This window comes from Fodinibius salinus (assembly GCF_008124865.1).
Lineage (GTDB): Bacteria > Bacteroidota > Rhodothermia > Balneolales > Balneolaceae > Fodinibius > Fodinibius salinus.
The window spans coordinates 1,038,084-1,080,204 of record NZ_VNHY01000001.1; the positions used below are offsets into that span (position 1 = coordinate 1,038,084).

The 42,121-nt window shown below is 42.3% G+C and carries 34 protein-coding genes (1 of these 34 running past the window's edge); 21 read left to right on the forward strand and 13 right to left on the reverse strand.

Annotated elements, in window-relative coordinates; all coding sequences use genetic code 11:
* Both LX73_RS04675 and LX73_RS04680 read right to left on the reverse strand, forming a co-directional pair.
* Nucleotides 1-132, reverse strand: the start of a protein-coding gene (locus LX73_RS04675) for a ComEA family DNA-binding protein (protein WP_148898298.1). 1,923 nt of this gene lie to the left of the window's left edge; 132 of the gene's 2,055 nt are visible here — the first part of the coding sequence; its start codon is at nucleotides 130-132; its stop codon lies beyond the left edge, outside the window.
* Nucleotides 132-977 (reverse strand): PorV/PorQ family protein, encoded by an 846-nt coding sequence (locus LX73_RS04680; RefSeq protein WP_148898299.1) that lies wholly within the window; start codon nucleotides 975-977, stop codon nucleotides 132-134. Before LX73_RS04680 ends, LX73_RS04675 begins: the two co-directional genes overlap by 1 nt.
* Nucleotides 978-1,021: 44 nt before the next feature.
* On the opposite strand from LX73_RS04680, the gene porD reads away from it, so the two are divergent.
* The 5 genes from porD (at nucleotide 1,022) to LX73_RS04705 (ending at nucleotide 5,641) form a co-directional block, all read left to right on the forward strand.
* On the forward strand, nucleotides 1,022-1,948 hold the full coding sequence (porD, locus tag LX73_RS04685; RefSeq protein ID WP_148898300.1) for a type IX secretion system protein PorD: 927 nt from the start codon (nucleotides 1,022-1,024) through the stop codon (nucleotides 1,946-1,948).
* 123 nt (nucleotides 1,949-2,071) lie between these two features.
* Complete coding sequence (locus LX73_RS04690; protein WP_148898301.1) at nucleotides 2,072-2,842, forward strand: electron transfer flavoprotein subunit beta/FixA family protein; 771 nt, start codon at nucleotides 2,072-2,074, stop codon at nucleotides 2,840-2,842.
* Nucleotides 2,843-2,934: 92 nt separating this feature from the next.
* Nucleotides 2,935-3,909, forward strand: coding sequence for an electron transfer flavoprotein subunit alpha/FixB family protein (locus LX73_RS04695; RefSeq protein ID WP_148898302.1), 975 nt, complete (start codon nucleotides 2,935-2,937; stop codon nucleotides 3,907-3,909).
* An 85-nt stretch (nucleotides 3,910-3,994) separates the two neighbouring features.
* The gene (locus tag LX73_RS04700) at nucleotides 3,995-5,320 is read left to right on the forward strand and encodes an FAD-dependent oxidoreductase (protein ID WP_148898303.1); all 1,326 of its coding nucleotides are present in this window, start codon (nucleotides 3,995-3,997) and stop codon (nucleotides 5,318-5,320) included.
* Nucleotides 5,321-5,338: 18 nt separating this feature from the next.
* Nucleotides 5,339-5,641: a ferredoxin family protein gene (locus LX73_RS04705; protein ID WP_148898304.1), complete on the forward strand. Its 303-nt coding sequence runs from the start codon at nucleotides 5,339-5,341 to the stop codon at nucleotides 5,639-5,641.
* 99 nt (nucleotides 5,642-5,740) lie between these two features.
* On the opposite strand, the gene LX73_RS04710 is transcribed toward LX73_RS04705, so the two are convergent.
* Nucleotides 5,741-6,088, reverse strand: a complete 348-nt coding sequence (locus tag LX73_RS04710) for a carboxypeptidase-like regulatory domain-containing protein (RefSeq protein WP_148898305.1) — start codon at nucleotides 6,086-6,088, stop codon at nucleotides 5,741-5,743.
* Between the two features lie 292 nt (nucleotides 6,089-6,380).
* Here LX73_RS04710 and LX73_RS04715 point away from each other — a divergent pair, with 292 nt between their 5' ends.
* Nucleotides 6,381-7,532 carry an acyl-CoA dehydrogenase family protein gene (locus tag LX73_RS04715; RefSeq protein WP_148898306.1) on the forward strand — a complete coding sequence of 384 codons (1,152 nt, stop codon included), beginning with the start codon at nucleotides 6,381-6,383 and terminating at the stop codon, nucleotides 7,530-7,532.
* Between the two features lie 146 nt (nucleotides 7,533-7,678).
* A complete protein-coding gene (locus tag LX73_RS04720; RefSeq protein WP_148898307.1) occupies nucleotides 7,679-8,896 on the forward strand; it encodes an acyl-CoA dehydrogenase in 1,218 nt (405 codons plus the stop codon).
* A 456-nt stretch (nucleotides 8,897-9,352) separates the two neighbouring features.
* Here the strand turns inward: LX73_RS04720 and LX73_RS04725 are convergent, their stop codons facing one another.
* From LX73_RS04725 to LX73_RS04745, 5 genes are all read right to left on the reverse strand, one after another.
* Nucleotides 9,353-9,655: a GIY-YIG nuclease family protein gene (locus LX73_RS04725; protein WP_148898308.1), complete on the reverse strand. Its 303-nt coding sequence runs from the start codon at nucleotides 9,653-9,655 to the stop codon at nucleotides 9,353-9,355.
* A gap of 249 nt (nucleotides 9,656-9,904) precedes the next feature.
* Nucleotides 9,905-10,909, reverse strand: a complete 1,005-nt coding sequence (gene rfbB / locus LX73_RS04730) for a dTDP-glucose 4,6-dehydratase (protein WP_148898309.1) — start codon at nucleotides 10,907-10,909, stop codon at nucleotides 9,905-9,907.
* The gene (gene rfbC / locus LX73_RS04735) at nucleotides 10,910-11,455 is read right to left on the reverse strand and encodes a dTDP-4-dehydrorhamnose 3,5-epimerase (protein WP_148898310.1); all 546 of its coding nucleotides are present in this window, start codon (nucleotides 11,453-11,455) and stop codon (nucleotides 10,910-10,912) included.
* Nucleotides 11,456-11,564: 109 nt separating this feature from the next.
* On the reverse strand, nucleotides 11,565-12,440 hold the full coding sequence (rfbD, locus tag LX73_RS04740; protein ID WP_148898311.1) for a dTDP-4-dehydrorhamnose reductase: 876 nt from the start codon (nucleotides 12,438-12,440) through the stop codon (nucleotides 11,565-11,567).
* A gap of 1 nt (nucleotide 12,441) precedes the next feature.
* Nucleotides 12,442-13,146, reverse strand: coding sequence for a sugar phosphate nucleotidyltransferase (locus tag LX73_RS04745; RefSeq protein ID WP_148898312.1), 705 nt, complete (start codon nucleotides 13,144-13,146; stop codon nucleotides 12,442-12,444).
* A 279-nt stretch (nucleotides 13,147-13,425) separates the two neighbouring features.
* Here LX73_RS04745 and LX73_RS04750 point away from each other — a divergent pair, with 279 nt between their 5' ends.
* From LX73_RS04750 to LX73_RS04815, 14 genes are all read left to right on the forward strand, one after another.
* Nucleotides 13,426-21,042, forward strand: coding sequence for a DUF2341 domain-containing protein (locus LX73_RS04750; protein ID WP_148898313.1), 7,617 nt, complete (start codon nucleotides 13,426-13,428; stop codon nucleotides 21,040-21,042).
* Nucleotides 21,043-21,546: 504 nt separating this feature from the next.
* On the forward strand, nucleotides 21,547-21,960 hold the full coding sequence (locus tag LX73_RS04755; RefSeq protein ID WP_148898314.1) for a hypothetical protein: 414 nt from the start codon (nucleotides 21,547-21,549) through the stop codon (nucleotides 21,958-21,960).
* A gap of 27 nt (nucleotides 21,961-21,987) precedes the next feature.
* Nucleotides 21,988-22,563, forward strand: coding sequence for a hypothetical protein (locus LX73_RS04760; RefSeq protein WP_148898315.1), 576 nt, complete (start codon nucleotides 21,988-21,990; stop codon nucleotides 22,561-22,563).
* Nucleotides 22,564-22,574: 11 nt separating this feature from the next.
* Nucleotides 22,575-23,873: a DUF4900 domain-containing protein gene (locus LX73_RS04765; protein ID WP_148898316.1), complete on the forward strand. Its 1,299-nt coding sequence runs from the start codon at nucleotides 22,575-22,577 to the stop codon at nucleotides 23,871-23,873.
* 26 nt (nucleotides 23,874-23,899) lie between these two features.
* On the forward strand, nucleotides 23,900-24,304 hold the full coding sequence (locus LX73_RS04770) for a hypothetical protein (RefSeq protein WP_148898317.1): 405 nt from the start codon (nucleotides 23,900-23,902) through the stop codon (nucleotides 24,302-24,304).
* A gap of 125 nt (nucleotides 24,305-24,429) precedes the next feature.
* Nucleotides 24,430-24,990: a type IV pilus modification PilV family protein gene (locus tag LX73_RS04775; protein ID WP_148898318.1), complete on the forward strand. Its 561-nt coding sequence runs from the start codon at nucleotides 24,430-24,432 to the stop codon at nucleotides 24,988-24,990.
* An 11-nt stretch (nucleotides 24,991-25,001) separates the two neighbouring features.
* Complete coding sequence (locus LX73_RS04780; protein WP_148898319.1) at nucleotides 25,002-25,610, forward strand: hypothetical protein; 609 nt, start codon at nucleotides 25,002-25,004, stop codon at nucleotides 25,608-25,610.
* A gap of 9 nt (nucleotides 25,611-25,619) precedes the next feature.
* Nucleotides 25,620-26,648, forward strand: coding sequence for a hypothetical protein (locus LX73_RS04785; RefSeq protein WP_148898320.1), 1,029 nt, complete (start codon nucleotides 25,620-25,622; stop codon nucleotides 26,646-26,648).
* A gap of 177 nt (nucleotides 26,649-26,825) precedes the next feature.
* Complete coding sequence (locus tag LX73_RS04790; protein WP_148898321.1) at nucleotides 26,826-27,335, forward strand: DUF4402 domain-containing protein; 510 nt, start codon at nucleotides 26,826-26,828, stop codon at nucleotides 27,333-27,335.
* 34 nt (nucleotides 27,336-27,369) lie between these two features.
* The gene (locus LX73_RS04795) at nucleotides 27,370-27,975 is read left to right on the forward strand and encodes a hypothetical protein (RefSeq protein WP_148898322.1); all 606 of its coding nucleotides are present in this window, start codon (nucleotides 27,370-27,372) and stop codon (nucleotides 27,973-27,975) included.
* Complete coding sequence (locus tag LX73_RS04800; RefSeq protein ID WP_148898323.1) at nucleotides 27,968-28,501, forward strand: hypothetical protein; 534 nt, start codon at nucleotides 27,968-27,970, stop codon at nucleotides 28,499-28,501. Before LX73_RS04795 ends, LX73_RS04800 begins: the two co-directional genes overlap by 8 nt.
* An 822-nt stretch (nucleotides 28,502-29,323) precedes the next feature.
* The gene (locus tag LX73_RS04805; RefSeq protein WP_148898324.1) at nucleotides 29,324-29,854 is read left to right on the forward strand and encodes a DUF4402 domain-containing protein; all 531 of its coding nucleotides are present in this window, start codon (nucleotides 29,324-29,326) and stop codon (nucleotides 29,852-29,854) included.
* A gap of 114 nt (nucleotides 29,855-29,968) precedes the next feature.
* On the forward strand, nucleotides 29,969-30,817 hold the full coding sequence (locus LX73_RS04810) for a fimbrial biogenesis chaperone (protein ID WP_148898325.1): 849 nt from the start codon (nucleotides 29,969-29,971) through the stop codon (nucleotides 30,815-30,817).
* A 32-nt stretch (nucleotides 30,818-30,849) separates the two neighbouring features.
* Entirely contained in the window at nucleotides 30,850-34,365 is a 3,516-nt protein-coding gene (locus tag LX73_RS04815; RefSeq protein WP_148898326.1) for a fimbria/pilus outer membrane usher protein, read from the forward strand.
* On the opposite strand, the gene LX73_RS04820 is transcribed toward LX73_RS04815, so the two are convergent.
* The 5 genes from LX73_RS04820 to LX73_RS04840 all read right to left on the reverse strand — a co-directional run bounded on the left by LX73_RS04820 (nucleotide 34,366) and on the right by LX73_RS04840 (nucleotide 41,888).
* Nucleotides 34,366-35,619 (reverse strand): pyruvate dehydrogenase complex dihydrolipoamide acetyltransferase, encoded by a 1,254-nt coding sequence (locus tag LX73_RS04820; protein ID WP_148898327.1) that lies wholly within the window; start codon nucleotides 35,617-35,619, stop codon nucleotides 34,366-34,368.
* Nucleotides 35,620-35,697: 78 nt separating this feature from the next.
* A complete protein-coding gene (locus LX73_RS04825) occupies nucleotides 35,698-36,681 on the reverse strand; it encodes a pyruvate dehydrogenase complex E1 component subunit beta (RefSeq protein WP_148898328.1) in 984 nt (327 codons plus the stop codon).
* 115 nt (nucleotides 36,682-36,796) lie between these two features.
* Nucleotides 36,797-37,903 (reverse strand): pyruvate dehydrogenase (acetyl-transferring) E1 component subunit alpha, encoded by a 1,107-nt coding sequence (pdhA, locus tag LX73_RS04830; protein WP_148898329.1) that lies wholly within the window; start codon nucleotides 37,901-37,903, stop codon nucleotides 36,797-36,799.
* Nucleotides 37,904-38,066: 163 nt separating this feature from the next.
* A complete protein-coding gene (alaS, locus tag LX73_RS04835; RefSeq protein WP_148898330.1) occupies nucleotides 38,067-40,736 on the reverse strand; it encodes an alanine--tRNA ligase in 2,670 nt (889 codons plus the stop codon).
* 225 nt (nucleotides 40,737-40,961) lie between these two features.
* Nucleotides 40,962-41,888 (reverse strand): ferredoxin reductase domain-containing protein, encoded by a 927-nt coding sequence (locus LX73_RS04840; RefSeq protein ID WP_148898331.1) that lies wholly within the window; start codon nucleotides 41,886-41,888, stop codon nucleotides 40,962-40,964.
* Nucleotides 41,889-42,121: the final 233 nt, after the last annotated feature.

Sequence of the window (42,121 nt, forward strand, 5' to 3'; positions counted from 1 at the left end):
CTGCGGATCAAAAACCTCCAGAGCCTCCTCTATATCTTCTTCTACCTGCGATTGGGTAGAATCCTGTTGTTGCCCGAATGCAACTATCGGTATTGCAAAAACCAACGATATAAATAGAATTGTTTTCTGCATTACCAATTTATCTGAAAATCAATGGCAGGACTAAAACCAAGCACTTTATTTTCGTGTCGCTGTACCGCTACATTAGCACCCCAGCGATCAGAACTGTAACCAAAGCCTGCAGTAAATGTTTGCGGATTTGTGGTAATACCGGCACGACCAACTAATGCCTCAACAATTTTTACTTCTACTCCCGCCCGATAAGCTAAGGGAAAATTAATGTCTTTATAGACATCTGAAGTTATTAATGCCAGGTCAGCAATTTGGTAGGATATCCCCACACTTAAATCCCGTGGGAGTTTTTCCCCATTTCGGGATCCATATTCCGGCTGATTTATATTTGTAGCTTTTGCCCCAATCCATAAATGGTCTAAAACGGGAGCTGCTACCCCCACGTCAACACCCAGCGCTCCTGCCGAACCATTATCAATAGCCTGTGTTACGTGGCTGTAATTTAGGATCACTCCATAATGAAATCCCATAAACGAGTTTTTATATCCCGCTCGCAGACGATTTTCACTAAAAAGGTCGAATCCATAGCGGTGTGCACCCGCTCCTAAAACGCCAAATTTTGTGGGATAAGTCACTGATACAGCCATATCCGTGATTTCAGCAAAGCCATAATACCGGACGCCAAAGAAAGAAACAGAAGGCTGATCTTCAGGCATCAGCGCCGGGTTGCCAAACATCGACCAGTTGGTTCCTGCCAACGCAGTCGAAGCCTCTCCCAAAGCCAGTTCGCGGGCACCGATTACAGCTTGTGCATGTAGCTGTTGCGTACCGGAAACGAAAAGGATACCGCCGATAAATAACGTCAATAAAAAAGTTCTGTAAGAATAACTTAGCTTTCGTATCATAAAAAGGTATTAATTATGAACGCCTATAAATCTATGAATTCATAATGACTATTTCTTGTCTTAAGAAAAAAAATAGAACAAGCCGTTTTATAGTCATATTCGGATTACTTTTACTTTTTCCATTTCTACTGCATGCTCAAGAAATTAACGCCACTATTACGGTTGATAAGAGTCAGCTCAGCAGTACTTCTTTGGGATATCTTGATCGGCTACCCAACATTATCGAAACTTATATCAACGAGTATGACTGGATAAATGCAGATTTCCAAGAGAATGAACGTATTGAAATGGAAATGCAAATTACCCTGATGAGCGTGGACAGCGACTATAATTTTGATGCTCAAGTGGTTATTCAATCCCGCCGCCCTATCTATAATACGTCGCAAGAAACACCTCTTTTTTTATTTAATGATACCAACTGGAACTTTACATACACACCTAATCGAACACTTATACATGATGAGTTACAGTTCGACGGCCTGACCAGCCTCATTGATTTTTACTGTTACATTGTATTGGGATATGATTTTGACTCGTTTAAAGAGCTCGGCGGTTCTTCCTATTTCTCGGAGGCACAGAATATTGTTTCTCTCGCTCAAAGTAGTTCATCCCCGGGATGGTCGCGCAACAGCACAAACCGGCGGAGCCGTCCTCAATTGGCCGGAAATTTAACTAACACCAGTTACGAGAAGTTTCGTCAGGCAATGTATAAATATCACCGCAAGGGGCTCGACGTATTTATAAAAAATCCCCGGCAGGCACGGCAACAAATTCTAGACGCACTTAAAATGATTCAAGAATCGAAACGTACAACATCACGGAACCTATTGTATGATGCATTTTTTAATACAAAGTATCGTGAACTGGTATCCGTATTCGAAGATGCTGATACAGAGGTTCGCTTAGAAGCCTACAACGTTTTATCAGATATTGACCAAAGCCATCTCGGGGAATACCAAAAATTGCAATAGCCGTAAAAAATCAACGTTTCCGATAAGCAATACCTCGGACGGTGAACATTTTATCTGATGTTTTGTATATTCTTCAACTGAAGTTTTGAACATTGTTCTCTTAATCAAAATTATTCTCATCGCATGAAACTTTACGTCTGTATAAAACAAGTCCCGGATGTGGATGCTCCCATCCAAATAAAAAATGGTACGCTCATCCAAGATACCGACCGCATGGTGCTAAATGCCTATGACGCTTCGGCCGTAGAAGAAGCACTGGTGCTGACTGAAGAGCACGAAGGCGAAGTGGAAGTAGTGATGGTTGGACCCGAGGGATCCAAAGAAACTATCCGCAAGGCACTGGCCATGGGAGCTGACAAAGCAACTCATATTCAAACCGATGGCGATGTAGATTACAATTCTGCAACCTATGCCAAAATTCTAGCCACCTTTTTTGAGGACAAGGAATATGATATTATCGCTTGCGGAAAACAGTCACAGGATACTGATGCGGGACTGGCCGGAAGCATGATGGCTGAACATCTTAATCTCCCCTACGCAACAAATGCTGTGGGCTTGAGTATCGAAGATAGTAACCTGATTGTAAAACGTCAGGGCGATGCTGGACAGGAAATAATTGAACTCCCCTCCTCTTGTTTGGTAACATGCTCTAATGATATGAATGAGCCGCGTATACCCAGCCTCAAAGGTATTATGAAATCCAAGAAAAAGCCGATGGAAACAGTTGAGCTTTCTGATCTGGATATTGCTGAGGAAGATATAAAACCCAACACAAAAGTAACCGGTCACATGGAAAAGCCAGAGCGCGAACCGGGACAGAAATTTGAGGGCGATCCCGAAGAGCTGGCACAAAAAGTAGCTAATCTCCTCGATGAAGAGGCAAATGTCATTTAATGAGTAACGAGTAAAGGTAATGAGTAAAATGGTACTCGTTACTCATCACTCGTTCAACAGAAATTCCGAACGATAAATAAATTATTTCAACAATGAGCACTCTACTAACTCACATTGCAATCAGCGACGGAAAAATTAAGCGATCATCCCTTGAGGTGTTGTCTCGTATGCATCAGCTGGCCAACGAATATGGCCACGATACCGAAGCAGTTATTATCGATGAGCAGCCTTCACAGTATGTTGATGAGGTTGCCAAATACGGTGCTTCTACGATCTATACCATCGAAAATCCAATTTTCAAAAATCATAGAAATACGCCCCTGCTTAAGGCGTTATCTGCTGTAATGGATGAAGCCAATCCCTACATTTTTGGTTTTGGTTCTACGGAAGGCACTAAAGATATTCTGGGTGCCCTGGCAGCTAATCAGGATGCAGCTGTACTTTCGGACGTTTCCGAATTTGATCTTATTGATGACGGCATTTCTGCCACGCGTCCCGTAATGGCCGCTAAAATTTTGTCTGAAAATGAAGCGCACGGCGATCAGATTCTTGTTTCTGTGCGGTCAGGTTCTTATGACCTAAACGAATCTCAAACTGATGCTGAGACAGTAAATATCGATTTCAGCATTGATGAGGATAAGATTCAATCAACACTGCGTGAGATTATTGGAGCCGACAGCGACAAAATTGATCTCTCCGAAGCCGAAACGATTGTTGCTGCCGGACGAGGAGCCAAAGATGAGGAAGGCCAAGATTTGATTAATGAACTTGCTTCCACACTCAATGCCGGCATTGGTGCTTCCCGAGCACTTACGGAAGCTGGCGTAATGGATCCTAGCTTGCAAATTGGTCAAACCGGAAAAGTGGTATCCCCGCAGCTTTACATCGCCGTGGGTATTTCAGGTGCTATTCAACACGTAGCAGGCATGGCCAACAGTAAAGTTATTGTTGCTATCAACAAAGATCCGGATGCTCCTATTTTTGATATTGCAGATTACGGCATCGTTGGAGACCTGTACAAGGTATTACCCCCCTTTATTGAAGAACTGAAGACGATCAAAAGCTAATTTACTGAAGGTTGAAAGTTGAATGGACAACAGTTTGTTTAGAGCCTTCAACCTGAAACTTTTAATATTCAACAACTATTGAACTATGGATGAAAAGTTTGACTGTATTATTGTAGGAGCTGGCATCGCCGGACTGGCAGCAGCAATGACGCTGGCCCGTAACAATATGAAGTTTCTACTCATCGAAAAAGGGGAATTTGCAGGCTCCAAGAATGTCTCCGGTGGCGTACTCTGGGGCAGTGATCTGGCTAAGCTCGTCCCCGAATACTGGAAGGAAGAAGACGGCGGCTGGGAACGCTTCATCAATCACCGGCGCCTCACTTTCATGGATGAGGAGTCCACTTTTTCAGTCGATTTTAAATCATCACATTTTAACGAAACGCCCTATTCGGGAGTTGTTGTACTCCGTTCAAAATTTGATCGTTGGCTAGCCGGTAAAGTCCAGGAGGAAATTGACAATAGCGACTATGCCATGGAATCGTTTATTGCTACCAACATTAAGGTAGATGAGGTGCTGATGGAAGATGATAAGGCGGTGGGAATTCGCACCGGCGATGAGGAATTTCATGCCGACAGCGTGATTATTTCAGAGGGCGTCAACAATTTACTCACGCGTCAGGTAGGCCTGCAGGATGATTATGTGCCGGCCGACCACATGCTTACCGGTATTAAAGAAGTGATACGTTACGACCAAAACGTGCTGGAAGATCGTTTTCAGCTAAACGGACTCAGCGGTATGTCTAATGAGTTTGTGGGATACGCTACCGACGGCGTAGAAGGCGGGGGATTCCTCTACACCAACCGCGATAGTATTTCGCTGGGACTGGTAGCAGGGATCAAGGATATGCGGGAGAAAGAGAAAAGTCCGCATGACCTGCTCAATACTTTTAAGCAACATCCCGTCATCCAGGATACGATACGGGGCGGAGAAGTAATAGAATATTCTGCACATGTGGTCTCATCCGGTGACAAACGCGTGATGCCTAAAGAGTTGTACAAAGACGGCGTACTACTTTGTGGAGAGTCGGCTAACCTGCTGATGAATGCAGGCAAAGCAATTCAGGGCATGGACTTTGCCATGCGGTCCGGTATCTTGGGAGCCGAAACAATCGTTAAGGCTAAAGAGCGCGGTGATTTTACATCTGCTACGCTCAAAGAATATAAGCAGGCATTGGCCGACAGTTATGTCATGAAAGATATTAACAATTTCCAGGATGCAGTGCACATGCTTCATAATCCAACAATGATACAAGATGTGCCAAACCTGATTTGTGACTTTGGCCGCAAGTTCTTTACGATTGACAATGAACCAACAAAGAAATCACGCAAGTTGATGCAGGAATCAATTAAGAAGCATTCTTCATACTGGGATCTAATGAAAATAGGATTTAAAGGAGCAAAATCACTATAAAATCTAGTTAGTATCATTATGAAATTATTAGACCTTACGGAACGACTGGGATTGGTCAGCTATCGCAATCAGGCCAAATCTGACATCAAGCCGCATATTACGGTGGATACGGATATCTGTAACTCTACGTGTCCCCATAAATGTACGACCTATGTATGCCCGGCTAACTGCTATACGATGGACGAAAACGGTGATGTACACTTTCAGGTTGAGGATTGCATTGAATGTGGCACCTGCATGTATGCCTGCGATCAGGGCGCAGTGGACTGGAACTATCCGGATCCCGAAACCGGCCGCGGCGTAACCTGGAATTTTGGATAGCTCTCTATATACAATACAAAGCACTGTAAACGATATAAGAAAATAAAAGAGCCGCCCTTTACGGACGGCTCTTAAATTGATTGATACCTTTTCAGCTATTTAACCTTTCGTTGGTTTCAGCTTGATATCAATCCTTTTTCCTTTGGCTGTCACCTTCACTTCTTTTTCCCATTTCTGATATCCATCAGCTTCAACTACGACGGTATATGTTCCGGTCTTAAGAGATTTAAAAGCATACATGCCTTTATCTCCGGTTGTAGCTTTTTTATCCATTCCCTGTAGGGTTATTTCTACACCTGTAACAGCCTCACCGGAAGTATCTTCTACAACTTGTCCATATAATTTACCTTCCGCCTTTTCCTGTGCAGAAGCTTCGTTTGAAAGTAGACCTACTCCTAACAGTAATATGATTGCTGAAAAGAAAACTTTTTTCTTAGATAAATACATATCGTCTCTGTTTTTTAATTGTCCTTATTCATTATTTAATCGTTTTGACATTTAGATTTCTCTAAATGCAATCATGTGTAGGCGGCAAAATAAAATTATGTTCCCCGGTTAAAGGCTCATAAAGCATGATAACTCCACCATCTAACTTTATTTGAGCAAGTCAGAGTTTTAAAACAAATAAAATCGGAATGTTAGATTGTGGAGAAAGCGTTTAATCCACACAGATTTTCTCCAATATTTTTTTATTTTCATTCTAAAATTTTGATAGCTATTAACCTTCAACTTTGTTTTCATGGATTTTGAACTGACCGAACAACAGCAGCTTATTCGCGATAGCCTAAAAGATTTCACCGAGCGACATGTGGCACCCGGCGTCAAAGAACGTGACGAAAAGAAAGAATTTCCCCATGACATCGTAAAACGATTAGCCGAGCAGGGTTTCATGGGTATGGTCCATCCAGAGAAGTATGGAGGCGGCGGTGTGGGACACATCAGCTTTTGCCTGGCCATCGAAGAAATTGCACGTTGGGATGCCTCTTTGGCACTGACCGTTGCTTCACATACTTCCCTCGCATCGGGACATATAGCGCTTGCAGCCAACGAATTTCAAAAAGAAAAATATTTAACACCCTTGGCCAAAGGCGAAAAGCTGGGAGCATGGTGCCTCACTGAACCAGGCTCGGGCAGCGACGCATCAGGGATGAAGACTAATGCCGTTAAAAAAGGTGACAAATGGCTACTCAACGGTTCCAAGATATTTATTACCCAGGGTTCGGTTGGCGATATTTATGTAGTGCTTGCCAAAACAGATCCTGACAAGGGTACCAAAGGGATTAGCACATTTATTGTTGAAGGAGAATGGGACGGTGTACAGCCGGGCAATAAGATGGAAAAACTGGGAATGAACTCCAGCGATACCACCGAAGTTGTTTTTGAAGATGTAGAAGTACCCGAAGAAAATCTGTTGGGCAAAAAAGGGCAGGGATTTGTTGATACCATGAAGGTGCTCGACGGCGGACGTATTGGTATTGGTGCTCTGTCGGTGGGTATTGCACGTGGATGCCTCGAAGAATCGATGAAATATGCCGGTGAACGAAAACAGTTTGGTTCCCCTATCGGAGACTTCCAGGCGATAGAATCAAAATTAGCAGATATGGCTACCGAAATTGATGCTGCTCGTTCTTTAGTTCATAAGGCCGCCTGGCTAAAAGATAAGGGAAAGCCATTTAGCAAACAGGTTTCTATGGCTAAGCTTTTTGCCTCCGAACTAGCGGTTCGATCTGCCAACGAAGCGGTACAAATTCACGGCGGCTACGGATATATCAAAGAATATCACGTGGAACGATTTATGCGCGACGCAAAGCTGATGACTATTGGCGAAGGAACCTCTGAAGTACAGCGCATGGTCATCGCCCGAGAACTCAAGAAAGAATTCTGGAATTAGGAAGCTACCACTAAGCTATTTTAAACTTGAACGATAACTATCTAAGTGGCTTGGTGCTTTAGTAGTTCATCAACTTTTCCTTTATAATATTCTTGCAAGCGCTTACCTTCAATTAAAAGAAAATATCTACTTAAAAATTATTATCCATGGCCAGCAACAGCTTTAATATCGATGACCCTTTTCTCTTTGAATCTGAGCTTTCCGAAGATGATCGCATGATCATGGAAACAGCACGGGATTATGCGCAGAGCAAGCTCGAGCCGCGGGCACTCAAGGGAAATCAGGAAGAATACTTTGACCCTGATATTGCTGGAGAAATGGGAGATCTGGGACTTTTAGGTTCATATTTGCCTCCTGAATATGGTGGGGTTGATGCCAGCCAAACAGCCTATGGACTCATTGCCCGTGAAGTTGAGCGCGTTGACTCCGGCTATCGCTCCTTTATGTCGGTGCAATCGTCATTGGTGATGTATCCTATTTTTAAATTCGGTACTGAAGAACAAAAAGAGAAGTTTCTGCCCAAGCTGGCAGCAGGAGAAATAATTGGATGCTTTGGTCTCACCGAACCCGATCACGGTTCCGATCCGGGATCTATGAGTACTACAGCTCTCAAAACGGACGACGGCTGGATCCTCAACGGGGCCAAAATGTGGATCACCAACTCACCCATTGCTGATGTCGGGATTGTATGGGCCAAGGCAAAAGAAAATAAAGACGACGAAGGCGTGATCCGTGGATTTATTGTTGAAAAAGATATGGAGGGTTACAGTGCGCCATCCACCAAAAATAAAATGTCGCTCCGGGCTTCGGAAACAGGAGAAATGATTTTTGAAGATGTATTTGTACCTGATGAAAATGTCTTCCCTGATATTACCGGCTTAAAGGGACCCTTTACATGCCTGAATAGTGCTCGCTACGGCATTGCCTGGGGAACGGTGGGTGCCGCAGAATTTTGCTACCAAAAATCGCGTCAATATGTAGGTGAGCGTACGCAGTTTGGGTATCCCATTGCAGCAAACCAACTGCCGCAGACCAAATTGGCAAATATGCTTACCGAAATCACCCAGATGCAACTGCTGGCATGGCGACTGGGTAAACTCAAAGATGAGGGACGAGCCCATCACAGCATGGTTTCATTAGCTAAGCGTAACAACTGCGGCACCGCCCTGGAGATTGCCCGAACTGCTCGTGATATGCACGGGGCCAATGGTATAACAGGCGAATACCGCGTGATGCACCATCTGATGAACCTGGAATCTGTCAATACCTACGAGGGCACTTATGATATTCACGGACTTATCCTGGGAAGAGAAATTACCGACATTCAAGCTTTTGTACCTCGTGGTAATGATATGCCAGATTAAGTTTATTTCCACTAGAGACACCAAGATGGAAGGGCTTAAGCGCCTGATCGCCCGCAGATCCTGAACGTGTTCTGCTGAGCCTGTTACAGTCTCTCCCACATTTTATGGCTGGTGCCTTTAACATGTTATGTCCATTTTTTGTCAGCAAAAAATAGACGAAAAAACTGCTGGGGGAATCGTATATTTTGTACTTATTAAAATACTTATTCAGAAGATTGCTTTGTCTCGGTAGTTGCTTTTTATAAGATGTTTCCCGCGATTCACCCCAAATCCCGTTCGGATAGGTAAACCTAAAAACCATAACCAACATTGTTTTACCACCAAGGCACTTCATTTTCTTGCAATATAATTCATAGATCCTGAAACAAGTTCAGGATGACATGTTGCTGCTATACCATTATTGACCTTTTCTTCTATTTTATTCTGTTTCACTATTGCAAGGTTCTTTTCGCGTAATTATGAGTCCCATAAATTTTCTAATGTTGGATTTTCGCTTTTTATCAAGTTTAGCTTCCACTCTCGGTGCCAATTCTTTAGCTGCTTTTCTCGCTCAATGGCTTCGTTAATATTGGGATATTTCTCATAGTACAGAAGAATATTCACATTATATTTAGCTGTAAATTTTGCCCCTTCCCCATAGACATGGTCAAAAATACGCTTATCTAAGACGGCGGTAACGCCAATATATAATGTGCTTTTAGTTTTGTTTGACAAAATATAGACAAACCCATTTTTACCCGATGAACTTTTATATCCCATTTTGAACTATCTTTTTAATAATAAGACCATCAGGGAAGCTGATCCTTACATATTAAAATCCTATGTCATCCTGAACTTGTTTCAGGATCTCAAGAAAAGAGCCCCAGATAATAATAAAAGACTATTAGAAAGATCCTCCCTGCTTATACTTGTTTACTATACTTATCCCCGGATAGGTACCCTCTGGAAGATTACTTTGTACAAAACGCTAAATTTTCTAAGTGCCCTTAGTGCCTTAGTCGTAAATCATCACTTATACCGTTCTATATACCAGCGAACCGTTTCGCGAAGTCGACCTTCAAAATCGCCTTGCTTTTCCCAACCCAACTCCTCTTTTATCTTTGAGGCATCAATGGCATAGCGGAAATCGTGGCCCGGGCGATCAGTCACAAAGGTAATCAAATTAGCATAATCACCATCCGGCCCATCCCCTACTTCCTCATTGAGAATACTGCAAAGCTCTTTTACCAAGGCTATGTTTTTCCACTCATTATCACCACCAATGATATACGTTTCGCCAGCTTCACCATCCCGAAAAACCAAATCCAGTGCCCGGCAGTGTTCCTCCACATACAGCCAGTCGCGCACATTTTCACCCTTGCCATATACGGGAATATCCTCATGCTTCAGGGCCGTGCGAATAACTGTAGGGATTAACTTCTCATCATGCTGGTGAGGACCAAAATTGTTCGAACAGTTTGTGGTCACCACATTCATGCCGTAGGTGTGAAAATACGATCGTACAATAAAATCACTGCCCGCCTTGGACGCCGAATACGGTGAGTTGGGCGCGTAGGCTGTTTCTTCAGAAAAGGCGCCTTCATCGCCCAGTTCGCCATAAACTTCATCAGTTGATACATGCAAAAAGCGTCCGCCATCTCCCTCATAATGTTCCGACTGCCAAAACTGCCGGCACTCTTCCAGCAAGTTAAAAGTGCCTAACACATTCGACTTGATAAACGGCTCGGGACCCTTAATCGAATTATCGACATGCGATTCAGCCGCCAGATGAAACACCTCATCCGGTTTAAAACTTCTAATGACATCACATACCGCATCCCGATTAACGAGATCTAGCTTTTTAAACGTATATCTATTCGATCCCTTGATGTCTTCTAAATATGCCCGATCCGAGGCATAGCTCAACTTATCAATATTTAAAAACTGGCTATTCGGATATTTTTCGTGCAGATACAGCAGCAGATTTGATCCAATAAATCCCGCACCGCCTGTAACTAAAATACGTTCTTCCATTTAAAACAAATTATCTGTTGAAATTTCATTAAGTGTAGGCTGATTCTGATCCTTTTCAGAAATAATGGGGGCATTTACTTTCCAATCAATTCCCAATTGAGAGTCATCCCAAAAAAGTCCCCGTTCACCCTGCGGATAATAATAATCGCTGCACTTATAATACACATTGGCCTTGTCCGATAACACCGCAAAACCGTGAGCAAATCCCTTGGGAATAAATATTTGGTGCTTATTCTCAGCCGAAAGTTCCACGGCCGTGTGTTCTCCGAAAGTATCGGAATTTTGCCGCAGATCTACTGCCACATCTAAAATACGACCTTGCATCACCATAATGAGTTTATCTTGCGGCTGTTCGATTTGGTAATGTAACCCCCTGATCGTCCCCTTTTGTGACTGAGAAAAATTATCCTGCACAAAATGTACATCTATTCCATACGAGCAAAAATGCTCCTGGCGATAGGTTTCCAGAAAAAATCCGCGATCATCCCGATGTATGGTCGGTTTTAATAATAAAACATCGGCGATGGTGGTCTCTGTTATTTCCATTGTGTTTAACTGATAAAAAACTTCCTGTTATCAATTGTCGCTATTTTTTGTAAACGTCCTGCAAACGGCACAGTTCAATCGTGGATTGTTGCAAAAATAAAAAACCCGGTCAACGTTTTTTTAACTGCTCTAATAAGGCAATAAGCCCCTCTTCCCAATCATCAACTACCTCTCCAAGCTCTGCCGTAATTTTCCGGGTGTTCAATTTCGAAAAATGAGGTCGAGGTGCTTTGGTAGAAAAGGTATCAGAATCAACCGATTCAACTTCCACATTGATGTCGCTTAACGTAAATATTTTTTCTGCAAAGTCGTACCAGCTAATCAAACCCTTTGAAGTATAATGATAGGTCCCCGTGGCTTCAGCATTAATCAGTGCGATACTGTTGCGCACGATATCAGTGGTAAACGAGGGACTACCCCACTGATCATTCACCACCTGCAGTTTATCTCGCTCACGACCCAGTTCCAGCATTGTTTTCACAAAGTTACTGCCGTACTGACCGCAAACCCATGACAGTCGCAAAATCAAATAGTTGCTGCTGGTATTACGGATCGCCTGCTCTCCTTCCCACTTTGTGCGTCCATACCAGTTGATGGGATCAGCCGGATAATCTTCGGGATAACCTTCAGGCATTGCACGACGATCCAGTTTCGATCCCGGAAATACATAATCGGTAGAGTAATGCAATAGCTTAAATTCCAGTTCTTGACTCAACTCAGCCAGGTACAACACGGCTTCTACATTTACCTTTTGCGCTAGTTTTCGATGGTCTTCAGCCCCATCCACATCGGTATAAGCCGCACAATTGACTACCAGATCGGGTTTCTGCTTGCGTAGTTCATCCGAAACCTGTTGGTAATGCGTAATATCAAGATCATCGGAAGTATAGGCCAGCAAATTGAACTCATCCTCATCCTGCCGTTCAATAAAATCCTGCCACTCCCGGCCCAATTGTCCCGATGCGCCCAGTAAAACAACCTTCATGCTATTTATAACCTGCCAATTTATTTGCCCGTTTATACGACGAAGGCGTACCGGCGTCAGTCCACCAGCCGTCCATTACCGAAAACCGCATAGCCTTTTCTTGAATGTAATAGTTGTTAACATCCGTAATTTCCAGCTCCCCGCGATCAGAGGGCTCCAACTGTCGAATATAATCAAAGACATCTGCATCATACATATAAACACCCGTTACAGCTAAGTTGCTTTTGGGTTCATCCGGCTTCTCTTCGATACCAACAATTTTATTACCATCAATCTCAGCCACGCCAAATCGTTCGGGATCATCTACCTCCTTTAATAGAATCTGGGCGCCCTGACCCGGATAAGAACGGATAGCCTCATCCAGAGAAGTCTGGAATATGTTATCTCCCAGAATTACTGTCATGGGATCATTACCTACAAAGTTTTCAGCCAATCCCAATGCCTGGGCAATCCCCCCGGCCTCATCCTGTACTTTATAAGTAAAGCGACAGCCAAAATCTTTGCCCGATCCCAGTAGGTTTACCACATCTCCCATATGCTCGGTACCGGTAACAATAAGTATTTCTTCGATACCTGCCTCTGTCAACTTCTCGATAGGATAATAAATCATGGGTTTTTCACCAATCGGCAACAGGTGTTTATTCGTAACTTTAGTAAGAGGATACAAACGAGACCCGGTTCCACCGGCTAAAATGATTCCTTTCATGAACTAACAATATTGACAACTATTAAAAATAATTCCGTTGTAACATTGAATATACTAACAATATTACAACCGTTTTAAAAAGTTAAAGTAGGTAAATAACACATTAATATGCTTTAAAAGTATTATTTTATTTCTTAGGTAAAATAAAGCTGACTAGTAAATAAAACAGTTATCACACTATAAACAGATTAAACGATTATAATCTATAATCTGGATAGTGTTTGTTATTTTTATATAAAATAGGTTTCAGTTTTTCGAATTGCGGTACAAATCAATAATATGAGACAATCATACTTATTAACAATCCTTGCATTTACTTTGCTGATGCTATTTGCTGTTACCACTGTGTCAGCACAGTTCTCTAATGGATACACATTCCGCAAGCGCATAGAAATAGATAATAGTCAGGTTGCCGGCACCCAATCACTCCAAGACTTCCCCGTACTTGTCAATATAACTAACAGCGATCTACGCTCTTCCACTAACGGGGGCTTTGTCGAAAACCTCAACGGTTATGACATCATTTTTACCGCAGCGGATGGCACTACACAACTAAATCACCAGCTTGAATCATACAATCCCAATACCGGTGAAGTAAGCTTCTGGGTCAATGTCTCCTCTTTACAAGCACAAAACAATACCTACATTTATCTTTACTATGGCAATTCCAGTATATCATCCGACCAGTCAAATCCCGGTACGTGGAATAATAATTATCAGCTGGTGCAGCATTACAACAATGATTTTCTTGATGCTACAGCAAATGGAAATGACGGAACCAACAATGGCACGTCCGATATAGCAGGACAAATTCTCCGTGCCCGAGATTATAATGGCTCCAATAATTTCGTCGAAGTAGCTGATGACCCATCTTTATCTATTACAAATCAGATTACCATCTCAATGTGGATGTACGGGGATGATTTCTCTAATACACCGGATCTGGTAACAAAAGGAGAGTACACCCAAGCCTATTCAACATGGGTTCGCAGCCAGCAAACTGTACGTTTTGCAATTAACAGCAACTCCTTTACAAGTAATAGCACCATCAGTACGGGAACCTGGAATCACCTGACTTTTACCTACGATCAGAGCCAGTGGAAAATCTTTATTAATGGTAACCAAGATAACAGTGGTTCGTTCACTGATCCCATAAATGATCCGAACAATACCCCGCTTTTTGTCTCTACATCTTCCTCTGATTACCCACTCGATGGACGAGTTGACGAAGTACGTATCTCCAACACCGCCCGTTCAGCCAACTGGGTAGAAACAGAATTTAACAATCAAAACAATCCCGGCAGTTTTCTATCCGTTGTCAATGATCCTCCGGTGCTGTCAAATATCGAACCACTGGCCAAAGCCTATAACACCGGTTCGCCCCCCATTACTATTACTTCTGAGATAACAGTCGATGATTACGACGATGCCAACATCCAGAGTGCCACCGTTCAGATAACCAGTAATCAGGGTGCAAATGATGTGTTGGCATTCACCAATCAAAATGGCATATCAGCTTCCTGGAATTCTTCCACAGGCACATTGACGCTTTCGGGCAGTGCCTCTGCTGCGGACTACCAGGCGGCCTTGCGCTCTGTAACCTTCGAAAATACCAGCGGATCGCCCAGCCAACCACCGCGCACTATAAGCTTTCAGGTAGATGACGGGACCACTAGCAGTAGCACCGTTAGTCGACAAATTTATATCCCGTCAATTAATGATCTTTCTGCCGATATTAGCAATGTGGTTTTCCAATTTAGTGGCTTAGATGTTGACGGTGATAACCAAACGACTGATCAGCCCGCCAGCGGTACAACTGTTAATCCATGGGGCGACCGTTCAGATGCCGTTTCTGGTAGTGCTGACTATTCCTTTAGTAATGGGACTGCTGCCGAGCGTTCTCAATTTTTTGATAACAGCGCTGCCATGGGTGAAGAGGGAGCATTACTTTATGACGGTACCGATGACTTCTACACAAGAGGGTCAGAAAATGCTATCAATACTGCCACTTTTGACCAAAAGTCTTTTGCCCTTGTTTTCAGGACATCAGATGATATTTCCAGTGACCAGGTGATTTATAAACAGGGAGCCGGTATCCGGGGCTACCTGTTTGGGATTTTTAACGGGGACCTCTATGCCTATACATGGAACACTGCTGAATGGCAAGCCGGTGATCAGTACAAATCAATAAACCTTGGATCCGTTCAACGACATACCAGCTATACCGTTATTGCAAGCCACGATGCTACGGCAGGAAACCTCGCTGATCGAACGTGGTCAGCTAATGTTAACGGGGGATCTATTCAAACCTTAAATAATGTTGATGTACAAGAGTCGCATACCGGAGCTCCCGAAATTGGCACTTCCAATGATGCTCTGGATCCCATTAACGATCAGAGTCTTAGTGGAGCTAACTTTCAGGGATATATTGCGGAAGTAGTGTCCTGGAACCAAGCGTTCTCTTCTGCCCTGTTCTCGGAAGTCTATAATATATTGGATCAGCGATGGAGTAACGTTCCTCCACAAATATCAGGTATTGAAACAAGTGACTTAAATTATGCCGAGGGTGATCCTGCCACAACCATTACCTCTGCCCTTTCAATTTCTGACAGTGACAACACCGTAATGGACAGTGCACTTGTCTCAATCAGCAATAATTTTGTTGGTTCCGAGGACGTGCTCAACTTTACTAACCAGAATGGCATCACCGGCAGCTATAACAACTCCACGGGCGAATTGTTTTTATCCGGTACCAGCTCTATTAGTAACTATCAGTCGGCGCTGCAGTCCATTACTTTCGAAAACACGAATAATGTCAATCCCTCAACAAACAAGCGAACGATTGCCTTTAAAGCCTATGACTGGGATGATCCCAGCAACACCCAGAGCCGGGATATAACGATTACACCAGTCAACAGTGCACCTTCTCTCAGTAATATAGAATCGACGGTATTTAATTATACTGAGGGCGACGGGGCGGCACCCACTACTTCATCTATTACCATTGGTGATCAGGATAACAGCAACATGCAGAGTGCTACTGTCCAAATCTCTGGAAACTATGCCCAGGGGCAGGATATATTGGCATTTTCTGATGCCAATGGAATTACCAGCAGCTTTAATAGTTCCACGGGTACCCTTACACTTACGGGATCTTCTTCTATTGCCAACTATGAGTCTGCGCTGCGAGCTGTTACTTACAATAATATTAGCTCTACTCCCAACACTGCCAATCGCACTTTTACATTTACGATTAACGATGGTACGGATGGCAGTAATACTCAGTCCAGAGACTTTAGCATTACCAAGATTAATGATGCTCCCGTATTGGCCAATATCGAATCTTCTGCACTTTCCTATCAGGCCAACGACCCTCCTTCTGTGATAACTGATAATATCACTGTTTCTGATGCGGATGATGCTAACATCGAGAATGCTACTGTTGAAATTACTTCTGGTTTTGAAAATGGAGAAGATGTACTGGCCTTCAGTGATATTTTAGGTATTACCGGTAGCTATAACAATACAACCGGCGTACTCAGCTTAACGGGTACTGCAACAAAAGCTGATTACGAGACGGCCTTACAATCAGTAACTTACGAAAACACCAACAGCTCACCAGCTACCCAACCCCGGGAAGTCACCTTTACCGTTAACGACGGTAATGACAACAGCAACACTCAGAGCCGCAATATCAGTTTAAATATAGTACAATCCATTTCTGGTCTGGATCTCTGGCTCAGAGGTGACAAGGGAGTGATTACAAGCGGATCAGAAGTAACCACTTGGGAAGACCAGAGCGGCAATAACCACGACTTTACGGGTATAGCCGATGCTGGCACCCGGCCAAGCTTTGCTTCTTCGGTGGGAACATTAAATAATAAAGACGCCGTTCAGCTTGCCGGAGATGGGGACTATTTGGAAGATGCCGACGGGGAAAACTTTATAAACGGATGTTCTGAGTTCACTATCTTCTATGTTATACAATCCGACCAAATAAACACCAACCGCGGATTCTGGAATACGCAAGTACCCGATGGGCAAGATGATATATTTACTCTGCGATATGATGCACAAGGAGCAAATGCCGGTGCACAAAATCTTATCAAAGCGGGTATCCTGGCCGACAATCCTGACCATCAGCTTGAGAGTTTTTCAGACATTCAAACAACAGAGGGACAAATACTCTCGCTAGATTGGCAGAGCGGCAACGAATTTAACCTCATTGTCAATGGGGTACTCAATAATCCCAGTGGAATTTCGGCCCCACCCTCCGGTACGATAAGTAATGCCGCAACTGCTATTGTAGGGAAAGGCGGCAAAGATGATCCTGACTCAAATAATCAAAGCTGGGATGGTTACGTGGCTGAAGTGGCTTTTTATTGCCGGTACTTATCCTCTTCAGAGCGAAAGCAAATTGAAGATTACCTCTCGGAAAAATATGATATCGCAATACGACTTATCACCCCTGCAACAAACGGAGAAGCAATCCCGGCTGATAATTTTGCTACCGGCACCTATACCACGCTCAATGGCCCACGGCTCCGGGAGGGAACTCTTGGCGAACTGGTAAGCGGAGAAACCATTACACTTAAAGCACCATCCGGTTTTGAATGGAATACAAGCGCATCTCCTACTGCTAGTGTGAGCCCCGCCTATGGTAGTAATACCACATTGCAAATATCCAGTTCACCAACCAACATTACAACATCTGAGATCACCTTTACCGTTAATCAAGAATCTGATAATACTGGCAACCCCGGGGAAGTTTCGTTCAGCGGATTAGAAGTTCGACCTACACAAGGTACACTACCTAATACCGGAACCATTACAAATACCGGTACTACCGGTCCCGGCGGAACCACAAATTATGGTACCTTAAAAATGGTTGCCGGTGCAGCTGATTCTCTGAACTTCTCTCAGCAACCTTCAATCACTACGGTCAACCAACCTATTACCCCCGCTGTTGAAGTACAACTGGTTGACCAATTTGGAAATGCTGTAAAAAACTCCGGTACTAACATTTCGGCAGCACTGACGTCGGGAACAGGCACACTTTCAGGAACAACCACTCGCTCTACAAATGTTAAAGGAAAAGCATTTTTCGATGATCTTTCTATCGACCAGACAGGCACAAAAAATCTAACCGCCAGCAGTACCGGATTAACCTCAGCCGTTAGCAACAATTTTGATATCATTAATGCCTCAGACCTGGCCAGCTTTAATATTGAAAGCGTTAGCGGTGGTAATATCGTAACTCAAACAGCCGGGCAATCTTTTGACATCAAGATTACCGCCATCGATGGAACAGGATCTACCAAGACAGACTTCAACGGAACAGTAGAAGTTAGTTCCACAGCAAATGTAAGCAACGGAGCCGGAACAACCGCTAATTTTACAAACGGAGTACTTTCATCCCATTCTGTTACCATTTTAAATACCGGTAATTTTAACATTACAGCCATCAACAGTAATGGCTCCCAGGATGGTATTAGTAATAGTTTTGATGTAAATCCGGGCACTCCTGATGAAACAACCTCCGTGATTTCTGCCAACCCAACGTTCATTGCCAGTGACGGTACTTCAACATCAACCATTACGGTACAATTACGCGATAGCGAAGATAATAATCTTACTTCGGGTGGTCATAATATTCAGTTGTCAACAAATGCAGGTAGTTTGAGCGGTGTTACCGACAATAGCGATGGCACCTATTCCGCTACGCTAACTTCTTCAACCAATAGTGAGACGGCCACCATCACCGGTACCGTAAACGGTAATACAATCACGGATAATGCAGAAGTTAGATTTTCTCAATTTGACGCTATTTGGGAAGGATCACTGGGTGGCGGCCCATCAGCAGAACGTTGGACAAATACTGATAACTGGAACAATAATGCTGTACCCGGTACTAACGATATAGTTTTGATTCCTGAGAATCCAGCTGTCGGCAACAAGTATCCCATTGTTCAAAACTCAGATCAAACAATTGGCAACTTGGTAGTAGAACAAAATGCAGACGTAACAGTAGGTTCAAATAACACGCTAACGGTCAATAATGAACTTACGGGAAACGGAGAAGTAAATGGACCGAATACAGCAACGTTGCAAGTGGGCGGCGACTTAACCATTAGCAGTCTGCAGATCGGAAATGTCATTTTAAATGGCGGGTCACTACAACAAATCAAAAATGTCAACCATTTCAATAACTTAGAAATTGACAATTCCAGTAACGTAAGTGTTGATCAAAATATATTTGTAAATGGCACGCTTACATTAACTTCCGGAAATCTGATCATGCCTTCCGGCCTCAACTTAATTGCCAAGAACCAATCCGTAACCTCAGGAGCCATAACCTTCCGTCGAGAACTTACCGGTGTCAAAGGCTGGCGCATGATCTCCTCTCCCGTGGCCTCAACTTATGATGACCTGCTGGACGGTATTATTACACAGGGATATTCTGGAGCTTTCTACGATGCTGATGTAGCACCTAACGATACACTGCAACCTAACGTCCTCTGGTATGTGGAAAGTTATGAAGGAACAGACAATCAACGTTGGAGAACACCATCAAATGCCTCTGATGCTCTTACAGAAGGTAGAGGGTTATTTGTCTATGTATTCGGAGACATTCCGGTCGACTCTCGATACAATCAACCACTGCCCGATACGCTCGAAGTTACCGGACCGGAATTTACCGGCAACGGCAGTGAGGTTAATCTCAATGTCACTTATACAGCAACCGCCGATACCGGCTGGAATCTGGTCGGAAATCCTTATGGTGCTACTCTCAACTGGAATGACAATACAAACTGGACCAAGACCAATGTTGATCAAACGATATATGTCTGGGATCCTAACGCCAATGGCGGTAATGGTAATTTCCTTACCTGGAATGGAACGGTGGGCTCGCTGGGCAGTGGTTTAATTGCTCCTTTTCAAGGATTCTGGGTTAAAGCCAATGCGCAAAATCCTCAACTGAAAGTTTCAGAAGATAATAAAACAACCAATGGGATATTCAGACGCAAAGAACAACAAAAGGCACCAACTCCGAACTTTACCCTTCAGCTCGAAGGTCAAAAGCTTCGAGGCATCAAACAAGAAGCGTATGTGATGTTTAGTGATCAGGCCAAGCGCGGTCGCGACCCCAAAGACGGATATCGTATGTTCCCTTTCGGCCAGAATTTCCTTGAACTTTATTTTAAACAACATGACGGCTCCCAGATGTCAATTCAAAATCTGCCTGAAGAATTCGATCATCGATATGAGCTTCCCTTCGATGTTGGGGGAGTTATTGACGGCGAATCCTATGATGGAGTACTGACGCTCTCATGGCCCAAAATTAAAGCACTGCCCTCCGACTGGATTATTACGCTCACCGATAATAAAACAGGCAAAAAAATAAACCTGCGTAACCAAACCTTTTATACCTTTAACCAAGAAAAGGAAAAAGCCAAAGCGACAATAGCCAAACGCGTAAACGATTCCCCATCTGATCCTATCGTGCTTCTGGACCCTGCCAGTCAGCCACAGCCTTTGGCAAAATCAAAAAGCAGTGCTAAAACCATTCATGATAAGACCCGCTTTACCTTAACAATTACGACCCAGAAAATTGAATCCAATACTCCGGACAAGTTTCTGGTCAAACAGAATTATCCTAATCCCTTTGGAGACAAAACAACTATTAAGTTTGGTCTACCGAATAAGAACCGGGTAACAGTTGAAATCTTTGATATCCTGGGACGCAGAGTTCGTACACTTGCGAGTGACGAAGTCTATCCGGCCGGATTTCATGAAATCCCATGGAACCCAAGCCAGCTGGCCAGCGGGGTGTACTTATACCGGGTTCGTACCCAAGACAAAGCTATTACCAAAAAGCTCACCTTTATTAAATAAGGGCTTTGCAAAACGTTGTGTCAATGCGAGTGGAGTAAGCGACATATACAATCTCTACTATATTGGAAATCGTCACACCCTAAAAATCGTGGGATCGCGATGACAATTTCAGATTGTGTGGGTGCAAAGGGGTAAGTAATTTTTCACCTATCCTCCTTACTTTACATATTTCGGTAGTTTGGAAACCCAAGCTAATGTTTAGTAAGATTCCATCAGCAAAAAAGCAGACCTTATCAAAAGATTTAAGAAATTCTAATCTTTACAGAAGAGTAGTCAAAATAATGTAAAATTTAGTTAATAGGTATATAAAAATACTGCTGGTACTTACTGAACAATATATATTATTTTACAAATCATTTTACGTTTCTCTAAGAATGGGACTCATCAAGGTTTCATCTCGAAATACTCTTACACTTTCTTCCATCAATTTTGTAACATTTAGCGTGTTCAGTCATCTTGTATATAAAAAGCGGTTGTAATTTTAATATCTAACCATTTGGATTTATGAACGATTTTTCTGACCTCATTATGTTGATGGGAGCAATGATCCTATTCTCCTTATTGACAATACAAACGAGCCGTCTTTTTCTTGTCAATAACCAAACTCAAATAGATGAAGAAATTAAACACTACGCTATTTCGGTTGCCCAAGACCACGTTGATCGTGCTCGATGGATTAAGGGTGAATCATCATTAAACAATTATGTTTCTTCTTATCCCAAACAAGTGTCCGTTTCTACAGACGATGGGTCAACGGAATTTACCGTTAGCTTAGATAGCAAAGATATTAACATCCCTGGTTCAAATGTCACGAATAAGCAATTGACTGTTACCGTTAGAAGTAATTTTTTAGAACAAAGTGAAAGCATGAATTCTAAACCCGTAGAGCTACAGCTTATAAAAAGTTTTGCCAATTAAGATAAAAGGAGGAATATCATTATGAATATGGGAATTGTAACAAGTTTTTTGGTTGGGGGGCTGCTTTTGCTAACCATGCTCCAGTTTAACAATCAAGTGATGCAAAACACTTCACAAACTACACTTGATGTAAATAGTAAAAAACACATGGAAACCGTACGTAAAATTATAACGCATGATATTAATCGTATTGGTTTTGGGGAAAACAATAAGATAAATGCATTCAATCCTCCCCACTTTATCAATTTTAAAGCCAATATTTATGGAAGCGGGACAAAAACCGTCAAATGGCAATTTAAAGAAAACAAAAAAGTAAAAGACACTGCCAATCCCGATGACCGTGTACTTATGCGAGTAGGACCGGTAAGTAAATCCAACGGAAATAAACCAACCAGGTATAATGTTGTCGACTTTTCTATTACCGGATATAGTGATATTTACGGAAATACAGAAACAACCGATAAAGACCAAATAAAGAGTCTCTTAATCAAAATAGTTTATGAGGCGCCAGAATCTATGTCAAAAGATGATAATTACCCCCGAACAGTTTGGCAAAAACATATAGTGCCAAATAACCTGCAATTTGACCAACCACAAAACTAAAACCTAATATTATGGGACGAGGACTTCTAATACTTGTATCAGGAATGATCGTTATTGTTGGCATTATTCAGAATTCCATCGATAACCGTATGCAATTTTTGCCCGAGCAAACGGCGGATTATCATCAAGAGATGGATGCCAAAAATATTGCCAACAGCTTGACGAACTATGGCGTTAACGAAATGAAAAAGAATTCCGACTGGAATAGTGGATTTTCATCCAGCGATTTTATGGGTGCTGAAGTTTCGCTAGAGGTTTTCGATTATAGTGATTACGCCTCCAACAATCCTGATATTCCTGATGACCATAACATCAAAGACTGGGATCAATACAAGGCACTGCTCGTAAGCAAAGTAAAGACCAACCGCACCGAGGCCGTAACTGAAGTAGCTGTAACAAGACCCTCATTTTCTAGATACTCTTACTTTACAGATACGGAAGCGAGTAATATTTATTTTTATGACGGTGACGTCCTTAATGGCCCCGTACATACCAATGGGACTTTTAATATTGCCGGTTCTCCCGAATTCAACGGTCCTGTCTCTAGCCCCAATGACTGGGAGGGGCACCCAAGTTATAAAAACGACCCACAGTTTAATGACGACACTAACTTCAATTCTGGGGAACGACCTATGCCCGACTCTGATGACCTAGATAAACTACGAAGTAATGCTCAAAATGACGGGCTTAAATTTAATGAGGATATTTACGCTAACTTTAAAAAGAATGGAACCGTTGAGATATGGAAAAAAGACTATTCGGGCAACTGGACGTCACCTACAAGCTACGACCTCAATAATTTTAATGGCGTTATTTCATCATCAAAAAAGATACATACCAAGGGCACTATCAAGGGACAGGCTACCTTACATTCAGAAGAACAAGTCGAAATTATGGGAGATTTAAAATATGCACATGAACCTAAAAAGAATCCAAATTCTTCTGATGTCCTTGGCATTGTAAGTGAAGGGGATGTTCAGGTTGATTACAACGCACATAAAGATTCCGGATCGAAAGACGTAGAAATTAATGCCACAATTATGGCTCTTGGTGAATCGTTTGAAGTTGAACATCACCAGTATGGTAACAACCGAGGTACTATAGAATTATATGGTGGTATTCAACAGAAGAAACGAGGACCTGTTGGAACCTTTGGTGGCGGAAAAATACAGTCGGGTTATAGCAAAGATTATTCGTACGATTCTCGTATGCAGAATATGCATCCTCCTTCTTATCCACGTGAAAGAACCTTTGCACGACTTTACTGGAAAGAAAAGCCCGTCAAATTTTTGAATAAGGAAGACCACTAATAGTATAGATTAATAACAATATTGTTATGAAGACGATCTGTTTGTTCAAAACTATTTTTCTGTCATCACTTTTAGCCCTCGGAGCGGTAAGCAGTTCTTCTGCTCAATCCGAAATTACTTTTAAAGTAAATCTAACGCCACAACTTGAAGACAGCATTTATGTGCCGGGAAGGGATCGTATTTACGTAAAAGGGAATGTCTTTCCGCTTAAGGGTAATAAAAAAGTATATTTAAAAGATCCCGCCCCCGCTGACAGTATCTATGAGGCTACCGTTGATTTCCCATCTTCAGCCAATGGTGAGAAACTAAAGTATAATTACTTCATTTTTACGCCCCAAAAAAAGATGAAGGAAGATACTCCCAGATTCATTCGGCTAAAAAAAGGAGAACGAGAACTTGATGCCCTGTATTTCAACAGTTTTGCATGGTAGATGCACCAATAAAATCCATTTTTACATCTTTTATCGTTTGAATGGTGCTAAAAGTGAATAATCCTTGTGGAATACCAGCCAATTTTATATAAGTTACCTACAACTCCTGATTAAAGTGCAATGTTATGATTGTAGGATATAGTGAAGTTTTACAAGTGATGGCCGCAATGGTCTTGTTTTCGTTGATTTTAATAACGTCAAACAAGATGATATTGCTTAACAGCAAAAAGGGAGTTGAAACAGAGTCTGAGCAAAAAGCAATTACACTTGCACAGAACCTCATTAATGAAGCACGGCTGTTACCCTTTGATGCAAATACAACCGGTGGCCCACTGCAATCATCAGAGATACCTGACGGCTTTTCCGCTACCGGACCGGGCTCAGGTGAAACAACCAGAGCTGATTTTAACGATTTTGATGACTATCACACCTTTACCAATACGTTTGACTGGCAACTTCGTCCCCAGGGGCATCCCGATTTCGGTGAAAGCGTTTTTACGCTAAGCATTAAGGTATTATATGTGCAAAGTCCCGATTTTAAGATGAGCGGGGGATCTGAAACGAACTACACCGAGTTTAAAAAGATGGTTGTAACAGTTACCAGTGATTATTTGACAGACAACAACGGAGATCCTATCAAAATTGAAATGCCTTACCTGCGCAGGTACTATAAAAGAGCATCTTAACCCTCTTAGCTATGAATTTAGGACTCACAACCAGTTTTATTATTGCAGGGCTCTTGCTGATAAGTATTCTGACCATGAATATAAATCTCTCACAGAGTTCTACAAAGCTAACAGTACGGCAAATCACCAATCAGAAAACCAATACTGTGTCCAAAATCTTGCAAAAAGATATTGGCAATATTGGTTATTCGTCATCCGGCAGCATTTCAAGCTCTATTAAAGATGCCCAAAGCGACTACATCAAGTTCGAAACTGATATAGATAACAATGGTTCTGTAGAAACTATTGAATGGACATTTACCAGTACGGATGCAAGTAATACGCAAAATCCTGATGACAAAGTACTAATTCGCAGTGTTGATGGTAATCAAACAAAAATTAAGTCAGGCATTACTCGTTTTGAACTTACCTACTACGATAAAGATCGAAATGAAATTAGTTACAGTGCTATTGCTTCTCTACTTGGCGGGGGACAAGCCGAACGCGATAAGATTCGATATATTGATGTTTCCTTAACAGTAGAAAGTACCGAAAAAGTAGGCGGAGCCAATAGCACTGATTCTGAATACATAAAAGTTTATTGGAACAATCAATTTTCACCACCTAATTTAAGACTATGAGGTACTATTATGGGTAGAGCAATGCTTATTATCGTTACGGGATTACTCATTTCCCTGGGATATACTTTCTTGGGAATGTCGGATCAACGATCGCTATTGAATTCGCAGTCCACAAACTCAGCAACCAAATCCATGGCCGAAAATGTAGCCTCAACGGGCATACAGTTTGCCCTTCATAAGTTTAGCGAAGATAGCACCTGGCCGGGAGAAGAGACCTTGACCTTTAACCTGGAAAATGGAACAGCTGAAGTGGATGCCGTTAAGAGTAGTAATAATGACACCCTGCGCATTACTTCTACCGGCAAAGTTGACGGGGCCAGCACTGATCATACTATTGTTACCACATTTGATATCAGCAAAAACCAAAGTTTGATTCCCGACTACGAAGGAGCGGTAAGTAGTGTTGGTGGTGATATTTCATTTCCCAATGGCAATCACAAAATTCACTTTAATGGGAATGACGCATCTGGTCAATGCAAAGATAAACCGGGGCTTACTGTTCATGACCCGGATATGATAGATGATTATGACCAAGGAGATTTAGAAAATATCCAAGGAGATCCTAAGATATCTCATGACAAAAATATTAAAAATAGTGACATTATGGATCTCATTGAATTGCTAGCTCCAGAAGCAACGACTGTAAGTAACAAAAAAGACTTGGCAAATAGCGACACCGATAATCCTGGGATATACACGATTGAGAATCGCGTTAACCTTTCTAATACAACCGGGGCAGGTATTTTAATTGTGAGAAATAATGCAGAGATTCAAATTGATGGTGATCTCAAAACTGCCGGTCAGTTTGATTTTAAAGGATTAGTCATATTTGAAAATGAAACTGAATTTAAAGCAACGGGTAATGCCAACATTGAAGGAACTATTTTAAGTGCTTCTGACATTGGATCCAACCTACAGTTCAGCGGCAATGGAAATTTCAATGCCCAATATAATTGTGATGCCAAAAAATATGCTGATCAAATTGTCGATGAAAAATTAGACACCCGAATGTTTACACGACTAAGTACTTATCAATAGTTTTTATAAATTTTTCTTATTTACTTTAAAATTTGCTAATGCGGGGGATTCTCTCCTCCGCATTTTTTATGTTAGATAGTTAGCTTAAAAAACATAAAGTATGTCCGGCTGTATTATTCGGAATTTTGATTCATCAACGGGCATTAAACAGGTTCAGCTGAGTACGGGAGACAATCAATGAAGAACATTACAATCATTTTAGGTTTTTTATATCTATGCTGTGGATTGGGATTCTCTACAGTAACTGCTCAAAATGCTGACTCTCAATTTTCTATCAACGTGTCAGCAGATATTGTCAGTTCCGTAGAAATTATTACTATCCGTCCGATGAATCTTTCTGATGCAAAGCCTCAAAATAACCAGATCCACATTGACCCAAAGAGTAGCCGAAGGGCCGGTAAAATGGTTGCCGTAGGTAATCCAAATGATAAAATACGCATTAGCTTTCTGGAAAATCGACAACTAACTCAACAAAGTGGATCCCAAACAGTGGGCTTTCAATACAGGGTGACTGGCAATACCAGAGACGACCAAGCCACGGCAGAGAAATTAAACGCTGAAAATCGTGACTTCCGACTTAATGACGAGGGACGATTCTATCTTTGGATAGGCGGGCAGGTTGATGTTTCAACAGCTCCGCCAGGTAACTACCGAGGTGACTTTACCCTGGAAATTGAATATCTATGACATAAATAATAGAAATAAACTCCATAGCAATTTAATGCTCCGTTCAGTTTTTATAACGCTTATTATTGCCATCACTTGCCATTCGATTAGCTACGGACAAGAAATCGACTTTGGCGATTATGGCAACTATAACCTGTCGGTAGGTGTATTAAATACCAACACCCTCTATTTTGGTCAGCTTGTAAGCGGTAGCGGAACTAGTTCTACGATCCCTATTTCCAGTGCCAGTATTATTTATATAACCGGTGTAGAGTATATTGATGTTATTGTAGATGTAACAACTTCGGGGCAAGGGAATTTACTGTTAAACGGAAATCCTGCGCATATTGGTGATTCCCAGAAATCACTCCCATTTAACCTGCAGGCTGCATATGCTAATAACAAGGATACGCCGAACATCGGGCAGGCTAAATTTATTACTTCCATAACGGCTAATAACTCATTTACGAAACAGTTTCCTATCTTAGAACGACAAAACCGGCCGCCGGGACCTCCACCCACGCCGCCTACTAATGCCTTTGATCAATCCAAAGTAGAAGATACGGCATATCTATATTTATATGGATCTATCCCCAATGTGGGTAATGTAGATGCTGGAAGTTATTCCAGCCAAATTACAATTACTATAAATTATGATTAAGGGGCATCATAAGTACAAAAAAGCGATCAGGATTGGACTTTTATTAGTGTCGTTTCTACTGATATCAACTACGGCCAAAGCACAATTTCTTGACCTAAACCTCCAGATAGACTCAAAAATAGCAACAACGATTTATCGGCCGCTGCGATTTGAGTCCCTGCCTACTGACAATAAACAATACAATATTGAGTTAGGCGGCCTATCCATGGGAATACTTAGTATAAGAGCACTTGAACAACAAGCAATTCTTGTGGGTGTCAACCTCCCCTCACAACTCGAAAATACTAATCCTTCAGTAAACAAGAATATGCCAACAAAGCTGGCTGTCCGATACGGCTATAACATTTCGGATGCCTTGCATTCATCTCCTCTAAGTCGAAAGCAAGAAAGTATTCAAATAAAGAAGGATTCTAATTCTACTCCCTGGAATACCGTATATCTTTTTATATATGGATCCTTGACAACCTCAAACATTCCTGAAGGTCGTTACCAAAATGATTTGACTATAGAAATAACATACCTATAAAAAAGCTTTACAATGTAGGATTGAATTATCGACTACCCTCCGCTTGCCCCCTACTCCACTTCGGCACTATTTGGACCTATAAGTTAAAATAGTTGCCGGTAAAAAAGTTCACCAGTACAATTCCTTAGCCGTTAATAGGCAAAAAATCTTTATCCAACAATATTCAAGTTACCTCCCTTCTTTACTTGTGAGAGGATTTTGCAAAACTTTCTTGTGGCTCATTATCTCTCACCTGTAGAAACAGACAAAGCCTTCTGCTATAAATATTTATTGTTGTAGTTGAAAGATTCAAGATGAGAAAAATAATACCCTGATTCCTTATTTAGGTCTCTTTGCAAAACCACACAATGTGAAACTTGTCATTGCAAGCCCCACAATATTGGACGTAGCGATCCCCCAATATTGTGTAGTATGAATTGCACTATTTCCAACTTCAAGAGGAAGTTATCTCACTAAAAATAAAAGTTGATAAAATATAGAAGTATCGGATTTACAATATTCTAAAACATTAAAAATTTATAATTTTGGGAAACGCCCTTCCTGCTATATTTTTTTCTCTGAAAAATTGCTCTGTTGGCAAACTACCTACTGTTGTAGGTCATAAATATAAGTGAAGGACTCTTGATGTTCTTTCTATTAAAAAGGGTATTTAACAAGCCTTTACACAGGTTAGAACTCTCTTAATTTCCCGCTTTAAATTCGTAAGAGCAGGAATTTTCCTTAATTTGACTCAGCAGCGATTTAGGTTTCAGTATTTAGGTGACTATAAAAACGGAAGTAACTAACGAAGTGACTAGCTCTTTAATAAAACAATAGACTACTATGAAAAAGACAATATCTTTATTATCAATTATGGTATTTGTTCTGGTTTTAACCGGAACGAGTATTGCCCAAGTTACTGTAGATGCTTCTACAGACATTGTTCAGGATTTAACACTCACTAATAACAGTGATTTAAGTTTTGGACAAATCAGTAACTCACAAACAGCAGATGCTATCCTGGACCCACAAGGTAATACCACAGCTAATGTAGGTGGTACAACTTCGCTTGGTGAAGTACAAATTACAGCGGCCCCAAGCTCTAGTATCGTTATCTCATTTTCTAGTCTAAATAACTTAGATGACGGTAATAGTAATACGATTGGCTTTACTGCGGATTACAGTGGTAATACAACCAATAATGCCGGCGGATCTACCGATCTCAATACCGGTTCCAGCAATACTGTTACTACTCACGGAACTTCTGGTGAATATTTTATTTATTATGGCGGTACGCTGGCCGGCGGAGATATTGACGGGACTCCAACCGGCACTTATGACGGAACTATTACAACAACGGTTAACTATGAGTGAGTTTTAACTTTGGTTTTAGGGAAAGCTTCAGGCTATAATAAGTCTGGAGCTTTTTCTTTAGCACTAATCGGGCTATATTATGGCTTTATTCGAAGTTAATCAATCGTACACCCTATGACTTCCAATATCTCGTCTCCGAAAAAAATTACACTACTGTTATCGTTTTTTTTATTGGCAATAACGAATCATGTGGCAGCGCAGATAAGTATTGCTCCCACGGCGTTATTTTTTGACCAGCAAAATCGATTTAGTTCCCTGACAGTCAGCAACGGAGGTCAACAAGCACAGGAAATATCAGTCAGTACGATGTTTGGCTATACCACTTCAAAAGACGGTGAAATTGTCATTGCTAATGATTCTGCAATGGCAAAGAAAAAATCAATAGCCGACTGGATAAAAGTATTTCCCAAAAATTTTACCCTTCAACCGCAACAGCAACAAACGGTGCGGTTCGTCGTACGTCCTCCAAATAATGTATCAGCCGGCGGATATTGGTCACGGGTACAAGTAAAGTCAAATCCCGTGTCTCCTCCGATTGAATCGGTTGAGGAGGGCGAAGTTGGTGCTCAAGTAAATATTGTAGTAAAGCAAGTATTAACGGCTCATTTTCGAGCAAGAGAGGCATCAACCGGAATTACACTGAATTCCGTTAATTTTTCTCAGGATGACAGCTCGAATACCGGTAAATTTGCGGTAAGTATGGAACAAACAGGCAATGCACCTTTTGTCGGGTCCATGACTCTTTCAGTCAAAAATTCTGACGGACAAAAAGTATATCAGACCGCAACTACCAATTCTGTTTATACCACTTTAACCCGCACTTTTACAATGGATTTATCTGATATCCCTCCCGGTAACTATACGCTTTCTGGAACCATTAGATCTGAACGAAGAGACATTAACCAAAATAAATTATTGCAAATAGAACCAGTCTCTTTTCAAAAACAGTTTACAGTTAAGTGATCCAATGGACAACCATAAAAAAAATATTTTTCTTGGCAACAGTTTGGTTACTGTTAGCCATCAGCCCGTCTGTATATGGTCAGCAGTCTAGCTCAAATCCTGCCGAAGTATATCTCACTTTTCAGTATCGTGGAGTTGTCAGTTCATATATAACCAGTTATTACAAAGACAAGCATTTTTACCTACCTGCCAGCGATATTTTCAAGCAGCTGAAAATCCAGCATGAAGTCAACAATGGTGAACTCACTATTAGCGGTAACTACCTTAGCAATACCCCCTTCTCACTGAACTTTAAGAAGCAGATAGCACGGGCCGGAGATACCCGAATTCAGCTCACCGCTGATGACTTTATCATCAAAGAGATTGATTATTTCCTAAAACCGGAGGTCTTTAAAAAAATGTTTGGGCTTGAATTTACCACCAATTTTAACAGCCTGACCCTAGATCTACAAACAAATGACAAGATGCCGGTTATGGCCCAATATGAACGAGAACAAAAGCGCAAACGTATTGACCGACAACAACCGCTCTACAACCAACCCCATTATCCTTTAAAATACAAGCGCAACTACAGCACCCTCAACGGAGCCTTTTTAGATTATAACTTTTCCGCTATTCATACTGATAATTCCCAGCTATTCACTTTTAATAATTCTATGGGAGCCGAACTGCTGGGAGGCGATATACAGGGTACAGTTTTTGGCTCTATCTCTGATCAGCAACGGTCTTTTACAACCTCAAATCTGCGGTGGCGATATGTACAACGCAACAACAATTATTTTAGCAGCGGTATCGTAGGACAAACTACGACCGAGGGTATTATTAGTCGACAAATTACCGGCGTCAAAATTTCGAATAAACCTGTAGAGTCCCGTCGCCTGTTTGACCGTTATGTCATTGACGGAAATGTTACTCCTCAATCAGAAGTAGAACTGTACCTTAATAATCGGCTCGTGGATTACCAAGAAGCCGACCAGTCGGGTAATTATCGTTTTGTGGTACCACTTGCCTATGGAAGTACGGACTATTCGGTGCGCATTTTCAAGCCATCAGGCCGATCCACGGAACGCAGCACCCATATTCAAATTCCTTTTGACTTTGTGCCCTCCGGAGAAATTGACTACAATATCAGCGGCGGGCGCCTTAACAATCCTATCCTCGGTACTACGGAACGAGGATTTGCGGGTGCTGCTTCGGCAGCTACCGGGCTGACGGAGTGGCTAACGGCTGGTGTATCATCCGAATATTTATCAGAGTTTAATTCCGGAGCTCCTTCATTTACCGGGACAATCAATGCCCGGTTATTCTCGAATTATCTTGTGAGCGCAAACATCAATTCTGAAAATTTTTATCGTTTTTCATCAAGTGTCATTTATGGCAATGGTGCCAGCTGGAACCTAACGTATGATTACAACCCCGGCAACAACCGCCTATATAATGTGGGCGGTAATGATCACCGGGTCAGCGCAAACCTCTTTACGCCCTTGAACATTGGTGATTTTCCCTTAAATATCCGTTGGTCATCCACCTATCAAGAAGATAACTTATCATCTCTCTGGCGGTATCGAACGGACGTAAATACGCGCTTGGGACGCCTAAATATTCGCTTAGGATACCAGGATCAGCAAAGAGATGGTTTCTTGCTAACCCCTACTTCAGCTGCGCGGCTTACCAACTCTTATACCTATTCAGTAGGACGAAGTTATCACATTCCCGCCTTTATTCGCGGAATGTTTCTACGTGCCAAATGGACGTATATACCCTCCTTAAGCAAAGTAGAAGAAACGGAGTTACAGCTATCACAGAATCTGTTGGAGACTGGTCGGCTACAGCTAACATTCGGACATAATTTTATAGGTGATTTTAATTCACTGAGCCTCAATGTCACTCTTAATTTTAATAAGGTGAGAAGTAATACTTCCGCTCGTGTCACGGGCTCTCGATCTTCCATCACTCAAAATATCAGCGGCTCAGTAGGATATCATTCTGATGCTGATCAGCTATTATTCCATAACAGACAGCAAGTAGGCCAATCCGGTACCGCCGTTCAGCTATTTGTTGACAATAATAATGATGGATCATATCAGGACAGTACGGACAGAATTATCGATGATGCAGCAGTATCACTTAAAAGAGCCAGCGGACGCACGACCATCAAAAACGGAGTCAACTATATTTCGCAACTCCTACCTTATTACCGTTACGATATGGAAATAAATCGTGGGAATCTCAGTAATCCATTGCTGGTACCTAATACCGACAAATTTTCTATTGTCACTGATCCCAATCAGTATAAAACCGTTGCCATTCCCTTTTACCAATCCGGCGTTATTTCGGGCAAAGTAGAACAAAAAAAGGACAGTACTGCTAAAAGTCTGAGCGGGGTTCGGCTGTTTTTGGAATCCAACTATAAAGACTCATCAAACCGGAATTCTTTTAGCAAAACCATTCGCACTTTCTCAGACGGTTCGTTCTATGCCTATGAAATACCACCGGGACGGTATGACCTGTATATCGACCGTGAGCAGCTGAGTTTTCTAAAATCAAAATCTTCTCCTGATACGATGACGGTTAACATTGAGCCCCTTGCCGAAGGAGACTTTGTGGAGAATCTGGGCTTTACTGTTATCCCTCTCAGTGCTGATACTGCTAAATCAGAACCTTTAATTACTGCTTCTGACGACTCAAATTCTGATGCAGCAAAGGATAGTTCTACAACTGATCCTAAAATCACCGAAAAAAGTAATAAAACTTCGGTATCTGATAACAAACACGCTAACGAATCTGATGCTACAACGTATTCTGTTCAATTAGCCAGCTTTAGAACATTAGAAAATTCTCAATCCGCTGCTGACAATGCTTCAAAAACTTTACAAGATTCTTTTAGTGTAGTGCGAAATACACTTAATGGATATTTTGCAATTCGCGGAACTGCTAATTACAGCCTGGAAAAAGCCATCAATACTGCCACAGCATATCATAAAAACTTTGACTATAACAGTACCGCCGTACTCATTAAAAAACCAAAGCTACCTGATAGCCAACAAGTACCCCCTGTATTTATACAGCTTGGTGCTGACTTTAGTTTTCAGCAGGGTCAAAAGTTTGCAAACAATGCGCAGAAAAATTTATCTCATAAGATAGGCTTAACCTACGATAAACCCAGTAAAATTTATCGTACTTATATTGATTCTTCCTTTAGTTCAGCTGATAAACGAAAAGCACTTCTGGAGGAAATACGCAATAACACCTCCTATACGGATGCTTTTATCCACATCCGACGTCCAACAACCACTGAAAATTCCGGTAACGGTCAACAAATGCACTTTACGTTTAAGATAAGAGTTGAAGAAGCCGGATCATCTTTTAAGCAAGAGAGTGTACCCTCTCTCAAGAAGAATAATCCACAGTTGTCTATAGAAGAAAGCGGAGAATCAACAGTAATAATAAGTGACTTCAATACCTGGAAACAGGCGGAACAACTTTATCAACAGCTCAAAGAAACTAAAGCAGCTGCGGTGCCAGTACTCTTACTGATCCAGCGCTGATTACAGAACCAGCCCCAATGGGTTCTCAAGCATCTGTTTTAAGGTGTTCAAGAATTGGGCCGCACTTACCCCATCCACGATACGATGATCGCTGGAGAGCGTAACTTTCATACGCTTGCCGGGTACTACTTCCCCATCTTCAACAACAGGTACTTCGCGGATGGCACCCACTGCCAAAATACAAGCATTGGGAGGATTAATAATGGCAGTAAACTCTTCGATACCGAACATACCCAGATTACTCACTGTAAAGGTACTGCCTTCCATCTGCTCAGGAGCAAGATCTCGATTCTGTGCTTTTTCAATCAGTGACTGTCCTTCGGCCGCAATCTGTTGAAGTCCCTTCTGGTCGGTATTATCAATCACGGGCGTAACCAATCCCTCATCAATACCCACGGCAACCGCAATATTAACATCACCATGTTCAATAATCTTGTCACCTTGCCACGAACTGTTAATATCAGGATGCTGGCGCAGGGCCGTTGCACAAGCTTTAACTACGACATCATTAAAGCTGATCTTGGTATCACTAATCTCATTAAGCTGCTTGCGGGCATCCCAGACCGCACTCATATCAATATCGATAGTCTCATAATAATGGGGACTGCTGAATTTACTTTCCGACAGACGCTTTGCAATCGTTTTACGCATCTGCGATACGCGGTGCTCCTTATCTTCTTGGGATACGGTAGCTGCCGGAGCCACAGGAGTCTGTGAGGGATCAAAACTTTCAATATCGCGCTTAATAATACGTCCCTGCGGACCACTGCCTTTCACATTAGAAAGTGTAATACCCTGCTCTTCAGCCATATTTCGGGCCAGAGGCGAAGCTTTAATACGCCCATCATCAGCCTGGCCGTTACCCTTATCATCCAGATCACCAAATACCGGATCGTACTCTTCACCTTGTTCTTCGGTTTCGGCACTTTCTGATTTTTCAGTCTCTTGATCATCTGAATCGCTATCGGCAGAACCGCTAGATTGTGCTTCTTCCAGCAGATCATCAATATCTTCACCCTCTTCACCTATTACCGCCATAAGCTGCCCCAGCGGAACGGCATCGCCTTCATCGGGAAGAATTTTGAGAATGGTTCCGGCATCAAACACTTCTACTTCCATCGTTGCCTTGTCGGTCTCTACCTCAGCAATGATATCACCGGATTCTACAGAATCTCCTTCTTCTACATTCCACTTGGCGATTACGCCTTCTTCCATCGTATCGCTAAGCTTGGGCATTTCAACTTTTACAGCCATGAGTCTAAAAATTTTGTATTATGAATTTTGAATGTGGAATTCACCTATTAAATCCACCCACAAATTCAATATTAAGAATTACTTTCTATATGTCACCGTATTGACGGCATCAATCACATTCTGCGCACTCGGCAACCATTCATCAAGAAGCGGTTTGGCAAAAGGTGCATTGGTATCGGGCAAAGTAACACGTTGCACCGGTGCATCCAGATAATCAAAAGCTTCACGCTGGATTAAGTAACCAACCTCAGCTGCCAATCCACCAAAGGGATGCGCTTCATCAACAATCACACATCGGTTGGTTTTTTTAATAGATTCCACAATAGTTTCCATATCCAACGGCTTAACCGTACGGGGATCAACAATCTCCATATCCACATCTTCTTTGGCCAGCTGCTGAGCAGCCTGTTTAGCTACGTGATACATCTTGCCGTGCGCTACCACCGTAACGTCACTGCCCTCACGCTTGACCTTGCCTTTACCTATTGGAATGGTAAAATCGTCTTCTTCGGGTACTTCACCTTTCAATCCGTACATTTGTTCGGATTCCATAAACAATACGGGGTTATCATCCCGGATCGCAGTTTTTAGCAAACCTTTGGCATCAGCCGGCTCGGAGGTGTAAATAACTTTAAGTCCCGGAAAATGAGCGTACATCGAATCATACGAGACTGAGTGTGTTGCACTAAGCTGACCTGCTGACGCATTGGGTCCGCGAAATACAATAGGGATATCCACCTGTCCGCCAGTCATATATTTAGCTTTGGAAGCATGGTTTATAATCTGGTCGGCTGCCAGTACCGCAAAGTTAAAAGTCATGAATTCCACAATAGGACGCAGTCCGTTCATAGCTGCACCTACACCGATTCCGGCAAATCCCAGCTCAGAAATAGGAGTATCTACCATGCGCTTGGGACCATATTTGTCCAGTAAACCTTCGGTAACTTTATAGGCGCCGTCATATTCGGCTACTTCTTCACCCATCACAAAAATATCTTCATCCTGCCCCATCTCTTCATCGATGGCAGCACGAATTGCTTCTCTGAATTGTAACTCAGCCATTTCTAATTATTTATTTCGAAATTATGCACTTAAAACGTCTATTCTTTTTAAAAAGATCCTTTTCCCATAGTACCCACAATGCAACAAATTGGTATCCCAATATTACATCCTACACTTATGTGTGAAATGGATAATCATCTTCAACGAACATATGATCATAAAGTGCTTCCTTCTCGGGGAAATCACTTTCCTCAGCAAAATCAATAGCTTCCATCACAATATCTTCAACCGTATCTTTAATCTCTTCAACTTTGTCTTTATCAATGATTTCTTCATCCAGCAAATAATCCTTGATACGCAGAATGGGATCCATCTTTTCATATTCTTCGAGCTCATCTTTGGTACGGTATTTCATGGGATCCGACATAGAGTGGCCACGATATCGATAAGTTCGAATTTCGACAAGCCACGGATTAGAATTCTCACGGACGTCCTCGGCAATCTCTTTCATCTTCTCATAAACCGTAAACACATCCATACCATTAATAACGGCACTTTTCATACCGTATCCTTTGGCCCGTTCGTGGAGCTCACCCACTGAATGGCGGTGTACAGCAGTCCCCATCGCATAACCGTTATTTTCAATAGCATAAATACACGGGAGCTCCCAATTTTGACTCATATTCAACGTTTCGTGCAAGGCTCCCTGATCTACCGCGCCGTCACCTAAAAAGCAGGCAGTAACCCGGTCATTTTGCTTATACTTATTGGCAAAGGCAATGCCGCCTCCCAGGGGGATATGCCCCCCTACAATACCGTAACCACCCCAAAAATGTTCATCTACGTTGGCAAAGTGCATGGATCCCCCCTTGCCATTCGAACAACCTGTTTCTTTCCCATAAAGCTCGGCCATACCCTCTTTGGGAGACACTCCCCGTACCAGTCCCCAGCCATGATCGCGATAGGCTGTAATGATATCGTCATCATCATTCAGCGCATAAACAGAACCGGTTGAAATAGCCTCTTGCCCCATATAAAGGTGTAAAAATCCGCCAAACTTTCCTTTTTGGTACATCTGCATAGCTCGCTCTTCGAAGCGGCGTTGTAGATACATTTGCTCAAACATGTCCACAACATCACCTTCGCTCAGATCTAGTGACTTGTGCTTTTTTTGAGTGGGAGCAGGCAACTCTGTACTGCGAACAACCTCTCCATTGGTGCGGATCCCCGTTCCGGTTGGGGTAAACGTAACATCTTGTTCTTTTTTACTTTTCTTAGCCATAATCAGTTACAGCAGCTTTACTGTTACAATATCGTATTAAAATTCTAAAAATAAGCGTTCGAAAATATACCCAAAAATATGGGAAATTACAGGTTCTACAACTTACAATTCATAATCTACCGTATATGAGTTAGAATACCACTAAAACAATTGGAAAGAATTGCTATTTAATATGCTTTGTAATGATCGAAGGCAGCTGATCAAATAGCTCATTTAGCTTTTCGGGCTTCCGTCCTCCTGCCGTAGCCAAATTAGGTTGGCCACCACCGCCACCTCCAAGCATTTGACCTAGTTCTCCAACCAGTGCACCTGCTTGTAAATCTTTTCCTTCAATTAAATCCTCAGTAACAGCCGCTGCCACATAAACCTTGCCCTCGTCCTGATCTTTGGCACCCAGTACGGTAATGGTGGCTTCATTACTTTTTTCAAGGGACTCATACCCTAATTGTTTCAGCAAATCCATATCGGCATTGGAAATTTCGCCTGATACTAATTTAATGCCACTTTCTAATTCCGTCGGGTTATTTAAAAACTGGTCAAGTTTTGAAGCACTTTGCTGATGCTGGAGCTGTTCTACCTGTTGTTCAAGGCTTTTGCGGTCTTCCATGAGCTGCGAAATATCTCTTATAAGATCTTCACTCTGACCAATTTGTGATCGGATGCCACGCACCAACTCTTGCTCTGCCCGTAAATACTGGTCTGCACTTTTACCTACCTTGGCTTCAATACGTCGGATCCCCGAGGCTGCAGAAGATTCGTTCAAAAATCGAAAGTACCCAATTTCTCCGGTAGCTTCTACATGCAAACCTCCGCACAGCTCCATCGAGTAATCGGGATCAAAAGTAATCACCCGTACCTCTTCTCCATATTGCTCTCCAAAAAGCATAGTTGCTCCACGCTCTCTCGCCTCATCAATAGGTACACCCCGCTCTTCTTCTTTTGGGATGTTTTGCTGGATATGATTGTTCACGATCTCTTCGATCTCGTTAAGCTGCTCAGGAGAAACAGGATCAAAATGCGAGAAATCAAATCTCAGGTGTTTATCATCCACTAACGAACCTTTCTGAGCAACATGATCGCCCAGCACCTCTTTTAGGGCCGCATGTACAAGGTGTGTAGCAGAGTGGTGCTTGCGAATTTCGCGCCGCCGATCTGCATCAACCCTTGCCTTCCATTTACCATCGGGATTATCGGGCAGACTATCTACGGCATGTACATATCCATCAGGCGACTTTTGTACATCCAGCACGCGAAGGTGCTCGTCACCATTGCTAATGATACCGGTATCGGCCACCTGCCCCCCGCTTTCGGCATAAAAAGGCGTTTTATCCAGAACGAGAGTGGGCTGGCTTTCATCTTTACGCATCAATCGAATATGGCATTCAGCAGAAAGCGAATCGTATCCCACAAATTCAAATTCATCCGTTTCTGTTACGGTAATCCATTCACTGTTTGAGGACTGGTCAACATTAAAGTTACCGGCGGCACGAGCCCGTTCCTTCTGCTCTTGCATCCGTTCGTTAAATCCTTCTTCATCAACCTCTACACCTCGTTCCCGAGCCATCAGCTGGGTAAGATCAATGGGGAAGCCGTATGTATCATGCAATTTAAAAGCTTCTTCTCCCGAAATTTTATTTTTGTCTTCCGTCATCTCATGGAACAGTTCGATACCCTGCCCCAGCGTATCTAAAAAGCCCTCTTCCTCCGATCGAATTACATTTTGCACATATTCTTTCTGCTGTATAAGTACTGGGAACACATCTTTAAACTGTTCGGCAAGTGTTGGTACCAACTTATGGAAAAATGGTTCTTTAAGATCAAGCTTATCCCAACCATATCGAATGGCACGGCGCAATATACGACGCACTACATAACCCCGACCGTCATTCCCGGGCGACGCTCCGTCAGCAATGGAAAAACTTACAGCACGAATATGATCAGCAATCACCCGCATGGCAATATCAATTTCTTCATCATTACCGTACGTTACACCACCCAATTCACCAATGTGCGAAAGCAACGGTTCAAAAAGATCGGTGTCATAGTTTGATTTCTTTTCCTGTAAGACAGCACACATACGTTCAAAACCCATACCGGTATCCACGTGCTGTGCTGGCAATTCCTCGAGAGATCCGTCCGGTTGCCTGTTAAACTGGATAAAGACCAGATTCCAAATTTCCATTACCCTGGGGTCATCCATATTCACCAGCTCTGCCCCATCTATGTCTACACGCTCTTCGTCGGGACGAATATCAATGTGCAGCTCTGAACACGGACCGCAGGGACCGGTATTTCCCATTTCCCAGAAATTATCTACCTTATCGAAGGTTAAAATATGATCCGGATTAATGGACGTTTCTGATTCCCACAGGTCAATCGACTCCTGATCTACAGGCAGACCATCATCCTCATCACCTTCAAAAACAGTGGCATACAGGCGATCGGCTTCCAATCCCCATTTATCTACCAACAGCTCCCAAGCCCATCGGATGGCTTCTCGCTTAAAGTAATCGCCGAATGACCAGTTGCCGAGCATCTCAAAAAGTGTATGATGATAGGTATCGTGCCCCACCTCTTCGAGATCATTATGCTTGCCGCTAACACGGATACAGCGCTGGCTGTCCACCGCGCGCTGCCATATTTTGTCCTTATGCTTATATCCCGATTGTTCATCCAAAAAAATCGGTTTAAACTGATTCATTCCCGCATTGGTAAACAACAAGGTGGGGTCATTTTGCGGTACCACCGGCGCACTGGGTACCTGCAAATGGTCCTTTTCTTTAAAAAATTCAAAAAAATCCTGTCGGATTTCAGCAGAACTCTTGTGAGACATCAGCTAATTTTTCTTGTTTAATAATTTAGAAGACCGTTGAAGATAGGAAAAATAACGATTGAACTCATCTTATGATCAGACAAATTACATGGGATATGAATGATTTTTCGAAAGTATTTTTCAAAGGCCTTTTATAAATTATCCCGATCCAAAAGGATCGGGATATTGAATTTCTTACCTATAAAACATCTACAAAAAGCTATGTAGCTAATTCGTAATTGACCTTTAATATACCTCTACAAAAGTACGGTCAGAGGGTTTTACGTATCGTTTAAAATCTTTGTCATTCCATTCGTCCGGTGCTTTTTCTGCCGCCGGCTCCCGGATATCCAAATATTGATCCAGGCCTTTTTTACCCAGCGCTTCATATATCCCATATTCCATGCCCTTTAATCCACAGATATACATGAGGGTATTTTCTTGATCCAGCAGCGGATCGAGCAGCTCAGACTCATCCCACAAACAGGTTTGTACATATTTTTTAGATCCGTCATCACGTCGTGCTTCTCGGGAGATATGAGGCAAATAGTGAAAATTACCTACCTCTTCATCAAGCGGCTCAAAGTAATCAGCATAAAGCAGGTCGGTACGATAAGGACATCCGAAGACAAGTACAATCTCATTGGCATGCCCACTATCCATAAGCTCTTGAATCATTCCGCGATAAGGAGCAATACCGGTACCTGTCGCAAAAAATACGTAGTTGAAATCACCCGCATTTTCAGGTAGCAAAAATCGGCGGCCGCTGGGCCCCGTCATCTTCACCTTGTCCCCAGGTTCTAAATCCGCCAGATAATTCGAACATACTCCCAAATAAAGCTGATTGTCTTGTAGTTCTTCAATCGTTCGCTTAACAGTGGTAGAAACGAGATTAGAATTACCCCCCTCTCCTTTTGTGGGAGAAGCAACAGAATAGAGCCGTAACTTATAGTCACGACCGCTGTCATTTTTGCCCGGTGGCAAGATACCTACCGACTGTCCTACTCGAATATGTCCTTCTAAATCTGTTCCGCCTACATCAAAAGTGACGTGACGCACAAAATTAGGACTACTCTCCTTGGTACATATCTTATTTTCAACAATAGGTACTTCAACCGGATCCTTGGGCGTACGTATATTTAATTCTACTTCTGGAAGCTTAATCTCGGACATACGACTAACTAAAAAACGTTATTTAGATTTAATTTAAACGGCATCAAAGTTCCCAATAATCCTTTAAACAAACAAGTTATAGCAATGTATTTTCTATTCTGCCAATAAAAACCTGTCAGGGTTCAAAATACTGACAGATCTGACCCATAATAAAACCCGCAGCAGCTGTGACGCCACTGCGGGAAAAGATTATTTGATGACAAAAAGAGTTTACTACCGGTTAATCTTGGGTG

Coding starts and splice junctions, on each gene's coding strand:
- LX73_RS04825 (WP_148898328.1), bottom strand. CDS start 36,681: ATGGCTGAGTTACAATTCAGAGAAGCAATTCGTGCTGCCATCGATGAA.
- LX73_RS04695 (WP_148898302.1), top strand. CDS start 2,935: ATGAGCACTCTACTAACTCACATTGCAATCAGCGACGGAAAAATTAAG.
- LX73_RS04810 (WP_148898325.1), top strand. CDS start 29,969: ATGACTTCCAATATCTCGTCTCCGAAAAAAATTACACTACTGTTATCG.
- LX73_RS04690 (WP_148898301.1), top strand. CDS start 2,072: ATGAAACTTTACGTCTGTATAAAACAAGTCCCGGATGTGGATGCTCCC.
- LX73_RS04795 (WP_148898322.1), top strand. CDS start 27,370: ATGCTCCGTTCAGTTTTTATAACGCTTATTATTGCCATCACTTGCCAT.
- LX73_RS04745 (WP_148898312.1), bottom strand. CDS start 13,146: ATGAAAGGAATCATTTTAGCCGGTGGAACCGGGTCTCGTTTGTATCCT.
- LX73_RS04760 (WP_148898315.1), top strand. CDS start 21,988: ATGGGAATTGTAACAAGTTTTTTGGTTGGGGGGCTGCTTTTGCTAACC.
- LX73_RS04725 (WP_148898308.1), bottom strand. CDS start 9,655: ATGGGATATAAAAGTTCATCGGGTAAAAATGGGTTTGTCTATATTTTG.
- LX73_RS04840 (WP_148898331.1), bottom strand. CDS start 41,888: ATGTCCGAGATTAAGCTTCCAGAAGTAGAATTAAATATACGTACGCCC.
- LX73_RS04780 (WP_148898319.1), top strand. CDS start 25,002: ATGAATTTAGGACTCACAACCAGTTTTATTATTGCAGGGCTCTTGCTG.
- LX73_RS04770 (WP_148898317.1), top strand. CDS start 23,900: ATGAAGACGATCTGTTTGTTCAAAACTATTTTTCTGTCATCACTTTTA.
- rfbD (WP_148898311.1), bottom strand. CDS start 12,440: ATGAAGGTTGTTTTACTGGGCGCATCGGGACAATTGGGCCGGGAGTGG.
- LX73_RS04720 (WP_148898307.1), top strand. CDS start 7,679: ATGGCCAGCAACAGCTTTAATATCGATGACCCTTTTCTCTTTGAATCT.
- LX73_RS04680 (WP_148898299.1), bottom strand. CDS start 977: ATGATACGAAAGCTAAGTTATTCTTACAGAACTTTTTTATTGACGTTA.
- rfbB (WP_148898309.1), bottom strand. CDS start 10,909: ATGGAAGAACGTATTTTAGTTACAGGCGGTGCGGGATTTATTGGATCA.
- LX73_RS04755 (WP_148898314.1), top strand. CDS start 21,547: ATGAACGATTTTTCTGACCTCATTATGTTGATGGGAGCAATGATCCTA.
- LX73_RS04765 (WP_148898316.1), top strand. CDS start 22,575: ATGGGACGAGGACTTCTAATACTTGTATCAGGAATGATCGTTATTGTT.
- LX73_RS04750 (WP_148898313.1), top strand. CDS start 13,426: ATGAGACAATCATACTTATTAACAATCCTTGCATTTACTTTGCTGATG.
- LX73_RS04710 (WP_148898305.1), bottom strand. CDS start 6,088: ATGTATTTATCTAAGAAAAAAGTTTTCTTTTCAGCAATCATATTACTG.
- LX73_RS04805 (WP_148898324.1), top strand. CDS start 29,324: ATGAAAAAGACAATATCTTTATTATCAATTATGGTATTTGTTCTGGTT.
- LX73_RS04800 (WP_148898323.1), top strand. CDS start 27,968: ATGATTAAGGGGCATCATAAGTACAAAAAAGCGATCAGGATTGGACTT.
- LX73_RS04775 (WP_148898318.1), top strand. CDS start 24,430: ATGATTGTAGGATATAGTGAAGTTTTACAAGTGATGGCCGCAATGGTC.
- alaS (WP_148898330.1), bottom strand. CDS start 40,736: ATGTCTCACAAGAGTTCTGCTGAAATCCGACAGGATTTTTTTGAATTT.
- LX73_RS04715 (WP_148898306.1), top strand. CDS start 6,381: ATGGATTTTGAACTGACCGAACAACAGCAGCTTATTCGCGATAGCCTA.
- LX73_RS04820 (WP_148898327.1), bottom strand. CDS start 35,619: ATGGCTGTAAAAGTTGAAATGCCCAAGCTTAGCGATACGATGGAAGAA.
- porD (WP_148898300.1), top strand. CDS start 1,022: ATGACTATTTCTTGTCTTAAGAAAAAAAATAGAACAAGCCGTTTTATA.
- LX73_RS04700 (WP_148898303.1), top strand. CDS start 3,995: ATGGATGAAAAGTTTGACTGTATTATTGTAGGAGCTGGCATCGCCGGA.
- LX73_RS04785 (WP_148898320.1), top strand. CDS start 25,620: ATGGGTAGAGCAATGCTTATTATCGTTACGGGATTACTCATTTCCCTG.
- rfbC (WP_148898310.1), bottom strand. CDS start 11,455: ATGGAAATAACAGAGACCACCATCGCCGATGTTTTATTATTAAAACCG.
- LX73_RS04705 (WP_148898304.1), top strand. CDS start 5,339: ATGAAATTATTAGACCTTACGGAACGACTGGGATTGGTCAGCTATCGC.
- pdhA (WP_148898329.1), bottom strand. CDS start 37,903: ATGGCTAAGAAAAGTAAAAAAGAACAAGATGTTACGTTTACCCCAACC.
- LX73_RS04790 (WP_148898321.1), top strand. CDS start 26,826: ATGAAGAACATTACAATCATTTTAGGTTTTTTATATCTATGCTGTGGA.